Origin of the sequence: Sphingomonas alba (assembly GCF_023516555.1) — a bacterium.
Classification (GTDB): domain Bacteria; phylum Pseudomonadota; class Alphaproteobacteria; order Sphingomonadales; family Sphingomonadaceae; genus Sphingomicrobium; species Sphingomicrobium album.
Map to the genome: position 1 here is coordinate 831,027 of NZ_JAMGBD010000001.1, position 55,395 is coordinate 886,421.

Genomic DNA, 55,395 nt, shown 5'->3' on the forward strand with positions numbered 1-55,395 from the left:
GTTCATTTTCGAGAGGCAGTTCGCCGATCCACAGCCGCTGTCACGGCGACGTCCATCGTCACATTGCCAAGGGTACGGATGATGTCCGGCACCATCTCAACGGCAATCAGGAGCGCAAGCGGCGCCAGCGGGATGCCTAGGGCGATGCCGATCGGCGCGATCGAGCTCACAAAACTGATCTCGCCCGGAAGGCTCACCGCACTAAGACTCATTAGCACGGCCACGAAGACGGCGGCGATGGCGTGCGGCAGGTTTGGCTCCAACCCCATCCATTCGGCGATGTAGAAAAGCACTGCCAGGTTCATCGCCGGCCCGGTGGCGCGGAACAGCGCAACCGCCATCGGCAAGGTGACGTCCACCACCTCTTCGCGGATGTTCAGAATGCGCGCCGAGGCGAGCATCGCGGGCAGCGAAGCCAACGACGACCGGGTAGAGATTGCCACGCTTTGCGGCGCAATGACCGCTCTCGAAAAGTCACCAAACTTCAAACCGCCGGCGACAACCGCCACCGGATAGGAAGCCAAGGTAACGATGACGCCAATCCCCGAGACCAGCAGGATGTAATAGCCAAGCGCGGCAAACGCCCCGCCGCCGGCGGTGGCTCCCAGACCGAAGGCAAGGGCGAGGACACCGATCGGCGCGATCGCCAACACCCAGCCGATCACGACCAGCAATGCGTCGCTGATGCCCTCGAAGAAACCGACCAGGGTCTTGCGATGCTGATCCCGGATCCGCGTGACGGCCAGCGCAAACACCAATGTGAACAAGACCAGCGGCAGCACATCGCCGTTGGAGGCCGCGGCGATGACATTCGACGGCACCACGTTGCGGACGAAGTCCTCCGCGCTCGGTACCGCCGCAGATGCCGCCGAAGTGCCAATCGACGCCAGCCCCGCTTGCATCGCATCCGCTGCGTTGGGGGGAAGCGGGAAGATTCCGGTCAACACCGGCGTGAAGAATGCGCCAAGCACCGCGGAAGCAAGGAAGATGACGAGGAAATAGGCGATCGAAACCGTCGCGATCCGTCCACCGCGAGCCGCGTCCGCCGTCCGTGCGATGCCGGTGATCAGCAGCGCGACGATCAGCGGAATGACCGTCATCTTCAATGCGTTCAGCCATAACTCGCCGACGATCGATGTAACCTGGATCAGCGGTTCGCGGATGCCGTCGCCCGACTTCGTGGCGACAATTCCGCCGACCAGGCCGACGATCAGTGCCAGCAGGACCCACCATGCGCGCGGGCCGCGAACGGGCTCAGCGCTTGCCGTTTCGGCGTTGACGCTCACTGGCTCTCCTTAGCGCGGCTTGCGGAACTTGAAGACGAAGCGATCCGTCTTGCCGCGAATCTTCGCGTCGAACACGTTAAGGCTATGGTCGTCGGCCGGATTGCGAAGCATGTCGCTCTCCGCTTCCAGCTTGAAGCCTGCGCGCTTGAAATCGGCCTTCACGGTCGCCGGGTCGATCCGATGATATTTCTCGACGGTTGCGCGCGTGTCGCCCGGTGCTGCGACATGGTCGATGACGCCGACGACAGCGCCGGGTTTCATCGCGTCGTATACGCCCTTAAGCCACTGGTCGGGGTCCATGCGGCTGATGCCGTTCTTGGTGCTTTCCCAATAGACGTCATGGTAATCGAGGTTGATCAGCATGAAGTCGTAGGTGTTAGAAGGAAAATTCGGCGCCTCGAACGGACTCACCCGCATGTAGACGTTCGGCTGCCTGGCATTGAACGCTGTGAAGTTGTCCAACGTCTTCTGCCGGTAGAATTGCTGCGGCTGCCAAATCGATACGCGGCCCTTCGGACCGACGATCGGCGCCGTAATTTCCGCCCAATAAAGGTTGCCGCCGAACGGGTCCGACACGCGCATTCCGGACTTGAGCCCGAGGAACTTCAAGACCTGGGCCGGCTTGCGGCTCTCGTCGAGCTTGACGTTGTTGGGGCTGCGCGCGCTGGTGTTGGCCACCGCCGCAGCGATAGGCTCCGGCGCCGACCATGCCGGTGCCGCCAAAGCAATGGCCGCCGCTGTCGCGAATGAGAAGAGCTTCCGCATGTCGATGCCTCCCTACTTTGGGAGCGAGGCTTAGCGCGGGGCCATTGCGGACGCTAGCAGCGTTTCACTGGGGACCCCGCCGACGGAATTCGGCGGATCGCTTGCCTCAGGCGGCTGCCCGTTTTCCAGCCTTCTCCGACGCCATGGCCTGGAGCAGCTTCAAGGCTTCATGCGCGCTGAGCGCCGAGCCCTCCTGCCATAGGCCGACGTAGCTCAAATGCTCGCCCGCAAAGACGATCGGGCCTTCGGGCTTGAGGAGCTCGAGATAGGCGCCGGTGCGGCGTCCGTTATCGGCGCCCGGCCCGCCATCCCACAGCGCGCCCACGCCCTCGGAATAGGGGATGTTGCCCCAATTGACGACGACAGGCTTTTCCAGCAGCCGGGCCTTCCCGGGATGCAGGACCTCGATTGAGCCGGCGCTGATCCGAACCTGCTCGGAGAATGGAAGCTTCGTGAACGCTTCCGGTGTGTCCTGATGCGTCCAGCCGGCGACATAGGCGCCGACGATAACGCCGCGCGGACTGTGGAAACTGTTGCTTGGGTAGATGACGTTTTCGTTGAGCTTGTCGGTCCAGCCGAGCCCGCCGTAAACGCCGTCGTCCTCCCAGAAGCGCGGCGCCTCGAAAGCCACCTTGGCGCTCTTGAGGTAATTGATGCCCTTCAGCGCCGCCTTCTTGGCCGGTGAGAAGTCATTCGGGATGCGCTCGAGCAATTGGGCAGGCAGTGTGACGACCGCAAAGTCGGCGCGCGTGATGCCGCCTTTGTGCTCGATCCGCACTCCACCGCCTTCGCGGCGGATGGCCGTCACCGGCTCGTTGAGCTTCACGGTCGGCTGAACCGCCATGTAAAGCGCATGGGCGATGCGATCCATGCCGCCGACCGGCTGCATCATCGTTGGCTGCATGTCGATGATGGACTCGAAGAATTGCGGGAATGCAGCCGCCCGCCCCGACAATACTTCGCGAAAAGCGAGCGGATCTAGCGGCTTCCCCGGATCGTCATAGCCTCCCGGCCAGTCTGAATAGCCGAAGGACGGATTGGGCGTCGGCGCTCCCTTGCCGTCGAGCCCGCCGTAAAATTGCAGGAACTGCTTGAAGCCGTCGCGCTCTTCCTTCGGCATGTTCGCGTTGAGCGCGCCTTGGTCGATGGCCTTGGTGAGCAGTTCCGACAGATGGGCCCGAAGGCTGTAGACCATCTGACGGCCGGGGCGGACCTTGCCATTGAAGTCCCAGCCGGTCGCCATGGCGGTATTGACGAAGACTTCCATCGGCACGTTCAGCCGCTTGGCATAGCCGAGGATGGCGTGATGCCAGCTCGGGATGCGCGCCGGGCCGGCGTTGAAATACATGCCCTCGGAGAATTGCGCCTGCTGCAGCGCATGGCCGAGATGCTCGACCGCATCGCCGCCGCGAATAGACCATGCGCGGCCGCCGACGCGGTTGCGCGCCTCAAGCACCGTTACCCGGTAGCCCGCCTGCTGCAGCTCGTAGGCGGAGACCAGCCCGGCGATGCCGGCGCCAAGCACAACCACGGACTTGCCGTTGCCGGAGGCCGGCGGCAGCGCGAACTGGGCGGCCGACGCAGGCGTGGCCGGCGACAGGCCCAACATGTTCATCGCTGCGAGCATGACGCCCGCGCCGCCGGCCGCGCCGACCCTCATCAACACATCCCGACGGCTAACCCCCATTCGCCCCCTCCTGCTTATTTCTTCGCGGCAGTGACCTCGATCTCGACCAGCCAGCCCTCACGGACGAGGCCCGCCACCTGCATGGTCGATCGCGCCGGCTTGTTCGCCTGCTCCTTGGTTCCGAAGGACGCGCTGTACCCGCGCATCATGCCTGCGAAATCCATGCGCGACTGCCCCGGCGGCGCCACCAGGAACACGCGCATCATGACGACGTCGCCAAGGCCAAGGCCGCTCTGCTTCAGCACGCCTTCGATCTTGTGGATCACCGAGCGGGTCTGCGCCTCGGTATCGCCGAACTGTTCAACGCTGCCGTCCGGGGCAGCCGGATTGATGACCTCGGGTACCTGCCCGCTGACGTAGATAAGGCGGCTTCCGGCAGGCACTTCGACAGACGCGGAAATCGGTGAATCCGGCGCGCCCGAGCGCTTTGGACCTTCAGCCTGCAACGGCGATGCCGCCAGGCCCAACAGCAACAGTGCGAAAATCCTGCGCATCGCGACTCGCCCCCCTGTTCACCTTGCCTAGCACGAAGCTCGCCGCATCGCGCCCGCCACCGGTCGAATTTCGTTGGCACCTACCAGGCCCTCGGGACGTTCTTGCCGCATTCCCTTTCAAGCCAAGGAGTTAGGCAAATGATCGGCAAGTCCGAGAACATCACTATCCTCAACACCCTCACTGCGACCCTGATCGACAGCGTCGAGGGCTACCGCGACGCCGCGCAGAACACCGAGTCCGGCCGCTTCCAGGAACTGTTCCGCCAGATGGCCAACGAACGCAGCACCTGTGTCGAAGACCTGCGCGCCGAAGTCCGCCGGCTTGGCGGCGACGCGGAGGACGATCAGTCGACGATGGGCTCGTTCCACCAGCGCTGGCTGGACCTCAAGGCCGCGATCACAGGCCGCGACGATAAGGCCATCATCAACGAGGTCGAGCGCGGCGAGGATTACCTGAAGGCCAAGTTCGAAAAAGCGCTCGACGACGGCGAACTGGACGGTGACAGCCGTTCGGTGGTTGAACGCGCTTTCCAATCGGTCCGCGAAGGCCATGACAAGGTCAGTGCCCTGAAGCACGGCATGGAAGCAGCTAGCTAGGGGGGGGCGCAGGAGGCGCGGGTGCGCAGCGCTCGCGTCTCCACCTAACCGCCGGTTCTTGATATGAGGGGCTGCCCGCAAAGGAGGCCCCCATGAGTGCATTGCGTCTATTGAGCGCCGCGATTCTAGCCGGTGCGACCCTCGTCTTGCCCGCCCATGACGTAGCCGCGCAGCCGACGAAGCCGACTGTCACCATCACCCTGGCCAGTCATTACTTCCAACCCAACCCGATTTACCTAGCTGGCGGAGTGCCAGTGCACCTGGTGCTCCAGAACAAGTCCGGGAAGACCCACGATTTCACCGCGCCCGACTTTTTCCGCACCTCTCAAATCCAAGCCGGAAGTGCGCCCGACGGCAAGATCACGCTGGAGAAAGGTCGCAGCGCGACTATCGACCTCATTCCCCGACGCGGAACCTACCGCCTGCACTGCAGCCAGCCGCTGCACACAATGCTGGGAATGGCTGGGAAGATCGTCGTTAGCTGATACCTCGAATCAATATTCCAGCATCCAGGTCACGCGCCCAAAAGTGTACGTCCACCTCGGCTTACCGTCGTGGCCCATCGCGGGCTGATAATGCGCACGCTTCTTCATAACCGCGCATGTAGTGCCATCCAGGTCGCGATTACCGCTGGATTCGAGGACGTCGCAGGCACCAATTGAGCCGTCGGCCTCAATTTTCAGGCGAAAGCCCACTGACCCGCTTGCATTCGCGTCAATAGCCTTGTCCGGGTAATCATCGTTGCGGACAAGTCCCTGCAACGTGCCCTTCGGGGGAGTCGCGATCTCCGCTTGTGCCGCTTTATCGAAGCCCCAAGATGTGAGCAGATCAGACTCGCAGTCATTCAATGCTTTTAAGGCCTTGTCGAAGCTGGTCGGGGCCAAGAGAACATTGACGACTTTCGCGGCGTCGATGGCGATACTGTCGCCTTTGGCCAAGCCATCGAGAGCGGTTCGAGGCAAATTGATCGTTGTCACCCGCACTCCATTGGTTGTGACGCTCGAAAAGTAGGCGGGCGCTGGCACAAGACCGCTGCTAAGCCGAACGTCAGCGATGCCGCCAACGCCTCTTCCCTTTGGCGACGGCTGAATCACCAGGATTGTCACCACATCAGAGTTGGGCGCGGGCTTTAACCCAAACAGGGTCGTGTTTGGCTTCGCGCCGAAGGGGCGGCTGATGATGCACGACGACTTGGCATATTCGACATGCCACTGACCGGACGGCAAAAGCTCGACCGGGGAGATATCGGTCACAGCCAATAAGTGAGCTGCCAGAATCGCAAACGATGCCATTGACTACGCCTCCGCGAACGCGACCCGAGCCTGGCAACTATGCAATGACCGATAGCGAGCCGCAATTCCTGAAACTTAACCGCCGAAGATCAACTTGATGTAGTTGCGGTAGAGCCTGGTCTGCTTGCCCATCAGGCGCTCGTCTTTCAGCGCTTTTGACTGAATGATGGCGCCTTCGACAATGACGTTCATCAGGTCGGACAGGTCGCGCGCGTCGACCTCGATCTTCGGCGGGTGCGACGCCATGACTTCACCCAGCCAGCGGGCAAATCGCTCACGCATGCGCGACAGATAGTCGACGTTCATCTGGCAGACGTCGCGGTCGAACATCCTCTCCTGATAGGTTACCGTCGCGACCATGCATCCGGGGTGCAGCGCCTCCATGTCGTCCATCATCTGCGCGTAGAGGTTGAGGAAGATTAGAAAGCTCTGCAAAGGGTCGTCGCTGAGTTCGCGCGCCCGCGCTTCCAGCGTATCGAGGATATTCTCATCCTCATTCAGGAACCGCTCGAACAGCTGCCGGGCCAGGTCGTTCTTGTCCTTGAAGTGGTAGAAGAAGCCGCTCTTGGTGATGCCGGCGGCCTCGACCAGTTCCTCTATTGACGTCGCCGCAAACCCCTTCTGGACGATGCTGTCGTACGCGATGTCCATGATCCGCTCGCGGGTCTTCTCGCCCTTGGTCTGGGCGCCGCTATCCAACTGTACCGCAGGTCCAGTTTTCTCGACGATCCGGTCGACCATCCTTGCCATTCCCCATCGCGTGCGCGGCCTAAACTACCATCAAAACAGGCGAATTTCATGGGCGGGGAAAAGCGACCGCAAAGCTGCTAGAGAATGACGCCGGGTGGGCATACTTCGTGGCCCCTGTTTGCAATGCACTCGGGGAATTTGGAATGATCGGTTTGTACCATTATGTGGCCATCGGGCTTTTCGCTGGCTTTGCCGTGCTGGAGTTGATCGCTCGCGGCCGCAACTTTCCGGCCGTCACCAACTGGCGGCTGAAGGGCGCCGCGTTCCTGCTTCTCTACCTCGCCATCACCACCTATGCGCCCCTGTTCTGGGACGGCTGGCTGGGCGAGCACCGTCTGTTCCCGGCGGACCGCCTGCCTCTGTGGGCCCAGATTGTTGGCGGCTTTTTCCTGATCGAGCTGGCTATCTATGCGTGGCACCGGACGATGCACAATGTCACCTTCCTATGGCGCTGGTTCCACCAGATGCATCACAGCGCCGAGCGTGTGGACATCTGGGGGGCGCTCTATTTCCACCCGTTCGACAGCATCGGCTGGGCGTTGGTCGGCAGTCTGACGCTGGTTCTTGGCTTTGGAGTCAGCGCCGAAGCCGCGATCACGATCGGCCTCATCACCACTTTCTTCGGCCTCTTCCAGCACGTGAACATCGGGACGCCGCAGTGGCTCGGCTATTTCATCCAGAGGCCGGAGAGTCACAGCGGCCACCACGAGCGCGGTGTCCATGCCCGCAATTATTCTGACCTGCCCTTCTGGGACATCGTCTTCGGCACCTTCTACAACCCCAAGGAGTTCGCCGGCGAAGTCGGCTTCCACGAGGGAGGATCGAAGGAAATGGGGCGATTGCTCGCGGGCCGCCTTATCGCCTGACGCAGAAAGGGCGCCAATGGCGCCTTTTCGAATCTCAGTTTGGCCGCCGCCTCAGGCGATCTGTTCCTGGTGGCCGTAGACGGTGACGGTCATGAAGGCTTCGCTTTGCGTGCCGGCAGGAGCGCTCGCCGCCACCTTGAACTGCTCGGTCTTGGCCTGGTCGCAGTCATAAGCTGGAAGCAGGTCGCCCGAAGTCGCCAGCACCTTGCACGAGCCGATCTCGCCCTTGGCGTCGATCGTCAGGAACAGGACCTGCTGGCTCAGCAGTTTGTCGCCGGTAGGCAACTTGCCGGTATCGAGTTTGGTGCCCGGGCTGAAGCGGCGCTCGAAGGTGAGCTTCGAATAAACGCCATCCTGGCCCTTGGCCTGCTTCGGGCCGACACTCGCTGCCATGTCCTTGTCGCAGTCCTCGGCGCCGGTTTGAGACAGGCTGAACTGGTATTTGCAGGATTTCTGCGCACCCTTGTCGTCGAGCGTGACCGTAATCCGCTCGAACCAGGGCACGGCTGATTCAAGCACGAGATCCGAAGGAGTTGCGGGAGCCGGTGTGGACGCTGCGATAGCCGCTGCAAACAAGGCAAGCACGATGAAGTCTCCTTCGTGCCCGCTCCGGCGGCATGATTGCCGCCACCACCTCCTGCCTCAACGCATGAAATGCTCACTGTTCCCCGACACCGAGCCTAAAAATTCCTGACTGCGGAGCCCTAGCCCAACAGGAAGACGAAATAGATTCCCGTAGCCGCGGCCATGACCAGCGTGGCTAACCAACCGGCGACCCGCGCCCCGCGCGACAGGACAAGCTTGCCCATCGCACGGGGGTTACCAACGATCAGCATCATCAGGACCATCAGCGGTGCAGCGAGCACGCCATTAATCACTGCGGCCCAGTAAAGTGCCCGGACCGGGTTGATTCCCAAAGACTGGAGCGATGCCCCGGCAAGCATCGTAAAAACTATGGCGCCATAAAACGTGCGAGCACGATTGGGTTTCGCATCGAGGCTGGCCGGCCGCCCGAACAGTTCCGACACGGCGTAGGCGACCGAGCCTGCCAGCACTGGCACCGCGAGGAGTCCCGTGCCGATAACTCCGATGGCGAACAGCAACGACGCATAGGGCCCGGCTATGGGTCTGAGGGCTTCCGCCGCCTGCGCCGCAGTCTCTATCGTGGTGATCCCGCTGGCATGGAGTGTCGCGGCGGTCGAGAAGACGATGGCAACAGATATCAATGTGCTGAAAGCCATCCCCGTGAGCGTGTCTTCCTTGATCCGGCTGATTTCGCCATCGGCCTGGCGCGGCGTGATGCACAGCGGCTTGGCATGGTGGCGGCGTTCCTCCTCGATCTCTTGCCCGGCCTGCCAGAAGAACAAGTAGGGGCTGATGGTGGTGCCAAGGATCGCAACGAAGGCCGTCGCATACCCGGCGCTCCATTCAACCTGGGGAACGACGAGGCTTCCAAGTGCCTCGCCCCACGGCACGTGAACGGCGAACAGGACGGCAATGTAGGTGAACAGGCTCAGGGTGAACCATTTGAGAATAGACGCATAGTGCCGGTAGTCGACGAAGACTTCCAGCAGCAGGCAGAATGTGCCGAAGACAAGCGTGTAGAAAACAGCATTGCCGCCGATCAGCAGCTGGAGCGATGCGCCCATCGCACTGAGATCCGCACCGAGATTGATGACGTTGGCGACAAGGAGCAATCCGACAGCCAGCCACAAGAGCGGCTTTGGGTAATGGCGGCGAAGGTTGGCTGCGATCCCGCGACCTGTAACACGGCCAATCTCGGCGGCGACCGTTTGAATCACGTACAGCAACGGGAAACTGAGCACGAAGGTCCAGGAGAGGGCGTAGCCAAATTGCGCGCCGACCTGGCTGTGAGTGCCGATGCCGCTCGGGTCGTCGTCGGCGGCCCCAGTAACCAAGCCCGGGCCTAGCCTCGTCAGGAAGCCCTTCTTGCGCTTGTGCTTATGCTCTTCGCTTTCGCGGCCCATTACCGCCTCCCCGCCGAGGGAACGTAGCTAAAGAAGGCGCCAATGCTAGTGTGGCGGTCGGCGCCGCGACCTGGCGTACATAGAAATGGGGCCCGGCATTGCTGCCAGGCCCCACTGCGCCGAGCGAAGGATCTGCCGGTGTTCGTGACCTTGATCCATGAACCCGAAGGCCCAAAAACCCGTCCTCGATCCTGGCGCACCAGCTCAGGCGTCGCTTTCCATCTTGGCGGTCCGAAGACCCGGTTCGTTGTTCGGTTCAGCTCCCGAGAGAGCCTCGCCCCCCAATTCCCCTCCGCATGGCCCTAAGGCTTCCGCGACCTTGATGTTCCGCGGCCCTTCTTGGGCTGGGTCCCTTTTCCGTGGCCTGTCTCCCTGGGGGGGAAACCACCTTCCGCAAAAGCGAGCACCAGCTCTTCCGGCGCCTCTTGCCGACTGGTCCGGAAATCCGTTCGCTGCGTCATCGTCCCGGAGGACAGTTCAGCTTCGAACCTCATTCCATCGCCTGCCGGCGGAGATCGGTCCTTCTGTCGCCTGCCGCACCTTCCTGCCGTTGCCGGCCCTCCGGGGAGGCGGGGACTTCCGTCCCGATCACAATTGGAACGTGCACAATGATTCCGAGTCGCGCCAAGCGGAAAATGAGGCCCGAAGCCTGTGGATAACGGGGATATTGCGCATAACTCGCGATTCGCGGGCCGGGATTTCACCCAATCTGACGAGTCGCGGCCCAAATAGAGACTGAGGGCGCTCAATCAACCCTGATGTGAAGACTTCGCGCGGTTGCCGTTTCGTTCTCTCCCGCTTACCTCGGCCCGGTGCCCGAATCCCCCGTCCCCGCGTCTGAACCGGCCTACATCGCCGGCCTGAACCCGCCGCAGCGCGAAGCGGTGCTGACGACCGAAGGGCCGGTGCTTGTCCTTGCCGGCGCGGGCACCGGTAAGACGGCAGCGCTGACGGCGCGCCTCGCGCATCTCATCGCGACGCGGAAGGCCTGGCCGAGCCAGATCCTGGCTGTGACCTTCACCAACAAGGCAGCGCGGGAGATGAAAGAGCGCATATCTGCGATCTCCGGCGGCGCGATTGAGGGCATGCCGTGGCTCGGGACCTTCCACGCCACCTGCGCCAAGATGCTGCGCAGCCATGCTGAGCTCGTCGGCATCCAGTCGAACTTCACCATCATCGATGTCGACGACCAGATCCGCCTCATCAAGCAGCTGATCACGGCGAGCAATCTCGACGAGAAGCGCTGGCCCGCACGCCAGTTCGCCGGACTCGTCGACCGCTGGAAGAACCGCGGCTGGACTCCGGCTGACATTGATGCCGCGGAGAGCGAGGCGTTCGCCAATGGCCGCGGGCAGGAATTGTACGCCGCCTACCAAGAGCGCCTGCGGACTTTAAACGCCTGCGACTTCGGCGACCTGCTGCTCCACATGCTGGTCATCTTCCGCAACCATCCGGACGTGCTGGAGCAATACCGCCAGCGGTTCCTCTACATCCTGGTCGACGAATATCAGGACACGAACGCCGCCCAGTACGATTGGCTGAAGCTCCTCGCCGAGCCGCGCCGCAACCTTTGCTGCGTCGGCGACGACGACCAGTCGATCTATTCCTGGCGCGGCGCCGAGGTCGCCAACATCCTGCGTTTCGAAAAGGACTTTCCGGGAGCGACCGTCATCAGGCTCGAGCAGAATTACCGATCGACACCGCACATCCTTGCCGCGGCCACCGGCCTCATCGCGCATAACAGCGGCCGCCTAGGCAAGACCCTGTGGACCGAACAGGCGCAGGGCGACAAGGTGCGCGTCATCGGTGTCTGGGACGGCCCGGAGGAAGCCCGCCGTGTCGGCGAAGACATCGAGCGGTTGCAGGCACGCGGTATCTCGCTCAATGAGACAGCCATCCTGGTCCGGGCCCAGTTCCAGACCCGCGAATTCGAAGAGCGGTTCATCGCCATCGGCCTCAACTACCAAATCGTCGGCGGCTTCCGCTTCTACGAGCGCGCCGAAATTCGTGATGCGCTCGCCTATCTTCGCCTGATCCAGTCGCCGGCGGATGATTTGGCGTTCGAGCGGATCGTCAACACGCCCAAGCGCGGGCTCGGCGACAAGGCGGTTGCCACGATCCACAGGCTCGCGCGCGCGCGCGGGGAGCCTTTACTGCTCGCTGCTGCTCAGATGCTCGACAGCGACGAGCTGACCCCGCAGGCACGCCGTTCGCTCGGGCGCTTCGTCGGCGACCTTGCGCGCTGGCGGCAGATGGCGAGCGAGCTGCCGCATCCTGAGCTCGCCCGCATCATGCTCGACGAGAGTGGCTACACCGCCATGTTGCAGGCCGAGCGCAGTGCGGAAGCGGCGGGCCGCCTCGAGAACCTCGCTGAGCTCACGCGCGCGATGGAGGAATATGACAACCTCTCCGCTTTCCTCGAGCATGTGTCGCTGGTCATGGACAACGATAGCGTTAGTGCCGGCGACAAGGTCACGATCATGACCATCCACGCCGCCAAGGGGCTGGAGTTTCATCATGTCTGGCTTGCCGGCTGGGAGGAGGGTGTCTTCCCGTCGCAACGCTCGCTGGACGAGGGCGGACTTGCGTCGCTCGAAGAAGAGCGGCGCCTCGCTTATGTCGCGATCACCCGGGCGCGGCGCAACGCGACCATCCTCCATGCCGCCAACCGCCGTATCTATGGCCAGTGGACGAGCAGCATCCCTTCCCGCTTCGTTGCCGAACTGCCGCGCGAGCATATCGAGGAAGAGACGACCATGACCGGTGGCGAAAGCTTGTGGCGTGCACAATGGTCGGAGCGGACCGATCCCTTCGCTCATCTGGGCCCGGCCCAGTCGATGCGCGCCTCAACCCGGGGCCCGGGATGGCAACGCGCCTCGGCAACCGGCCGCTACAATAACCAGCCGCAGCGGATCGTGGAGGCCAAGGCCTCTGCCGTCAGCCTGGGCAACAGGGGTCGCGACGACCTGTCGCTGGGTCAGCGCGTATTCCACAGCAAGTTCGGCTACGGCACCATCGCCGCGATCGAAGGAAACAAGCTCGAGATCGACTTCGAGCACGCCGGCCGCAAGCGAGTTCTCGACAGCTTCGTGAGCGCAAGCTAGTCGTCGCTGGCATTCAGCCTGTGCGCGTGCCGCAATCCCTCCGTCGAAGGGTGTCAAAAATGCGCTTGCCACTGATATTGGCTGCGGCCCTATTCCTGAGCCAGCCGGCCGCCGCGCAGGTTCCAACTTACCCGGCGTCGTTTTCGACCCAGGAGATCACCACCAACGGCGCCACGATCCATGTGCGCGTTGGCGGCAAGGGACCGGCAGTTGTCTTGATCCACGGATATGGGGAGACCGGCGACATGTGGTCGCCGATGGCCGCGGACCTGATGCGCGACCACATGGTCGTAGTGCCAGACCTGCGCGGCCTGGGGCTGTCGTCAAAGCCCGCCGGCGGTTTCGACAAAAAGACCCAGGCTGGCGATATCGCCGGCGTCCTCGATAAGCTTGGGATCAGGTCGGCTGACCTCGTCACCCATGACATCGGCAACATGGTCGGCTTCGCCTTTGCGATGGAGCATCCCGAGCGTGTGCGGCGCTTCGTCCTGATCGATGCCCCGGTTCCCGGCGTGGGACCGTGGGAGGAGATCCTCAAGAATCCGCTCCTCTGGCATTTCCGTTTCGGCGGGCCCGACATGGAGAGGCTCGTTGCCGGCCGCGAACGCATCTACCTCGATCGTTTCTGGAACGAATTCTCCGCCGACCCCAAGCATTTCGACGAGGCGTCGCGGGCCCATTATGCAGCGCTTTATGCATTGCCTGGCGCGATGCACTCGGGGTTCGAGCAGTTTCAAGCCTTCGATCAGGACGCGATCGACAACCGCGCCATGCTCGCCGCGAAGGGGAAACTGAAAATGCCGGTGCTCGCGCTCGGCGGTGAAAAGAGCTTTGGTACCCAGATGGCCGTGGTCATGCGTGCCGGCGCGGATAATGTCAGCGAAGGCGTCGTGCCGGATTCCGGGCACTGGATCATGGAGGAAAATCCGGCCGCGACCGTCAAGCTCGTCCGGGCATTCCTCGATACGGCGAACTAGACCTTACGCTGCTGTCATAGCGTAGGCGATGCCTCCGCCGACCACCAGGACCGTCATCAGAAGCGCGATCAATTGCACCTTGCGGTTGCTTTCTGCCTCGAACTCCATGTGTCTTCCCCCTCATGCGAGCGAGAGCCTCGCCCACCTGAGGGTATACCACGAGTCCAGACCCTCGGCGGCGCCATAAGTTCAACAAAAGCGATTAGATTCTAAGGTGTTGCCTGAAAGACTCAGGCGACCTTGCGCCCGCTCTCGCGGATCCACGGGATGATCGAGCTCCAGCTGAGGTCATCCAACAGCTCGATGCCGGCCAAATTGCCCTTGGCCCAGACCACTTCGCCGGGCGGTACGTTCAGGCCCTCGACGAAGACGGAAACGAAGGTTCCGCGCGCCGGCAATTCGTCGCCCTCGATCTGCAGGCCGCGTGCGGAAATATTGCGCAGGCTGGCGCCGGCGACGCTCGACCCCCACTTCAAATGAACGCGGCAGCGCAGCTCAACACGCGGCATGGAGCGTCGTTCGGCGGGCTGGCTTATCAGGTTGCGGTTGATGAGAGCCAGCATGTCGATCGGCTGCTTAAAGACGACCCCCGCTTCGCCGCCCTTCACCCAGTCGATCGTGCCGAGCGGCCGCTGGCCATTGGCCAATTCCACCGCAACCTGCTCGCCCGGCGCGATGCTGACGTCGCCCCGAACGGTGACCCCAAGTGGCGAAATCCGGCGGAAAAAGCATTTCCAGCGCATCCCGCCGTCATGGATCATACCTGCGTCGAATGGCCCCTGCGCGTCGGCCGCAGCATTCTCGTCCGGCCAAGGCAGCCGGTTTTCCATGACGAAAGTGGTGACTGATGTGGATTCAGCCATAAAAAATTCCGAGCGGGTTCAGCCAGTCTTGCGCTTCAGACCACTAAGGACTTCCTAACGGCGCCCACACAGTTAATTGACGCTTCATGCCGTCGCCCCTACGTGCCCGCCATGTTCGCGTGGTACCACCGCCGCTGGATCGACCTGGTGACCGCGATTTATATCTACAACGAGCATCGCGGTTACACGGCGCTCGACAGGGTACTGGCGGCCGTAAGGAAGCGTTCGCCCGGTGATACGGCCTTCATCGCCGAAATCGAGCTGCACCGCGCCGACGAGCGCAAGCACTACGTCATGTTCAAACGCTGGTTCGAGAAGCGAGGCCGGATGCCGATCTTCGTCGACCGCACCTGCGGCCATATCGACCGCTTCGTCGAGCTTCTGTTTGGAACGCGGATAAACGAGCTCGATATTGAGACGTTCGTGCAGAGCCATGCGGATTTCGCCAAGCTATGCCGTGTCATCGCGCTGACCGAACGGCGTGGCTTTAAGCAGGTCGAAATCCTGCTCAAGCATCCGGCAATCCTCGCCGACCCGCAACTCACAAAGATCTTTCGCATCATCAAACAGGATGAGCCGCGCCACTGGAAACCATACGAAGCCTGGCTGAAGCACCACCAGGACCGCATACCCGCCTGGTGGGAACGAGCGATCGACCGGCTGATCCATTCGGAGCTTTTGTTCCTGAAGCTACCGGTCCTGTTCTTTAGCCCGGGCCTGAAGCGAAGGAGCGAGTTCGCCGACCATGACGAGGTTGAAACGGCGGAGAAGTTAGCGGCCGCAGCCTGACTAATTGTCCCGCCCGAGCGTCCAACTCGGCGGATCGCTGGCTGGGAAACTTTCTCGGTCCGCTTCCTCGACCAGGCCATTGCCCTTTGGTGGCCGCTGCGCGTCCTCGGGATCCGCCATTCCGCGATTTTTCACCTGCCCTTCATCGTCGACGTCATCGATCCAGTGGTCGATCGTGTTGAGCACGGCGGCAAGGAGAGCCACGGCAACCAGCAACACTGCAATACTGGTTCCGATCTGCGCAGGCGTCTGGGTCGCCGGATTGAGAAACCAATAAGCGTAGAACCCGTCCGCCGAGCCTCTCGCCAAAGCGTAAACCAGATAGAACACTGGTGGGACTAGCGCCCACAGGATATCGCGCCATTTGAGCTGCTCGTGCAGGCTCGCCACCCAGGCACCCAGGAAAAGCACGGGAACCGCATCGTGAAGCGCGTGATCGGCGAGCTTCTGAAGGCCTTGCGGATCCCATGTCTTGCGCAGCCACAGGGAGTAGACGAGTCCAACTAGCGCGATGGAGACGGCGGCGGCGTAACGCACTCTTGGTGTCGCCAGGCCGCGGCTACCCGTCGCCATTGCGCTGGCGACGATGGCCGTTCCGACATTGGCGAGGATCGTGAAGAAGGCGAGGAACCGCCACGCCCCCTCAACGACGCCAAAATTTTGCAGGATGAGCCAGAACTGCAACGCCAGCCCGGCCCAGCCGATGACGGCGGCAAGAGCCGCCAGCGTCCGTTCGATGCCCCGTCGTGTCATGACGGCGATGTTACGGGACTTGCAGCTTAGCGCAACACCATCGTGTCGCCGTGGATTTCGACACTGGCGAATTTGCTGAGAAACGTCTGGCCGAGCAGGGAAACACCCCCACCATCGAGGACGACTGCGTTCATGGCCTCGGCGGTCTTCTCGCCCAGTTTGATGCGGTCGACGGTGACATATTCGCCCCTCACGTCGCCACCGGCCCCTTGGCCGATAACGTTGGGCATGCCGATGGAAATGCCGATACCGGCCTTGCGGGCATCGTCGCGGGTCAAGGCGATGGCAGTGGCGCCGGTATCGATCAGCATGTGCACCCGGGCGCCGTTGATTTCGGGATCAGCGTAGAAGTGGCCGTCGGGTTGGCGTTGCAGAGTGACTGCATCGCCTGCAGCGGAGCCGGTATCGAGCGACGAAAGCGCTTCGCTGGAATTCGCCGCGTGGTCGACGGCAATGACCTGTCTTGAATTGGCCGAACTGCCAAGCTCCGGCTTTTGCGCGGTGTTTAGCAGTGATGCACCCAAGCCGACGAGCAGCAGAAATATCAGGACAGCGCGGACCATCGCGCCAAGATAAGATTCCGGGGTAAAGAAACCTTTTCCTGCTTGGGCTCAAAAAAAAGGGCGGCCCGTCACCGGACCGCCCTTCCCTTTCGACTGGAAGTCGAAGAAGCTTACTTGAGCTCAACGGTGCCGCCGGCTTCCTCGATCTGCTTCTTGATCTTCTCGGCTTCGTCCTTGTTGACGCCTTCCTTGACGGCCTTCGGAGCCGATTCAACGAGCGCCTTGGCTTCGCCGAGGCCCAGGCCGGTGATGGCGCGGACTTCCTTGATGACGTTGATCTTCTTGCCACCGTCGCCGGTGAGGATCACGTCGAACTCGGTCTTCTCTTCAGCGGCCGGAGCGGCAGCGCCGCCAGCAGCCGGGCCAGCAACCGCAACAGCAGCGGCAGCCGAAACGCCCCACTTCTCTTCGAGGGCCTTGGCGAGGTCAGCGGCCTCGAGGACGGTCAGTTCGGACAGCTGGTCAACCAGCTTAGCAATGTCAGCCATTTGATACTCCTTGGTGGGGTTTTACCCCAATTCGTGCGTTGAAAAATGAAACAGCGAAAAACTTAGGCAGCCTGGGCACCATATGCCCCGAAGACCCGTGCCAGCTGAGCACCCGGCTCGCTGACGGTGCGAGCGATCTTGGTCGCGGGCGCCTGGATGAGGCCCACGATCTTCGCGCGCAGTTCGTCGAGCGACGGCAGCTCGGCCAGTGCCTTGATCCCGGCGACATCCAGAAGGGTGTCGCCCATCGCGCCGCCGACGATCTCAAGGCGATCGTTGGTCTTCGCGAAGTCCACCGCGACCTTGGCGGCCGCAACGGGGTCGATCGAGGTAGCAAGCGCGGTCGGGCCGGTCAGCAGGTCGCTGATCGATCCATATTGCGTGCCCTCGAGCGCAATCTTGGCAAGCCGGTTCTTCGCGACCTTGAACTGGGCGCCGGCGTCGCGCATCTTCAATCGCAGATCGGTCGATTGTGCGACCGACAGCCCGAGATTGCGGGTGATGACCACCACGCTCGTCTCGGTGAAGACGTTCTTCAGCTCGGCAACCAGATCGGCCTTTTGCGAACGATCCATGCCAACTCCTTTATCGACTTTGGGACGAGCCCGAAGCCGAAGTTCAACCAACCTTCCCGCACCATTGCGAAAAGGCACATTGTCCGTGGGGTTGGGGACCGGATGCGTCAGTTCAACGCACGAACGGACCGCTCTCGCGGTCCGATGATCTCTTTTCCCCGTCTAGGCCGCAAATTAAGAGGTGAACCTCAGCGACTGTCTCGGACGGCGCACCGGCGGACCGATGCGGAGCCGCGCCTATAGCGAAATTCGCCCGACGATCAACCCTCTAGCTCTCGGGAGTTGACAAACCGACCTCCGAAGCGCCCCATCCACGCCGGTCTTCCGGTGGGGTTAGTGATGGTCCGTCGCCTCTGGTCCGCAATCAGCTTCGTGATTTCAGTCCTCGCCTTTTCCGCCCTCTCCGCCACGCCGGCCGAAGCACAACAGCGCATTGTCGCCGTCGGTGACCTGCATGGCGACTACAATGTCTGGCTCGATATCGCGCGCGGCGCCGGGTTGATCGATACAGGCAATCACTGGGCGGGAGGTCGCACCACGCTCGTCCAGCAGGGCGATATCGTCGACCGCGGACCGGATAGCCTGAAGATCATCCGGCACCTGCAGAAGCTTCAGAAGGAAGCGTCGAAGGCTGGCGGAAAAGTCGTCGTCTTACTGGGCAACCATGAAGCGATGAACATGACCGGCGACCTGCGTTATGTCGATGCGGGCGAGTTCGCGGCATTCGCGGATTCCCGCAGCGAGGCCCTCCGGCAGGCGACATGGGAAGCCAATTCCAAGACTTTCACGGCGTTCTACAAATCCAGGCAGCCAGCAGCCAGCGACAAGGACATCAAAGCGGCATGGTTTGCCGAAATGCCGCTCGGCCGGCTGGAGCATGACCGGGCCTGGGCGCCAGATGGCGAGGTCGGGCGTTGGGTATCGAGCCTGCCAGCCGTGGCCAGGATCGGCGACAGCATTTTCGTCCATGGCGGCCTGAGCGCGGCCTATGCGAATGTCCCCGTCGAGCAAATCAACAGCCGCGCCGACGCGGCGCTGAAAGCCCGCAACACGGCGCCGACCGCCATCATCAACGACCCTCTGGGGCCGCTCTGGTACCGCGGCAACATCACGCGCGGATCGCTCGACCAGGAAAATTGGGCGGAAGCGCTCAAGGCCAATCCTGCGATTGCCAATACGCCACGTCCCAGCATCGATGCCGAACTGGACGCGGTGCTTGCGGGTTTTGGCGTGAAGCGGCTGGTTGTCGCGCACACGCCGAACCTGCCGGGAATTGAAATCAGCCATGGCGGCAAGCTGATCCGGATCGATACCGGCAACAGCCGCTATTACAACGGCCAGCCAAGCTGGCTGGAAATCAACGGCGACAGGGTCACGCCGCACGCCGTCGCAAGGAGCACTCACTAGGGGGAAGTGGAGATGAAACGCCTTTTGATCGCATTGGGACTTTCGGCAGCCGCGACCGCCGCATTGGCTGCGCCGCCGAAGCCGCTCTTCGCCGACGACCAGCCGATCCACATTACGATCAAGGGGCCCATCAGCCGGTTCGCGAGCAGCGAAGACCGGAAGAACACATTCCCGGCGACGATTACGTCGGGCACCGACAATCTTCCGGCGCAATTGTCGCCGCGCGGCATCACTCGCCTGCGCAAGGACACTTGCGACTTTCCGCCGATGCGGGTGGACTTCACCGGGAACCCGCCCGCCACGTCAATATTCGCAGGCCAGAACCGGCTGAAACTGGTCACCCACTGCCAGTCGAACCCGGGCTTCCAGCAGTATGTCCTGCTCGAATATGCCACCTATCGTCTTTACAACCTGCTCAGCCCGATGAGCTTTCGGGTACGCCTGGCGCAGGTCGATTACGTTGAAGATAGCGGCAAGACCGGAACATCACGGCTGGGCTTTTTCATCGAAGATCTGGGCGACGTTGCGCATCGCAACGAGATGAAGGAAGCGCAGGTCGGCGCCCGCATTCCGGTCGCCAATCTGAACCCGTCGGACGCGGCCCGGTTCGCCGTTTTCCAGTACATGATCTCAAACCTCGATTGGGCAATGCAGGCCGGCCCCGAAGGGGACGCCTGCTGTCACAATTCGCGGCTGATCAGCGCGAGTGCCGCACCGCCTTGGACGACCGTGCCATACGACTTTGATTACTCGGGACTGGTCGACGCGCCTTACGCCGCCCCTCCAGAAGGGATCAGCGTGTCCAGCGTAAAAATGCGCCGCTACCGCGGATTCTGCCGTCACAATGCCGAGGCGCTGAAAGCGGCCGCCGACATCCGGGCCCAGAAGGCGGCGATGATGGCGGTGTTCACACAAATCCCGCAACTCGCAGAGAGCACGCGGAAGAAAGCAACCGCCTTCCTCGACAGGTCGTTCAACGATATCGCGACCGATGACGCGGTCACCAAAAACCTCTTGAAGACCTGCGTGAACTAGCCGGGGGGAAGGCCTTCGGTCGGAGCCTCTGCTGCCCGCTTGGCGGCCATGCTCGCCTGCCCCTTCTCGGGATTGAAGTCGCTCATGTAGCGCTTCATCCCTTCGCGCTCGCCATATTCGCTGATCCATAGCGCGAGGAAACAATAGTTGAAGGCGAGGCTCATCACGAGAGCGGCCTCGACCGCACCGATTCCTGAGGCAAGGCCAATGCCGACCGCCAACAGGATGTAGAGGGCGTCGCCGGAACTCTTGAGGCTGTTCTTGAAGCGAACCGCGCCAGCGATCCCGCCAAGCGCAAAAGCCAGCGCCAGGCTGTGCTGCACAACTACGACGATGGACGTCACGACGGACGGCAAGATCAGGATAGTGCTGATGATCGACTGATCATATTCGTCCTGCGTCCGCGTCCCCATGTAGACCCAGGTCACCGGGAAAGAGGTGATCAGCGCGCCGAGGATCGCCACCGTCAGCCACCCCAGGCTCTGCCCGATGCTCTTGACGTGCGCCGCCTGCGACACCGCTTCCAACGCGCTCGACTTGCCGCTGCCGCTGTTGATGAGTTCCTGCGCGCCACCGATCGGCAGATAGGATTGCACGCCCGGATTATTATGGACGAGCAACCAGGCTCCGCCAAAGATGACGACATAATAGATCGTGAGCTGAACGAAGAGCTTGAATGCTTTCATGGCCGGCGAACCCCCCTGCAGCCTTGCCCCGAAGCATGTCAGGCTACGGACTTGGCCGTGACAGTCAATCCACCTGCATGTTCGGGATCGGTTTCAGTACGTCGAACTGTTCCTTCAACGGCTTGGTCGCGAGCGGCGGCCAGTCGATGGCGGGATAAGGCAATTGCGTGTCCGGCAAACGGTCCAGGAGGTCGCGGAGCAAAGTCAGGCGGCCGACGTGCTGGTCATTGAAATCGACCAGGGTCCATGGTGCCCACGGCTTGTGCGTGGCTTCCAGCATGCGCTCTCGGGCCTCGGTATAGGCCTGGTAGCGAGTCCGGGAGTCGATATCGACCGGAGACAGCTTCCAGCGGCGGCGCGGATTTTCAAGCCGGGCCTTGAAGCGTTCTTCCTGCTGTTGCTGATCGCAGCAGAGCCAATACTTGTAGATGAGGAACCCATCCTCGACGAGATGCTTCTCGAATTCGGGCACCTGCTGCAGGAACGCTTCTGCCTCTTGCGGGGTGCAATAGCCCATGACCTTCTCGACGCCGGCGCGATTGTACCAGCTGCGGTCAAACAGGGTGATTTCACCCTTCGATGGAAAATGCTGGGTGTAACGCTGGAAGTACCATTGCCCCTGTTCCCGGGGTGATGGCGCCGGTAGCGCGGCGACATGGCACTGGCGGGGGTTGAGGTTGCGGGCGATCATGTCGATCGACCCGCCCTTCCCCGCCGTGTCGCGGCCTTCGAAGATGACGATCAGCCGCTGGCCGGTCTCCGCGATCCACCGCGCGGCGTCGGACAATTCCTTGGTGTGGGGCTCGAGCAACTGCTCATATTCGTGACGGGTGAGAATGCTGTCTCCGCTCATGCCCCTTGCTCCCCCTGTCAGGCGAAAGTGAAGTCCACCGGTTCGTGCATGCCCTTGCCGTCGAACGCCTGGTCCTTGTGCGGTCCGTCCGGATCGACCCAGTGCAGGAATAAGTGCGCCGACCAACGATTGGGATTGGGCGTTGTGCGGCCATGGCGGTGGTCGACGCCGCGATAGGCGACGGCGTCGCCAACCTGCATCGACAGCGACGCGCTGGGCTCCGTTCCGAAATCGCGAGCGATGAGGTCGAGCGAGCCATCCCAGCCTTCAAGCCCCAATTCCAGGGGCCAGGGTTCGTCGTCGCTGTAGCCTAAAGTCAGGGACATGCTGTGCTCGCACGCGGGGCGATCGCGGTGAACCAGGCAAAGGTCGCCATCGCGGTAAAGGCGGAAATAATTGTAGGTCGGGACGAGGCGGCGGCCGGCAACCTGCTCCATCGCCGGCGTCAGGCCCCACAGGAAGGTCTTCATGGGCGCCAGGTCATTCCCGTAGAGCTCATAAACTCGGCGCGTCAGTATGTTCCCATCGAGGTCCTGGGGCAGCGCGGGGACGACGCCATCCGGGAGCTTGCGTTGCTGGATCAGCGAGACGATTGCCTGCGCGACCTCCGCCGGGATGAGCCCGCGGATCAGGGCATAGCCCTGTTGCTGGTAACTGCCTTCGATCTTCATGGCCGCCTCACTGGCACAGCGGAGCCTACAGAAAAAGGGCCAGGCAACCGAAGCTGCCCGACCCTTCCCTTTTTAGCTTCCGAGCCAGTGGCTTAGGCGCCGGCGACCTCGGTGAGGTCGACCTTGACGCCCGGGCCCATCGAGGAGCTGAGCGACAGCTTCTGGACGAACTTGCCCTTGGCGCCCGACGGCTTCGCCTTGACGATGGCGTCGACGAAGGCGTCGAAATTGGCCTTGAGGTCCGCTTCGGTGAAGCTCGCCTTGCCGATACCGGCGTGGATGATGCCGGCCTTTTCGACGCGGAATTCGACCTGGCCCGACTTGGCGTCGGTGACGGCCTTGGTGACGTCCATGGTGACGGTGCCGAGCTTCGGGTTCGGCATCAGGCCCTTGGGACCCAGCACCTTGCCGAGGCGGCCGACGACGCCCATCATGTCCGGCGTCGCGATGACGCGGTCATAATCGAGCTTGCCCGCCTGCATTTCTTCCATCAGGTCCTCGGCGCCCACCTTGTCGGCGCCCGCCTTGGTCGCTTCCTCTGCCTTGGCGCCCTTGGCGAAGACGGCGACACGCACGTCCTTGCCGGTGCCCTTGGGCAGGTTGACGACGCCGCGCACCATCTGGTCCGCGTGGCGCGGATCGACGCCCAGGTTCAACGCGACCTCGACGGTCTCGTCGAACTTGCTGGTCGCAAGGCTTTTGACGAGGCCGATCGCCTCATCGACAGCATAGAACTTCGTGGCGTCGACCTTGCCTTCGGCCGCCTTCTGCTTCTTGGTCAGCTTGGCCATCGTTTAGCCCTCCACAACCTGGAGGCCCATGGCGCGCGCCGAGCCTTCGATAATACGGGTCGCCGCCTCAATCGAGTTGGCGTTCAAATCCTTCATCTTCGCTTCCGCAATCTCGGCGAGCTGCGAGCGGCGGATGGTGCCGGCCGAAACCTTGCCCGGCTCCTTGGAGCCCGACTTCAGCTTGGCAGCCTTCTTGAGAAGGAACGACGCCGGCGGCGTCTTGGTGGCGAAGGAGAACGAACGATCCGCATAGACGGTGATGACCGTCGGGATCGGGGCGCCCTTTTCCAGGTCCTGCGTCGCGGCGTTGAACGCCTTGCAGAATTCCATGATGTTGACGCCGCGCTGGCCAAGCGCCGGGCCGATCGGCGGCGACGGATTGGCGATGCCCGCGGGCACCTGCAGCTTGATATAGCCGGTGATTTTCTTTGCCATGTCTCACTCTGTATTTCGTCTGAAAGTCGTACTTTCAGCCGGTTTCAAGTTTAGCGGTTCAAGCGACCACCCGAAGGTAACCTCCCGCACGACCTGTTCCCCGGCGAAGGCCGGGGTCCAGTTTTCCATGCTTTCGCTTGGAGGCGGCGCCTGTAGCGGAAGACGCCGCGGAGAGCAAATTCGGGCACGAGGGTAACGCTTTCCTACGAAAACGGGGGGTTGTTACCCAAAGTGTTACCTTGTTCATCTTGGCGAGCGCTGCGTTGACCCGGCGCGAAACGGGGGGTTGTCAACTTCGTCAACTTTGCCCGGTGACTCGGCTGGCCGCTCATCCGTGAGGATATGCGCGATCTTGGGGGCTGTAGGACAGAGGTTTCTCGCCCGAGCGCAGGTGAGCGCTTTGCGAAGCAAACGGGAGCCAGCGCGTAGAGAGCGAGAAACCCGGACGGCCTGCGCCGAAGGCGACAGGACCGACGTGACGAATTTACTTCGTGACAGACCTTGTTACTTTGACCTCGCTCGGTTTGGGGGTGTGTATGGCCAAAGGCGTGTTCCTTGTCCGAGCAGACTCAATCTACGATGATCAACCGGAGGTTAGGTACCAATTCCCTCGGCAATATCTCAGTCGTGCGTCCCAATTTGTGGGAGACTGGATCGTCTATTTTGAACCCGTGAAAGCAGGGAAACAAGGATATCACGCCGTCGCGAAGGTCGAGCGCATCGTTCCCGACCCCTCAGCCGAAAGCAGATATCTCGCACTTATTGAGCCCGGATCTTATCTGCCTTTGGAGCAAGCGGTACCCTTCCGCATCAACGGTGAAGTCGTTGAGAGGGGCGTCTTAAATGAGGAATCTCGAATCTCTGGCCGCGCTCAGTCCGCGGTGCGCCCACTATCTGATTCCGATTTCAATCGAATTGTAGCACTCGGCCTTTCCGAAGATGGACTACCCACTGGGACTATAACGGGGGTGGCTGAGGATCAGACTCCGTTCGACGTCCCCAGAGACCGCACGACTCTACTCACGTCTCGTTTGGTTCGAGACAAGGTATTCCGAGCGAAGGTCTTGGAAGCATACGATTCACGATGTGCGCTAACTGGGTTCAAGTTCATCAACGGCGGCGGAAAAGCAGAGGCCCAGGCTGCGCACATCAAGCCAGTCGAGGCAAACGGCCCAGACATCGTCACGAATGGCATCGCACTGTCCGGCACGGTTCACTGGATGTTCGACCGGGGTCTTTTATCGCTAGCGGACGATCTAACGATTCTGTTGTCCAGTCGGATCAACGACGTCGACGGCGCGCGCAAACTGATTAATCCGTCGGGGCGGGCCAGTCCGCCATCAGCTTCGAACTTGCGGCCGCATCCGAAATACTTGGAGTGGCATCGTCAACATTGCTTCAAAGGATGATCAAAGTGGGGCGGTGGCAATGAGCGATCTCAAGCTTTTTCGTGTGAAAGGGAACGGCGTTGCTCAGCTGACAGGCGGAGCAGTCGCACTGGAAAAATCACTCCAATTGACGTTTGAGATGAATCTCGAAGCGCTTCTGGGCGTACGATTCCTAGCATCGGAATATGTGACAGAGGGCGGCCGGATGGACACGCTCGGCATCGATGAAAACGGCACGCCCGTGATTATCGAATACAAGCGATCATCAAACGAGAATGTCATCAACCAGGGCCTGTTTTATCTGAACTGGTTGATGGGCCATCGAAAGGATTTCGAGTGGTCGGTACTTGAGCGCTTCGGTGCCGACGAAGCCAAAAAGGTCGATTGGTCCGGCCCCCGACTGATTTGCATCGCAGGCGATTTCACCAAGTATGATGAGCACGCGGTCAAGCAGATGAACCGTAATATCGACCTAATCCGCTACCGAAAATTCGAGGGTGACCTTTTGCTTCTAGAGCAACTGACGACAACAAGCGCCAGCGCCTCTGGTGGGTCAGTCAGTACCGCATCGGGCATCAGCGCAGCGGGCGCTAAGGGGAAATACAAATCAGTTTCGCAGCAAATTCAGGAGGCACCCCCAGCCCTCAAAGATCAATATGAGTCGCTTGCAAGTTATCTGATGGCCTTGGGAGACGATGTTTCGGTAAAGCCAACGGAATGTTACGTCGCGTTTCGTCGCATCAAGAATTTTGCCTGTGTCGAAATTCGCAACCAGATCAACAAGTTGCTGATTTACGGTAAGGTCAATCCCGACACAGTTCAATTAGAGCCGGGGTTCACCCGCGACGTCCGCAAAATCGGACACTACGGAACCGGAGACCTGGAAATCACGATCGCAAGTGATTTAGATTTTGAAAAGGCGAAGCCCCTTTTGGATCGAGCATACAACGAAGCGTAGCGGACACCCCAAACAGGACTTTCAAAAGAAAAGGGCCGCCGAAGCGGCCCTTGGGGCGGCGTGCGGTCAGCAGGACAGACAGTGACCGCAACTTACTTGGCAGGCTGGCTACCCCGCCAAGCCGCTGAATGGATTCCCGCCTGCGCGGGAATGACGAGTGGAGCTATTTAACTCGCTCGACTTGTTCAAACTCGAGTTCGACAGGGGTCGCTCGACCAAAGATCGAGACGGAAACTTTGACCCTTGCCCGGTCGAAGTCCAGCTCCTCCACGACGCCGTTGAAGCTGGCGAAGGGGCCGTCGAGGACCTTGACCGCGTCGCCGATCTCGTAATCGACCTTGACGCGCTGCTTGGGCGCGGCGGCGGCGGCTTCTTCGCGGGTGGAGAGGATGCGCGCGGCTTCGGCCTCGCTGATCGCCTGCGGCTTGCCGTTGGGGCCGAGGAAGCCCGTCACCTTCGGCGTGTTCTTCACCAAATGGTAGACGTCGTCGTTGAGGTTGAGCTTGGCGAGCACATAGCCCGGGAAGAACTTGCGGTCGGACGTGACCTTCTTGCCTCGGCGGATCTCCGTCACCTTCTCGGTCGGGACCTCGACGGCCTCAACCAGGGCATCGAGGCCCATGCGGGTGGCGTCGGCGAGGATCTGGTCCTTCACCTTGTTCTCGAAGCCGGAATAAGCGTGGATGATGTACCAGCGGGACATTTGCGTATTACCTATTCAAAATCTCAAAACAGGCCCTCACCCCGACCCTCTCCCGATCGCGGGAGAGGGAGGAGCGCTAGCCGAGGAAGGTCAGCAGGAACTGGACGGTGGCGCTGAAGAATGCGTCGACGCCGAAGAAGAAGATCGCGAGCAGCGACGTCATGATCACGACCATGATGCCGGTGGTGATGGTTTCCTTGCGGGTCGGCCAGACGACCTTGGAGGCCTCTGATTTGACCTCACGGAAGAATTGACCGGGGGAGGTTTTCGCCACTGTCTTCGTCGCTTTCGGTTTCCAGATAGAAAAAGGCTCCGCAGGCGCAAGGGCCGGCGGAGCTTGCGGTCACTTAGACCCGATGAGGTGAGTCTTCAAGGGATTGGTGGCCGTCACGGAGTAAATCCGTGACGTCGATCCTGCTCCGCAGGTCGGCCGGCCGTTTGGATCGCTTTGCGACCGGCTCCTAGCTGCCGCTAGTCGCCTTCCTCCGGCCTGGCAGGGGCAGAGGGACTCGAACCCACGACCCTCGGTTTTGGAGACCGATGCTCTACCAACTGAGCTATACCCCTAGGCCGCCGCGCGAGGTAGCGGCGGGAGGTCCGAAGCGCAAGCGCCTCAGGGGCAAAGTCCCGGCGCGGAGGTCATGGTCCAGACCAGCGCCATGGCGGCGACGAATATCGCAACCCAGGCGGGCAAGTCCTTCAAGGCAGTCAGAACCCGGCCAATGGCATCGACCGTCTCGGCTGTAAGCTTCTCGCGCTGCACTTCCCCGCCGGGCTTCGCCGGGGTGAAGATCGCGTGGTAGGTTTCGACGATTGCGACAATGAGCGACAGCCAGAGAAATGCATGGGCCGCGTAGGTGAAGCTAGAGCATAATCCACTCATGACGCCCTCCCTTGGCGATGAGTCAGATTCGGCTAGGCGGCTATATCATAGGGTTGGATTTCACCCGAGAGGTAAAGGTTGCGCGCCTTGGTGCGGCTGAGCTTGCCCGAACTCGTGCGCGGCAGGGTGCGGGGCGGGACGAGCTCCACGACGGGCGTGATGCCGGTGATGGCGCGGACGCGCTCGCGGATGTCGTCGCGCAGGCGGCCGCGCTCTTCCGGATCCGACACGCGGCAGTGGACGAGGACGGCGGGAGTCTCCTCCCCGCTCGGGCCGGTGATGGCGAAAGCGGCGATGTCGCCGGACTTGAAGCCGGGCAGCTGCTCGACCGCCCATTCGATGTCCTGCGGCCAGTGGTTGCGCCCGTTGATGATGATCATGTCCTTGGCGCGGCCGACGATGAAGATGTAGCCGCCCGAGAGGTAGCCCATGTCGCCGGTGTCGAGCCAACCGTCGGCGCTGAGGCAGGCGTTGGTCGATTCCTGATCGCGGAAGTAGCTGTGCATGACGCTGGAGCCGCGGCAGTAGACCTTGCCGATCGAGCGGTCGGGGGAGACGGCGCCGGACGCATCGCGGACCTGGATCTCCATGCCCGCCACGGCCTTGCCGCAATTGACGATGGCGCGGTAGCGGCGCGGGCGCTCCTGGCTTGGCGTGCCGACGCCGGAGAGCTCGCTCTCCTCCACCAGCTCGATGCGGATACCCTGCCCCGGCGGCATGATCGAGACGGCGAGAGTCGCCTCGGCGAGGCCGTAACTGGGGCAGAAGGCGCCCGCCTTGAAGCCGGCGTCGGCGAAGCTGTCGACGAAGGCCTGCATGACGTCCGGGCGGATCATGTCGGCGCCGTTGCCGGCAATCCGCCAGCGGGACAAATCGAAACGGTCGGCGGCGCGGGTCTGCGAGCTCATGCGGCGCGAGCAGATGTCGAAGCCGAAGGTCGGCGAATAGCTGACGGAGGTGCCGGGGTTGCGGCTGATCAGGTCGAGCCAGGCAAGCGGACGGCGAGCGAAATCCTCGGTCTTCAGATAGTCGACGCTGATCTGGTTGGCGATCGGCGAGAGCATGCAGCCGACGAGGCCCATGTCATGATACCAGGGCAACCAGCTGATGACGCGATCGGCCGGGTCGACTTCGATCCCGACGCCGTGGGCGTGGAGGTTGTCGAGCAAGGCGCGATGGGTGACCGCGACGCCATGCGGGAAGCGGGTCGAGCCCGAAGAATATTGGAGATAGGCGATCTCGCCCTCGGTGGACGACGGCAAATCGGCGGAGGATTGATCGAGGCCGTCGAGGCCTTCCCAATTGCGCGACTCGACCTTGCAGATGCGCGCGGCCTCACCGGCGAAATCGGCCAGTTCCTGGGGATAGAGGAAAAGCTGCGGGTCGCTGCTGGTCAGCATGACGCGAAGCTGTTCGACATAGGCCTCGCGGCCGCCGAAGCTGGTCGGCAACGGCAGCGGTACGGGCCAGAGGCCGGCATAGACCGCGCCGAAGAAACAGGCGGCGAAATCCGGGCCGGTCTCGGCGACGAGCGCAAGGCGGTCGCCCTTCTTGAGGCCGAGCGCCATGAAGCGGCGGGCGTGTGCCAGCGCGTCTTCGCGCAGCAAAGCGTAGGGATAGGCCTGGGCCAAAGTGCCGCGGGCATCATGGAAGTTCATGCCGCGCTGGCCGCGGGCGGCGTAATCGAGCGCCTCGCCGAGCGTCGGGAAGTCGGCCACGCGGCGCGGCAAGCTGTCGAGGGTTGGGGTTGCACCCGGAGGGGTCAAATCTTCCTCAAACGACGAATCGCGGTCGATCACACCCAGGTCCTGCACGTTTTTCCCCACGCGAGCTGCTCCTCGCAGCTGTTTTACGAAACTTCGGCTGTGGTCGGCAAATAGGGCAGAAGCATGGCGATTGCAGCCTCTGGGGGTGTTCCCTAGGCATAGGACATGCGCCCGAGAGGCCCGAAAAAGCCCCGTCCGCCACTGGATGAGGGCAAGCTCAACGAGCTGATGATGCACTATGTCGGCAAATTCGCGACCAGCCGGGCAAAGCTTGGAAGCTATTTGTCGCGCAAGGTCAGGGAGCGCGGCTGGGCGGGAAATGGCGAGCCGCCGGTCGAAGCGCTGGTCGCGAAGGCGGCGCGACTGGGCTTCGTCGACGATGCCGCCTTCGCGCTGTCGAAATCGCGATCGCTGACGGCGCGCGGATATGGGGCGCGGCGGGTCGGCCAGGCCCTGCACGCGGCGGGGATCGAGGAAAGCGACGGCGAAGCGGCGCGGGACCATGCGCGTGAGGAAGCGGTCGCAGCGGCGCTGCATTTCGCGAAACGGCGGCGCATCGGGCCCTATGCCAGTGAAAACCCCGAACCGGCACAAAAGGAGAAGGCGCTGGCGGCCATGGTCCGCGCCGGTCACGACTTCAGGCTGGCGAAGAGTATCCTTAGCCTGGCGCCGGGGGCGGAAATCGACGCCGAAAGCCTTCAGGATTTTGCCTGATTAAATGTCTTCTTAATATTGTTTAATGCCGGGCTTCCACGTGGTAAGAGTTGGAAGTGCGTCAAACGAGTGCCGAAGCGACGCCTATCGCGACCGAAGCGCCGAAGGGTGAAGAGCCCGTTGGCACCGCCGTTGATTCTGCGAGCGAGCCTGTGACCGTCGAAATCCTTCCAGACGAAGACGCGTTCCCCAACGGGATCCACGTCGAGGGCCGAATCAAATGGTTCGACGCGACGCGCGGCTTCGGCTTCCTGGTCAGCGACCAGGTCGAGGGCGACGTTCTCATCCATTTCTCCGTCCTGCGCGACCATGGCCGGCGCAGCCTGCCTGAGGGCGCGCTGGTCGAATGCATCGCCGAGCAGCAGGATCGCGGGCTGCAGGCGCGCAAAATCCTGTCTATCGACCTTTCGAAGGTCTTGCCGGGCGCGGCCCGGCCCGCCATGCCTTCCGCCGACCGGGCCGATCGCAAGGCACTTGCCGATAACGCCGGGGAGTTCGAGCCGGTGGAGGTCAAGTGGTTCAATCGCGTCAAGGGCTACGGGTTCATCAATCGCGTCGCGGACCCGGACAGCGATATCTTCGTCCATATGGAGACAGTGCGCAGCGCCGGGATCAACGACTTGCAGCCGGGCGACCGGATGGAAGCCCGGATCGCGGAGGGCAAGAAGGGCCTGACCGCCGTCGAGCTTCGCCACGTCTGATCGCCGGCGCGCTCGCGCTTGCGTTCCTCATCCCCCTCGCCGCCTGCCACCCCAAGCCAGGCAGTGAACCGCTGGAGCAATCCGCAGCAGGGCTCGACCAGGTGCCTCTGACGATCACCACCGCCGCGGGCCAGGCCCACCATTTCGTCGTGGAAGTCGCGCGGACGCCCGAGGAGCATGCCAACGGCCTGATGCACCGCCAGTCGATGCCGGCCGACCATGGCATGATCTTCCCCTATCAGCCGGCGCAGACGGTCGCCTTCTGGATGAAGGACACGCTCATCCCCCTCGACATGATCTTCGTCTCGCCGGGCGGCAAAATCCTCAGGATCGAGCAGAATGTCGTGCCGCTGTCGCTGGAGCCGGTCGGCTCAGGGGACATCGTCGAGGCCGTGCTGGAGATCAACGGAGGCCGTTCCGACGAACTGGGCATCAAGGCCGGGGATATGGTGGCCTGGAAGCGATAGCGCGGCATGCTGGGCCGGGACGATATCGAGCGGATCTGGTTCGGTTGCGGCAATTTCGGCGGCATCGGGTCTTCGCCGAGCCTGCGCGACGCCGGCGACAGTGACACCCAGGCGCTGCAATTGCTCGACCATGCCCGGCGGCTTGGCATTCGCCGGTTCGACACGGCCAACACTTATGGCGGCGGCGCGAGCGAGACCGTCCTTGGCGAATGGCTGAGGGCGCAGGGCCCGGCATTCGTCCAAGGTGCACAGATCGCCACAAAGGTCGGCAATCCGCACGGCGCTTCTGCCGGCGAGAGTCCGTTATGCCGCGCGCAGATCGCACATCACCTTGACCAATCCCTGCGCCGGCTGGGGGTCGAGCGGATCGACCTTTATTACATTCACGAATTCGACCGGGTTACGCCGCTGGACGAGACGCTCGGCGCGATGGAGCGCGCAGCGGAGGCCGGCAAGATCGACCGCTTCGGCATTTCGAACGCGACGCTGGCCGACGCGCAGGCGGTCCGGAAGCTAGCCGGCAGCAACCTCGGCGGGCGCTTCGAATATTTGCAGAATGAGTTCAACCTGCTCAGCCGAAGCGACGCGGAGGATTTCATCCCCTACTGCGCCGAAACCGGCCTTCGCTACACCGCCTTCAGCCCGCTCGCCGGTGGCTTCCTGACGGGTAAGTATCGACCCGGTGATGAGGCGCCATCCGGCAGCCGGTTTGCCCACGCGCCGGAATTTGGTGCCGCCTATGCGACCGAGGAGAGTTTCGCCGCGATCGAGCGGCTACGCCAGCAGGCCGAGGCCGGAGGCCAGACCGTTGCCGAAGCCGCAATTCGCTTCGTCCTCGATACGCCGGGCGTCGACGGCCTGATCATCGCCCCGCGCCGCATCGAGCATTTCGAGGGCTTGGGATTAGAGGCGGGCTAGCGTCCGATTTGGGTGGAAAGCGGACGCTAGCGCTCTAGAGGCAGGAACAATCGAAAGCCGACACGCGCCACTGATCCCGGTACATCCTAACCAAGGACTGCGAATTGCTTGCCGGCGCTTGCGCTCGCCACCTCCCGCTCGGCCTGCGTGAAACCATAGTCCGGAACGATTTCGCCCGACCGGTCTGAAACCGCGTCCCAGCTGCGGATCAATTCCTCGCCAGCATCCTCGCCGGCACCGATGAACATGCCATCGGTCAATGTGATGTGAGATCGGGCAAAGTGCCCGGCTCCGGCGCAGACAATGGCCCTGGTCGGGGCGTCGGCTCCCGCCAACAGCAGCAGCGCAGGGCTGACGAGCTCCGGTGCAAGCGCGGCCAGCTGGTCGGTTCCAAGAATGTCCTGCGTCATGCCGGTCGCGGCGGTGGGCGCCAGGCAGTTTACGCGAATATTGTATTTCGAACCTTCGATGGCGAGCGTCTGCATCAGCCCCACGAGCGCCATCTTGGCCGCGCCGTAATTGGCTTGCCCGAAATTGCCGAACAGGCCCGACGACGACGTCGTCATGACGATGCGCCCATAGTTCTGCTCGCGCATCAGTTCCCAAACGGCCTTTGTGCAGATGGCCGATCCGATGAGATGGACATCGACCACCAGGCGGAACTCATCGATCGACATCTTGGTGAAGCTGCGGTCGCGAAGAATGCCTGCATTGTTGACGAGAATGTCGATGCGACCCCATTCGCGCACCGCGTCTTCGACCATGCGCTCGACTGCCGCCTCGTTAGTCACCGAAGCGACGCTGCCGATCGCCTCGCCGCCGGCAGCCCGGATCGCTTCGACTGTCGCCTCGATGCTCTCCGGTGAAAGGTCGTTGACCACAACCTTCGCGCCTTTACGGGCGAGATATTCCGCATGGGCGCGGCCGAGCCCGCCGCCGGCCCCTGTGACGATCGCGACATTGTCTTTGAGATTCACCGACTGCTCCTGCGAATTTCAGGGGAGGCTAGAGGCAATGACATTCACTATCAAGATAGTGAGCGAAGCTTCCGGGCAATCAGGCCTTGGGCGTGCAGATGGCGCGAATGCCGGCGGCCATGAACGTCGTCATGCGCTCCTTGACCGCCTGGAAATCGTCGGAGTGGCAAAGGCCGCCTGAAAGCTTATCGATGCGCCCCGTCCGCGCCAGCGTGAGCATCAGGGCCCCGGTCACGAAATGATATGCCCAGAAAATGTCCTTCGGCTCGGCCTCCGGGACCGCCTTTTTCAACAGGTCGATGAGCCGCAGGACGACCGGATCGAAATGGTTATCCATCATGTCCGCGCCCCATTCCGGGGTGTTCGCGACCTGGGCGGTTAGGGATGCATAATTTTTCCAGCCCTCGCCCCCACTGATGTACGTATCGAGATCTGTGTCCAGGAAGGCGTGAAGCGCGCCTTCGACCGTCAGCTTGCCGCCGCAGCTTCGTTCATATTCTTCCATCGCCTTCATGCGGCGATCGATGGTCACGACCGCACGCCGCGCGAACACCGCATCGAACAATGCGCGCTTGTCGGAGAAATAGTAGTTGAGAAGGGTGTGGTGGACGCCGACCAGCTTGGCCACGTCCTTCAGCGTCACACCATAGAGACCGTGCTTCGAAAAAAGATACTCGGCCGCGTTGAGGATCTGCTCGGTCATTTCCGCCCGCTGCCGGGCTTTGACGGAGCGACCTTGGTTTACCTTGCCTTCCTTCATGCCGATGACTCTTCCCCCCCAGTTCGGTGCGCGTCAAGCCGCCCCGCGCCTGTCGCAACAATATTCACGCACGTGATAGTGTCCATTGACTCGGCTTTGCGATTGCACTCTAAACTCGTGCCGCGTTCGAAGTCCGGGAGAGGCTCTTGATCGTCTTTGTTTTCGCGGTCGAGGCATGTTCCCGCCACCCGATCGTTCGTTCATGCAGCGCTGGTCGCAAGCCTTGACCGGGGTCGCCGCCGCAGGGGCCCACAACCCGCCGTCGCGCCGCACGCAGACCGTGATGCTCGTCACATTGACGTTCGTCTATGTTCTCAATTTCCTCGATCGCCAGCTGCTCGGCATTCTTGCCAAGCCGATCCAGGACAGCTTGCATATCACCGACGGGCAGCTGGGCCTTATCGGCGGACTCTATTTCGCCTTCTTCTATTGCTTCATCGCCATTCCGGTTGGCTGGTTCGCGGACCGCACTAACCGCGTGAATGTCCTGTCTTTGGCCTGCGCGATATGGAGCGCGGCAACCGCCGCCTGCGGCATGTCGGCGAACTACACGCAGCTGGTCATCGCCCGAATGACCGTGGGCTTTGGCGAAGCCGGCGGCGTTCCTCCATCCTATGCCTTGATCACGGATACCTTTCCGCCCGGCGAACGCGGCACCGCTCTGGGAATCTACAATCTTGGTCCCCCGATCGGCGCCGCGATCGGCATTGCGTTCGGCGCGAGCATCGCTGCGGCGTTCGACTGGCGCGATGCGTTCATCACGATCGGCGTCATCGGCATCGTTGCCGCGGTTGTCGTAAAGCTTACCATTCGTGAGCCCGAGCGCGGGGCCCTCGATCGCCTGCATTCGGGCGAAGGTCAGGGCGCGGCTCCCGCCAAGGCTCCATTCATCGCGACGATCACCGCATTCTTCCGCAACCCCGTCCTGCTGCTTGCATCCCTCGGCAGCGGAGCGACGCAGTTCGTCACTTACGGCTTAGGCAATTTCGCGGTCCTTTTCCTGATGCGGGAAAAGGGGATGACCCTGAACGACGTCGCCATCTGGTATGCTCTGGTCGTCGCCATGGGCATGAGTGGCGGCATGCTCGTGTCGGGACGCATCATCGACCGTTTCACCCGGCAATCGCGTGCGGCTTACGCAGTGGCTCCGGCGATTTCGCTCGCCGCGGCAATGCCCTTTTATCTGCTGTTCGTCTGGGCACCAGACTGGCGGCTGGCACTGGTCTTCCTGACCGTCGCCATGTTCCTCAACTATTTCTATCTCTCCTCGTCGATCGCCCTCGTTCAGGAGGAAGTTCGTCCGGAAGAGCGCGTCCTGAGCGGCGCCTTGCTGCTGCTGGTCATGAACTTCATCGGGCTAGGGCTCGGCCCGACCTATGTCGGCGCGGCGAGCGATTACTTTGCGGCGCAGGGCCACGAAAATTCGCTGCAGATCTCGCTCTACACGATGACCCCCTTCTACCTCGTCGCCATCTTCTTTTTCGTCCTCCTCGCCCGGCGGCTGAAAGCCGAGCCGCGCTTCGCAAAGGCAAAATGACATGCGCCCATGGCTCGTTTTGACTGCTGCGATTTTGTTGGCTTCCAACCCAGCCCAAGCCGCCCCATCGATCGCCAAGGCGCCCGCCGGCACCGTGCAGGGCAGCGAGAGCGCTGGCATGCGCACCTTCTTCGGCATTCCTTACGCCGAGCCGCCGGTCGGCAATTTGCGCTGGCGGCCTCCCGTGCCGCTGGCGAAATGGGACGGCGTGCGGCCGGCAACCGAACTCGGCAAGGCTTGCTTCCAGCCCACGAGCAAATTGGCAACCGTCTACAATCCGGCCAGCCCCCCGCCGATGAGCGAGGACTGCCTGACCTTGAATGTGTGGGCTCCCGCAAAAGCGAAAAAGGCGCCGGTCCTTGTCTGGATCCACGGCGGCGCTTTGCAAACCGGCTTCAGCGGCGAAGGAACCTATAACGGGGGCAAGCTCGCTGATCGCGGCCTCGTGGTTGTCTCCATCAACTATCGCCTCGGTGTGCTAGGCTGGCTCGCCCATCCGGAACTGAGCGCTGAAAGCAAGGACGGCATTTCCGGCAACTACGGCCTGCTCGACCAGATTCTCGCGCTCCGCTGGGTCCATGACAATATCGCCGCGTTCGGTGGCGACCCGTCGAACGTCACGATCATGGGAGAGTCGGCGGGCGCGCTCAGCGTCATGTTCCTCATGCAGTCGCCGCCCGCCCAAGGGCTGTTCCACAAAGCGATCGCGCAAAGCGCCTACATGATCACGATGCCCGACCTGAAGCGCGACACGTTCGGCCAGCCGTCGGGCGAGTCCGTCGGGACCTATGTCCAGCAGCATCTCGGTGCGAGCGGGATCGCGGCGATGCGCGCGATGGAACCGAAAGCGCTGCTCGAGGCTGCCGCCAAGCTTAACTATTCCCCCTGGGCATCGGTCGACGGAAAGATATTGCCGGACCAGACCGTCAATACGTTCGACCAGAAGAAGCAGTCACGCATTCCGATGCTGGCCGGCTTCAACCAGGGCGAAATTCGTTCGCTGACGATCTTGCTGCCGACGGCCCCGGCAACCGCCGCGGATTATGAAAAGGAAATTCGCGCGCGATACGGCGATCTCGCCGATGCCTTTTTGAAACTCTATCCCGCGACAGATTACCGCGAGAGCATGCTCGCAGCGACGCGCGACAGCCTCTACGGCTGGACTGCGGAACGGCTGGTGCGCGACCAGGCGGCGCTGGGACAACGCGCTTATCTCTATTTGTTCGACCACGGCTACCCGGCAATGGACAAGGCCGGCCTTCACGCCTTTCACGCCAGCGAACTGCCATACATGTTCGGTACATTCGACAAGCTCGGGCCGAACTGGCCGAAGATTCCGGCCACGGCGACCGAGCAGAGCATGTCGGAAGCAATGCTCGATTATTGGGCGAGCTTCGCTGCGACCGGCAAACCGACCGCGAAGAACCAGCCCGCTTGGCCCGCCTATGGAGCCACCCGCAGCTTCATGCACTTCGCTAGCACGCCGCAACCCGCAAGCGAGCTGATGCCCGGCATGTTCAAGCTCAATGAGGAAGTCATGTGCCGCCGCCGGGCCCAGGGCAACCAGCCGTGGAACTGGAACGTCGGCATTGCTTCGCCGTCCATGCCACCCAAGGCAGCCGGTTGCTGATCGTTACTGCGTAACTGCCTGGGCGGTGAGCTGTCCGGCGGCGAAGTCGGCGCGCAACTGGCGCTTGTCGATCTTGCCGGACGCTGAAAGCGGAATCTGCTCGACCTGCACGACGTCCGAAGGCAGCCACCAGTCGGGAACCTTGCCCCTGAGCAGGCCGACCGGATCGATTGCCGCTAAATCTTCTTCGCATTCAACGACCATTACCGGCCGCTCGCCCCATTTGGCATCGTCGCGGGCGATGACGGCGACGTGCCGCACTCGCGGATGCATGCCAACGATCGCCTCGATCTCGGTCGGATTGATCCACTCGCCGCCGGATTTGATCAGGTCCTTCGAACGGCCGCAGATGGTGACGAACCCCGCCTCGTCGATCATCGCCAGGTCGCCGGTGTCGAAATAGCCTTCCTTGTCGAGTGCGGGCTGCTCGGCGCCGTAATAGCGATCGACCACGCTGTGGCCCTTGACCTTCAGATGGCCCTGCACGCCCCTTTGCTTCGGCAAGGTCGCTCCGGTGGCGTCGGTGAGCTTGAGGTTCAGGCCCATCGCGGGCCTGCCCGACCCGCGCGGCAAACCCGCTATGCGTCCCGGCGGCGCCATCGTCCCGATCGGCGACAGCTCGGTCATTCCCCAGCTGGTCTGGATCTCGGCGCCAAGCACTTGCTCGAGCCGGCGCAGCAAGGAATCCGGGCAGCTCGACCCGCCGATCAGCACGCGCTTGAGCGATGGCAATTGGTCGCCTGTCTGCTGAACGTGATCGGCAAGTCCGAGCCAGACCGACTGGACGCCGACGGCAATAGTCACGGACTCCTCACGGATCAGCCTGGCAAGACTGGCGCCGTCCAGATCGCGCCCCGGCAGCACCAAGGTCGATCCGACTGCCGGCGCTGCGAAGGGAAGGCCCCAGCCATTGGCGTGGAACATCGGTACCGCCAGGAGCAGGACATCGTCCGCGGTCAACGCCACTACATCAGCCTGCAACGCCCTCAACGTGTGCAGATAGTTGGAGCGATGCGTGTAGAGGACGCCCTTCGGCTTGTCCGTCGTGCCCGACGTGTAGCAGAGGCCCGCCGGCGCGTTTTCGTCGAACTCTCCCCAGGCGACCTTGCGGCCGCGTTCCCGCAATAGTGTTTCGAACTGCACCGCGCCCGTTCCGGCATCGGCCTTGCCATCAAGGATGATGACATGTTCGATGCTTCGGCATTGCGGCAGCAGCTGTGCGGCCAACGGCGCCAGGTCCGCTGAAACCGCCAACGCCCGGCCCTCTGCCTCGTTCACGATGGCGACTAGGTGGTCGACCGAGAAGCGCGGGTTGAGCGTATGGCAGACGATGCCGGCGCCCATCGCGGCGAAATAGATTTCGAAATGGTGCGGCGTGTTCCAGGCCAGCGTCGCCAGCCTGTCTCCCGCTTCGAGGTCCAGGGACTCCAGCGCGCCGGACATCCGGTTGCTGCGATCGTAGACGTCGGCGTAACTGGTCCGCGCCTGTACGGCACCGCCGCTTGCCCCGACAATCGTCTTGTCACCGAACCACCGAGCCGCATGTTCGAGGAACTTGTCTACGGTCAGGCCATAAGACTGCATGAAAACCGCCCGCCGGTCCGAGGAAAAGGTCGCCGGCCTCCAGGTCGGAGGCCGGCACGAGGCTTAGAACTGCTTGTTGACCTTGATTCCGTACTGGCGCGGAGCACCGGCGAAATCGAGGTTGCTGTTGAGAGCCGCCACGTAATGCTGGTCGGTCAGGTTGGTGCCATAAGCAGTCACCGTCCAGCTGCCGTGGTTCCAAGCGATCTCCGCGTTGACGATCTTCCGGGCCTCCAAGAGGTCGCCAAGGTCCTTACGCTGGAACAACGTTGCCCACTGCGATCCGATATGCCCGTAGTTTATCGTCGGGGTCAGCGTGTCGCTCTGGCCAAGCGGGATTTCGTACGAGGCCGACGCGTTGAACGTGAAGTTCGGTGCGTAGGTTTGCCGGCGTCCGGAGAGATCGATGCAGGTCGAGCTTTCCGGACCGTTCTGGGGATCGCAACCGACTACGGTTACCGTGCGCGGATCGACCGCATAGAACTCGCCCAGTTCGCTGTGCAGGATGTTGAACCCGGCGCTGAGTGACAGGCGATCGAGATGGGCGCTTATTTCCGCTTCGGCGCCGTAGATCTTGGTGGTGTCCGGCACGTTCACTTCGACTGCCGCGATCGGGAATTGCGGGTAGCCGATGCCGACCTGGAAATCCTTGTAGTTGTTGTAGAATCCGTTGACAGTCGCACGGATTTTGCCGTCGGCGAACTGGCCCTTCCAACCTGCCTCGAACGACTGCACCTTTTCTGAATCGAACGGTGCAGCAGTTATTCCGTAGATGGACGGAAGCGGCACGTTCAGGCCGCCCGGCCGGAATCCCGTCGCGACGAAGGCGTAAAGGAAATGGTTCGGATTGATGTCCCAGCCGAGCGAGACCTTGTAGGAGAAGTTCTTGAACCTCTCGCTTTCATCGTCGACCACCGGGAGCGTATAGAACAGGACGTCGACGTCGTTCTCGGTCCGGCTCCAGGTATAGCGGCCGCCAACCTCGAGTTTCAGATTAGGCGTGATCTTGTACCCGACCTCGCCGAACAGCGCGAGCGAGCGCGTCTGGTTAATGCCCTGGAGCAGGTATTTGCACGCTCCGATATCGAACGGATAGCAAACGTTCCAGCCCAGCTTGTACGGCTTCTTGAAATCATATTTGTTCCACACGCCGAACGCGCCCGCCAGCCAGGTGAACCGCTGGTCGTCCGGCGAGATGACGTTGAATTCCTGCGAGATCTGGCGCTCGTCGACGTCGTCAAAAAACGTCCAGTTCCTTGCTAGCCCCCCCGGATCGAGCGGGTGCGGTGCATCCGAAGCGGTCCCGTCCAGGTCCGCCTTGTACATGATGTTGCCCTTCGCAAAGGCCGAGACGGAGCGGAGGCGGATACCGCTGCTCGTCTCATATTCCGCGCGCAGCACTTCGCGGAAGAACTTGTCCCGGGCAGCCTGCGGGGCGTTCAGGTGCAGGTCAAACAGGTCGGTGTGGCCGGGGTTGGGAGTGCTGCTGCCATAAGGCAGGTTCTCGAACCGGTTCGTGTAAACGTCGGCGGGATAAGCCCCCATGTTGAGGTAATCGATGTCGGTCTTCGACACGATCGTCAGCGCGTCCGTAGGCCTGAACAGCAGGCTGAGCCGGCCCGCATAGAGGTGCTGGTCACCCTTGTTGAAATTATAGTCGCTGCCGAACGGGCCGGTGATGTCGTAGAAGCTGTTGCGGTGCTCGGTGAACAGAGCGACGCGCGCCGCGAAGCTGTCGCTGATCGGCACATTGACCGCGGCCTGCATGCCGAGGTCGTGGTAGTTGCCGAGGCTGGCCTGGGCGTACCCGCCGAAATGTCCGATGACCGGGTCCTTCGTGTTCACGAAGACGGCGCCGCCGGTCGAGTTCTGGCCGACGACGGTGCCCTGGGGTCCGCGCAGGATCTGGATGTTGTCGACGTCGAAATAGGGTTCCTGCGTGAAATAGCCGGGGAAGCTCGGCGCACCGTCGCGATAGGTGATGACGCCGGTCGTGGTCTGCGTGTTGTGCTCGGCCTTGCCGATGCCGCGGATGTTGAAATCGTTGCCCTGGCCGAAATTGTTGACCGTCATGCTCGGCGCGGCGAACTGCAGCTGGTCGACGTTGGCCACACCCTTGCGAGTGAGCTCGTCGCCCGACAGCACTGAGCCCGAGACAGCCGTGCGCATCAAATTCTCACGGCGGCGCTGAGCAGTGACGATGAGGGTCTCGCCTTGGTCGTCGTTTGCGCCGGCTTCAGTATCTTGAACCGCTGCGGTCTCTGTACCCGATTGCGCCATGGCTTGGGCACTGATGCTGAGTGCCACGACCGAAACTGCTGACATCAAGCAAAGCTTTTTCATCGCTGATCCCCTCTCCCACACGCTCTCCGGCGTTATGGATGGAGACTGCCGCAAATTGGGGCGCTCGACAATATTAATTCTCACATGAGTGAATGAATGAACGGGAGCGTGACCTTGAAGCCGCAGCCATGCATTCCGCCCAGGTTTCGGCCGGCTGGAAAGAGGAATGACGTTCTGTTCAGCCTTCGGCGCTAATGTCCGCAATGGGTCGAAAACGGACGCTAGGCTACACGCCTCCGCGAAACCCAAGAGGTAAAGCAAGCGGCGGACACGCCCTGCGAAGGGCCCGATTGAGGGATTTCGCCATCTGTGCAACATATGTTGCGGGGGGCGTCTTTGGACGAAGCGGGGAACCTGTATCTTACGAACGTGAACGCGGGCAGCCCGATGGGCGGCCTGCTGCGGTCGTACTGGATTCCGCTATGTTATTCGGAAGAGTTGTCCGAACCGGACGGGACGCCGGTCCGGGTGCGGCTGCTCGGCGAGAGCCTGGTGGCGTTTCGGGACACTGAAGGCCGGGTCGGGCTGCTCGACCACAATTGCCCGCACCGTGGCGCTTCGTTTTTCTATGGCCGCAATGAGGAAGGCGGGCTGCGCTGCGTCTATCACGGCTGGAAATTCGACGTTGAGGGCAAGTGCCTCGACATGCCGAACGAGCCCGGCGAATGCCCGCTGCAACGCAAGGTCCGAGCCACTTCATATCCGTGCCGCGAAGCCAATGGGATCGTCTGGACCTACATGGGCGAAAGGAGCGGCGCAGACCTGCCGCCCTTGCCGGCGATGGGCTGGGCCGCTGCACCGATCGAGCGCAAATCGACGCTGAGGTACATCCGCAACTGCAATTGGGTGCAGGCGATGGAGGGCGATTTCGACTCCTCGCATCTGGGGTTCCTGCACAGCCGGCTGGAAGCGAATGCGCCGGCGATCGGCGATGCGCTGCGGCCGATCATCACGGCGGACCGGCGGCCGCTGCTCGAGGTCGAGGATACGGCGGTCGGTGTCATGTACGGCGCCGGGCGCGGCACCGCGGGGACCGAGCGTTACTGGCGCGTCACCCAGTTCCAATTGCCCTTCTACACGAGCGTCCCATGCTATGGCGGGCTGAACCGGCTGAAGATCTGGGTGCCGATGGACAATGAGCACGTCATGATCTGGGAGGCGAACTGGAGCCAGGAACGCGACCTGACTGCGGAGGAAAGGCTGGGCCACAAGGGCCGCGTGGGGCCGTCGGGTTTCCTGCCGGACACGGACGGCTGGTACGGTCGCGGCAATTTCGCGGCCCGGGCGGAGAATGACTATCTCCTCGATCGCCAGCGGCAGAAGACCCACAATTTCACCGGTATGGAGGACGAAACACCGATCCAGGACGCGGCCATGCAGGAGAGCATGGGCGCCATCGTCGACCGGACGAAGGAGCATCTGTCGGCATCCGACGCGGCGATCATCCGTATGCGGCGGAGGCTGATGCAGGCGGCGGAGGCACTGGAGATGAAGTCGGTAACGCCGCCCGGCATCGACGAACCCGAGCTCTACAACTGCCACGGCGACCAGATGCTGGTGCAGGAAGGGGGTTGCTGGAAAAGTAGTTACGCCGCGCTGATGGCCCAACACTATCCCCCCGAGCCGGTTTTGCGGCTACCAGTCGGTCAGTCGCCGGCCCGTTGAGGGAGTTCGCCATGCTGCCAAGCCGATTGATGATGGTCCTGGGTGCCTTGTTGCTGCTAGCCGCGGCCCCCGCGCCTGCCCAGAGCCTGCCGGGCGTCGCTGCCGCCGCAACCCGGCTGGGAGTCGATCCGCGGGTGATCGAGGACCTGGTCGTCGCCAACCGCATCCTTGCGCATGAAGGCGTGCTCGACGCCTATGGCCATGTCAGCATCCGGCACCCGACCAGGCCGAACCATTATTTGATCGCGCGCTCGGTCGCCGCCGAGTTCGTCACGCCCGATGACATCGTCGAGTTCGACCTCGACTCCAACCTGGTCACTCCAGGAGAATCGAAGGAGTTCATCGAACGCTTCATCCATGGCGAGATCTACAAGGCCCGGCCCGACTTGGACGCGGTCATCCACAGCCATTCGGCCTCCGTTATCCCGTTTTCCGTCAGCACCGTGCCGCTGCGTCCGGTCTTTCACATGGCGGCCTTCCTTGCGAGCGGCGTGCCGGTCTGGGATTCGGGATCCGCCGGCGATCCAGATGCGCAGGGCATCCTCGTCCGTAACCCTGCGCTTGGCGCCTCGCTGGCAACGACACTGGGCAAAGGCGTCGCCGTCCTGCTCCGCGGCCATGGCGCGGTGGTCGTATCGCGAGAGTTGAGGGTCGCAGTCCGCAACGCCATCTGGCTTGAAGCCAATGCCCGGGCGCAGCTGGCGGCGATCCAGCTTGGCGGGCAGATCAAATATATCTCGGCCGACGAAGCGCGGGCCATGCTGGCTTTGCGGGGCGACCCCGAACGGGCCTGGGATTATTGGAAACGGCGGGCACTCGGGCCGAAATAGGCGACGCTCCGCCCTCTCCTCGCTTGCACTTGGGCACGCGACGGGGCAGAGGCTCTTCGCATTATGGGATGGTTGGCAAACGCCTTTACCTGGTGGAACGGAGCCTCGTGGGGCACCAGCATCACGACGCGCCGTCACGGCCGTGAAGTCGGCCGCGACGAGGCCGGCAACGTCTATTTCCAGCACAAGGACAATCCGGCGCGGCGCTGGGTCATCTATGCCGGCAATAATGACGGCAGTGTCGTCCCGCCGGGCTGGCAGTCCTGGCTCCGCGGCACCATCGACGATCTGCCCGAAAAGGGCCTGCCCACGAGGCGGACCTGGGAAAAGGCGCCAATCGCCAATCTGACCGGCAGCGGCGAAGCCTGGGTTCCTTCGGGGTCGTTGCGCGGGCTTGGTGAGCGGCCGGCCACGACGGGCGATTACAGCGCCTGGACACCCGACGAGGCGTGAAGAAAGCGACGCTCTTGCTGGCGGCCGCGCTGCTGGCCGGCTGCAATCGCGGCCCGGACGAGCCGCCCGAGGGCAATGCCGTCACCATCGCCATCCCGAAATCCGCGAACCAGCCGGGCGTGACACCCATGGCCGACCGTGTCGCGGTGATCGGCCTGCTCAACAAGCGCAACGGCATCGTCAAGGACCTGACGTTGAAGCCGGGGCAGGCGATCCGGGTGAAGGACGTCGTCGTCCGCCTGCGCGCCTGCGAGACGACGGCGCCGTGGGAAGTGCAGAAGCTGACCGGCGCCTTCATCCAGCTTGACGTCCAGCGGACGGACAAGAACTGGAACCGGGTGTTCTCAGGCTGGCTTTACAAGGAAAGCCCGTCGCTCAACGTCGTCGAGCATCCGGTCTATGACGTCTGGCCCAAGAGCTGCGCGATGAGTTTTCCGGCAGGGCCTGCGGCGCCTGCCGCGCCCGCTTCTTCAAGCAAGCCATCGAGCGCGGTGAAATCCGGCGGGGGCAATGTGACCGAGCCGGCCACCGAAGCACCGCCGACGTCGACGCCTGCGGCTCCTGCGCCGGCGCCCAACGCCACGGACAGCAACTCGACATAGGCTTCGCGGGCCACCGTCACCGCGCCCAATGAGGCAAGGTGGCTGGTCATGAACTGGCAATCGAGCAGAGTGAAATGGCCGACGCGCATGCGGGCGATGAGCCACGCCAGCGCAACCTTGGAGGCATCCGTCGCCCGGCTGAACATGGATTCGCCGAAGAGTGCGCGGCCAAGGCGCACGCCGTAGAGCCCGCCGACTAGGTCATCTCCCTGCCAGCATTCGATCGAATGGGCGTGGCCGGCGGCGTGGAGGCCGAGCGTCGCGCGCTCGATATCGGCGTTGATCCAGGTCTCGTCCCGCTTGGCGCAGGCGTGGATAACCTGCGCGAAGGCCCGGTCGCGGGTGACGGTAAACGTGCCCCGGCGGATGACCTTTAGTAGTGAATGCGAGGCATGGAAGCGGTCGAGCGGGATGATCGCCCGGTTGCGGGGCTCGACCCAGAAAATGTCGTGCGCATCGCGGCTGTCAGCCATCGGGAAGATGCCGGCAGCATAGCCGCGAAGGAGAAGCCGAGGGTCGAGGCCGGACATGAGCCGAGCTTACAGGATGTCGCGAACCTTGTCCTGTGGACGGGCAAGGACGACGCCTTTGTCGGTCGCGACCAGCGGCCGGTTGATGAGGATCGGATGCTCCATCATGGCGTCGAGCACTTCGTCGTCGGTGACGTCGTCGCGGGTGAGGCCAAGCTCTTCCGCCAGCGGTTCCTTGGCACGAAGGCCGTCGCGCGGAGTGATGCCGGCGCGCTCGTAAAGCGCCTTCAGCTCCTCGCGGCTGGGCGGCGTCTTCATATATTCGATGACTTCCGGATCGGCGCCTTCTTCGCGGAGGATGTCGAGCGTCTTGCGCGACGTGCCGCACATCGGGTTATGGTAGATCACTGCCTTCATCATCTCACCTTATGCGCGAGGACAAGCGGGCTGCCGACAAAGGCCTCCTGCGGGAAATCTTCGGTCGCCCAGACCGGCTCCAGCCCGAAACGCTCCAACCCCTTGATGGAGCCGCGGAAATAGTCGCGGGTGAGCGCATTGAGGCGACGCACGCCCTTCAGGTTTGCATCGCGGAACGGCTCCAGCATCAGGACATAGCCACGCGACACACGGGCGATCTCGGCCAGCGCCTGATCGCGGATGAGTTCCAGCTGTTCGGCGGCGAGGACGGTGAAAACGAGGTCGAATTCACCGTCCCCAAAGGGCAGTTTCGCGGCATTGCCCTGCTGGAACGCGATGCGCTTGAACGCCTTGGGATCGGTAAATTCGAGAGGAATGTAGTCCGCCAGGTGCCGGGGCAGCGACTCCCCGGCCTGGACCTTCTTCGCCGCCTCGATGTCGGCACGGGTCACGTCGATTCCAGTGAACGCAATCTCGGGAAAATGACCAGCAAGCGAAAGCAGGTTGATGCCGTTGCCGCACTCGACTTCCAGCACCTTTGCAGGCCGCAGGCGGTCGATCACGGCGGCGAGCAAGGGGGCGCGCAGGCGCGCGGCGGCCGTGGCGTCGAGCGCCAGCTTACGATTGTTCCATTTCCAGGCGCCCGGCTGTTGCGGTCCGCCGGCGAGATCGAAATTGCCCGGGTCCGCGATCGCGGCGCGGCGATCGCCCCGCGACGGCAGTTTTTCATCGGGCCGGAGACCGAGGATGCGCCGGATCATCCGGGTCAGCGCGCGGCGACGACGGCGCGCGAAGTCGCTTTTCCACGCTTTGTCGCCGGCCCGACCGTCGAGCAGGAAAGGCAGATAGGCTTCCTCGATCGCATCATGATCGATCATCAGCGGAAGCTGCTCGAGCGGCGTCAGCGGGAACGGTTCCTGAGCCATCAACCCTGCCCCCCTCTTCCGCTATTCCGGATTAGCCTCGAGCCAGCTCTCGAGCCATTTGATCGTATAGTCGCCGGCGAGGAAATCCTCGGTGCGGACGATACGCTGGTGAAGCGGCACGGTCGTCTTCATCCCCTCGACCACGAACTCCTCCAGCGCGCGCTTCAGGCGCATGATGCAGCGTTCGCGGGTGGTGCCGTAGACGATCAGCTTGGCGATCATGCTGTCGTAGTAAGGCGGGACCTTATAGCCAGCATAGAGGCCGCTATCGACGCGGACGTGCATGCCGCCCGGCGCGACGAAGTTCTTCACCAGGCCCGGCGACGGGGTGAAGGTCTGCGGATCCTCGGCATTGATGCGGCATTCGATCGCGTGCCCGTGCAGGTGGATCTGGTCCTGCGTCACCGACAGGCCGTCGCCCTGGGCTACGCGGATCTGCTCGCGGACCAGGTCGAGGCCGGAAATCATCTCCGTCACCGGATGCTCCACCTGCAGGCGGGTGTTCATCTCGATGAAGTAGAATTCGTCGTTCTCGTAGAGGAATTCGATGGTACCTGCGCCACGATAGCCCATGTCGGCCATGGCCTTGGCGACGATGCCGCCCATCCGCTCGCGCTGCTCCGGCGTGATGACCGGGGACGGCGCTTCCTCGATGACCTTCTGGTGACGGCGCTGGATCGAACAATCCCGCTCGCCGATGTGGACGGCATTGCCGTTGCCGTCGCCGAACACCTGGAACTCGATGTGGCGCGGGTCGCCGAGATATTTTTCGATGTAGACAGTGTCGTCGCCGAAGGCAGACTTCGCTTCCGAACGGGCCTGGCCCATCTGGCTGTCGAGTTCGGACTCTTCGCGCACGATCTTCATGCCGCGTCCGCCGCCACCCGACGCCGCCTTGATCAGCAGCGGGTAGCCGGTCTCGGCCGCGACAGCGCGCGCCTCCTCTGGCCCTTCGACCGGGCCTTCCGATCCGGGAACGAGCGGCAGGCCGAGCTTGGCGGCGGTGCGCTTGGCCTCGACCTTGTCGCCCATGATGCGGATATGCTCTGGCTTGGGACCGACCCAGATAAGGCCGTGGCTTTCAACAATCTCGGCGAACTGGGCGTTCTCCGACAGGAAGCCGTAACCGGGATGGATGGCGTCGGCATGGGTGACCTCGGCCGCCGAGATGATGTTGGCGATGTTGAGATAGGATTCGCCGGCCGGCGGCGGGCCGATGCAGACGGTTTCGTCGGCGAGACGGACGTGCATGGCGTCGGTGTCGGCCGTCGAATGCACCGCCACCGTCTTGATGCCCATTTCGTGGCAGGCGCGGTGAATTCGAAGCGCGATCTCGCCGCGGTTGGCGATCAGGAGTTTCTGGATCGCCATGGCTTAGCCGATGACGACGAGCGGCTGGTCGAACTCGACCGGCTGGCCGTCACTGACCATGATCTGCTTGATCGTGCCGCCCGACGGCGCGGTGATCGGATTCATGACCTTCATCGCCTCGACGATCAGCAACGTGTCGCCCGCCTTCACGGCCTTGCCGACGGAAACGAACGGAGCTCCGCCCGGCTCGGCCGACATATAGGCGGTGCCGACCATCGGCGACTTGACGGCATTGCCCGAAATCTCCTCGGCCGCGGGCGCAGCAACTTCCGCGGCAGGTGCCGGGGCAGTGGCGGCTGCAGGCGCGTGGTAGGCCGGCGCGGCGACGAAGGACGCGGCTTCGCGCCGCACCTTGATCTTGCGTTCGCCGTCCTCGACCTGGATCTCGGTCAGCTCATTGGCGGTCAGCAGGTCGGCAAGCTCGCGGATGAGGTCGGTGTCGACGCGCATCGCGCCTTCGGTCGGCTTGCCCGGCTTCTGTGCGGCCATCATTCAATCCCTAATACAAACATTGGCGCGCACCCCTGTCAGAGCGTGGCGGCGGCGTCCAGTGCGAGAATATAGCCGTCCGCACCTAGGCCGGTGATCCTTCGCATGCAAACATCAGAGAGGTAATTGGTGTGGCGGAACGGCTCGCGCTTCAGCGGGTCGGAGAGATGGACTTCGATGACCGGCACGGGAATCGCGCTGATCGCGTCGCGAAGTGCAATCGAGGTGTGCGTGTAGCCGCCGGCGTTGAGGACCACGGCTTTGGCGCCGGTCGCGGCCGCCTCGTGCAGCCAGTCGATCAAATGGCCTTCGTGGTTCGATTGGCGGATGTCGACCGCGACTCTCAGCTCTTCTGCGCGGGCAGCCAGGCGGACGGCGATGTCGTCGAGTGTGTCGCGGCCATAAATCTCGGGCTCGCGGCTGCCGAGCAGGTTGAGGTTGGGGCCGTTGAGGACAAAGACGGTGGCGGTCATTGCGCGGCGCGGGTGCGATACTTAAGGGCCAAGGTCAATGAGCACCGACACCCTGCTGAACGTTACCGTCAACGGCGATTCCCGCCGCGTCGGGGCCGGCGCGACTATCGCCGGCATGCTCCGCGAGCTGGGCATCGACCCGAAGCGTGTTGCGGTTGAACGCAACCTGGCAATCGTTCCCAAATCGACGCTGGAAGACGTGCCGGTCGAGGACGGCGACCAGTTTGAAATTGTGCATTTCGTTGGAGGCGGCTGAGTTGGACGATCAGTCAAAGGACATTTGGAGCGTAGCGGGCAAGACCTTCACCTCGCGGCTGATCGTCGGCACCGGCAAGTACAAAAGCTTCGAGGAGAATGCGGCCGCGGTCGAAGCGTCGGGCGCCGAGATCGTGACGGTCGCCGTGCGGCGCGTGAACATCGCCGACCCCAACCAGCCGATGCTGACCGACTTCATCGATCCGAAGAAGATCGTTTACCTGCCGAACACCGCCGGCTGTTTCACCGCCGAGGAAGCGATCCGGACGTTGCGCCTGGCGCGCGAGGCGGGCGGCTGGAATTTGGTGAAGCTGGAAGTGCTGGCCGAGGCCAAGACGCTCTATCCCGACATGCTGGAGACGGTGCGCGCCACCGAATTGCTGGCGAAGGAAGGCTTCGAAGTCATGGTTTATTGCACCGACGACCCGATCATGGCGAAGCGTTGTGAGGATGCGGGCGCGGTTGCCGTCATGCCGCTGGGCGCACCGATCGGATCGGGCCTCGGCGTCCAGAACCGGGTGACGATCCGCCTGATCGTCGAGAACGCCAAGGTGCCGGTGCTGGTCGATGCCGGTGTCGGCACGGCGAGTGACGCGGCAATTGCGATGGAGCTTGGCTGCGACGGCGTACTGATGAACACCGCCATCGCCGAGGCCAAGGAACCTGTGACGATGGCGCGGGCGATGAAGCTGGCGGTCGAGAGCGGGCGCCTGGCCTATCTGTCGGGCCGCATGCAGAAGCGGCGCTATGCCGATCCCAGCAGTCCGCTTGCCGGACTGATCTGATCGGGATTGCCCGTTGGCGGGGCTTATCTAGCCCTTAGTCGCGATCACGAGATGCGCCGACATCGGTGCTTCGAAGCCATCGATCCCCTCGAACCGGGTGAGCGCGCGAGCCGCGGCATCCGTCGCCGCCCCGAGCATACCCGGCGCCACTTCCTCGATATCGGCACGCATTGGGGTGCCTTGGACAAGGGCCATGGCGGCATCGCGGGCGGACGATGCGCGACTTTGGAGTTCAATGGTTTCGATTTCGATCTGCTTGAAGCCCGCTGCTTCCAAATCACGCCTGATCTGACCCGTATCGTGATAGCGAAACGGAACCCGCTCGTAGAAGCGCCCGGTCTCACCCGGAATCAGATCTGATACCGCCCGTCCCGCGACCTTTGTGGCAAGGTTGAAATCGACCTCGTCCCAGATGACGACGATATAGTGGCCGCCATCGCGCAGGACGCGCCGCGCTTCAGCATTTCCGCGTACTTTGTCCGGAAAGAACATCACGCCGAACTGGCAGACGACGAGGTCGAAACTGCCGTCGTCGAACGGCAGCGATAATGCATCGGCAGCCTGGAAGCTGACGAGGGGCGATCGCACGCGGCGAGCGGCCTGATCCAGCATCGGCTGATTGAGGTCCGTGGCGATGATCTGCGCATTGGGCAGGCTGCGATGCAAGGTCTCCGTGACCACTCCCGTCCCGGCCGCCGTCTCCAGAATCCGGCGAGGTGCAAAGGCCGCGGCGCGCTCTCCAACCAGCTTCGCGTAGGGCGCAAAAACCAGTGGCACCATGAAGCGGTCGTACATGTCCGGAATCGAACCCGTGAACGTCAGATCATGCGTCGCCATGGAGTTTCCTCCCAAATGGATGACCGTTTTGGACTAGGTTCAAATCGCTGGAGTCCGCCCTTTCGCATAAGTCCGGGCCATGTTCCATCAGCGTGCCGAATCCCCGCTGCGTATCAACGGACTGGAGCAGGCGCGCCGGTTCTTTGCGGACTGCCTTGCCGAGGCTGACCCCGCGAAGGAGCATCTCTGGGTCGCGCATGTCGACGACGACGCGCGTTGCCTGCACCTCATGCGATGCGATGGCGATGCCGACGGTGCCGAACTGCCGATCCGGGAGATCATCGTCGACGCGGCGCGGCATGGCAGCAAGGGCCTGATCCTTGCCCATAATCACCCGAGCGGCGACGCCAGCCCGAGCGCGACGGACAAGCGCATCACGCGACGTTTGGCACTGGTGAGTGAAGCAATGGACGTCGCCCTACTCGACCATCTGGTCCTGACGACCTGCGACTGCCGCTCGATGCGGCAGATGGGGCTGCTTTAGGCCTTCAGCTTACAGGGCTTGATGGCGCCGGGTTCCGGCAGCGGGCCGGCGACCTTGAACAGCGCCATGTAGGCGTCGGTCGTTTCGAGCGGAGCTTCGCCGGCGCGGCTCAGGCCCACGCTGGCCAATTCGCAATCCAGCTGGGCAGGCGGTGTCCCGTGGCGCTTCACCGGCCGGTCGGCATCGACGACGACGATAAGGCCGTTGGGTTTCAACCCCTGGCGGAGGTGCCAGAGGAACTCATAGGGCTGCTCCACCTCGTGATACATATGGACGAGGAAGATGCGATCGAAGCTTGCGGCGGGCAATTTCGGGTCCGCCGGTTGGCCCAGGCTCACCGCGACATTGTCGAGATTCTCGCGATTGACCCGGAGGGCGAGCCTGTCGCGGACTTCCGGGATGATGTCCTCGGCCAGGACCCGGCCGCGCGGGCCGACCGCCCGTGACAGCCGAACCGTGTAATAGCCCTCGCCCGCGCCGATGTCGGCGACGCTCATGCCGGATTTAACCCCGGCAAAGGCGATGACGGATTCCGCCTCGCCCGTCCGGTCGCGGGCATCTTCAGTGGAAAAGCTGTCGCCGACGATGGGCGCAACGTCCCGGCCCGCCGGCGGGAACTCGGTCTTCGCTTCCTGCTGCTGCTTGCAGCCAAGCAGCGCCAGGGCCGCGAAGACCGCGAGCCTAGTCGACATCTTCAACTTCAACACGCTCACCGGTGACCCGCTGCGAAAGGGCCGCGGCCATGAAGCGATCGAGATCGCCATCGAGCACATCGGTTGGCGCGGTCGAGGTGACACCGGTCCGGAGGTCCTTCACCAGCTGGTACGGCTGGAGGACATAGGAGCGGATCTGGTGGCCCCAGCCGATGTCGGTCTTGGCGGCATTGGCGGCGCTGGCTTCCGCCTCGCGCTTCTGGAGCTCATTCTCGTAGAGGCGCGCCTTCAGCTGCTTGAAGGCCGAGGCGCGGTTCTTGTGCTGCGAGCGCTCGTTCTGGCAGGCGACGACGATGCCGGTCGGTAGGTGGGTGATGCGGACAGCGCTGTCGGTAGTGTTGACGTGCTGGCCGCCAGCGCCGGACGCGCGATAGGTATCGATCCTCAGCTCGGATTCGTTGATGTCGATTTCGATGTCGTCGTCGACTTCGGGGTAGACCCAGACGCTCGAGAAGCTGGTGTGGCGCCGCGCATTAGCATCGTAGGGGCTGATGCGGACCAGGCGGTGGACGCCGCTTTCGACCTTTAGATTGCCGTAAGCGTTCTCGCCCTTCACCAGCAGGGTCGCCGACTTGATGCCCGCCTGCTCGCCGGAGTGATGGTCGATGAGCTCGACCTTCATGCCGTGGCGCTCGGCCCAGCGCGAATACATGCGCTGCAGCATGTTCGCCCAGTCCTGGCTCTCGGTTCCGCCGGCGCCGGCATTGACTTCCACATAGGCATTGTTGGCATCGGCCTCGCCGGCGAGGAGCGCCGCGACCTTGTCGCGTTCGGCGCGGTCGGCGAGTTCGGCCAGCGACTGGACACCGTCGTCGACGAGGCCCGGGTCGCCCTCTGCCTCGGCCATTTCGATCAGTTCGACCGTATCCTTGAGCTCGGTCTCGATCTTCTGCGTGGCGCCGATCGCTTCTTCGAGCCGGCGGCGTTCGCGCATGACTTCCTGCGCCGCCTTGGGATCGTCCCAGAGCGTCGACTCCTCGACCTTCGCGTTCAGCTCATCCAGCCGCTTGAGCGCGCGGTCCCAGTCGAGGAAGCGGCGCAGCAGCGCGGTGGCGGCATTGATCTGGTCGACATGGGCTTGCGCTTCGGCGCGCATGGGAAAACTCCAGAGACTGTTCCCCGGCGAAGGCCGGGGTCCAGGATTTATTATTTGGACTGGATCCCGGCCTCCGCCGGGACACGGTCCACACTTGCGTGCGGACCTAGTAAATCCCGCCCTGCCTTTGCAAGAAATCCTCGGGCTGGGTCTTGGGTTTCACGGCGCGCGGCGCCTTGGGCTTGCCTGCAGCGGCCTGGTCCGCTTCCGCCTCGGCGCGGTCTTCACGGCGATAAGAACGTCGCGGCTCTGTTTCGGGCTGGAAGGCCTCCCAGATCACCGACGACTTGGGGTCTTCGGTCGTCGGGAAGGTGCCGAAGACGCGCTTGCCGGTGACTCGGTCGATGCGGACCATGCGGATTCCGGCCGGCGCCACGAAAGGCACCTTCTCGGCATCCTTGAAGGCGGTCTGCGCGAATTGCTTGAAGATCGGCGCGGCGACGCGGCCGCCCTGCGCGGCATGACCCATCGGGCGCGGATGGTCGTAACCGAGATAGACTCCGCCCACGACATCGGGCGTTCCGCCGACGAACCAGACGTTGGTCGGCCCGGAGGTCGTGCCAGTCTTGCCGAACATCGGCCGATTGAGGTCGCGAAGCACGGTCGCGGTGCCCCGCTCGATGACGCCTTCCATGATGTGGACCATCTGGTAGGCCGCCTGCGGATCGAGCAATTGCTTCGAGCGCAGCGGCGGGCGCGGCATTTCCTTGCCGTTCCAGTCGTCAGCGTTGCAGCCTTCCATGACCGCGCAACGATTGTCCGAGCGGAAGATGACCTTGCCGTTGCGGTCCTGGATATAGTCGATCAGGGTCGGCCGGACCTCGCGCCCCTGGTTGGCGAGGATGGCATAAGCGTTGACCAGCCGCTGGACCGTGGTCTCGCCGGCGCCGAGCGCGATGGAGAGGTAGGGCGTCTTCGAATAGTCGCCGACGCCGAGCTTGGCGGCATTGGCGATGATCTTCGGCATGCCGGTCTGCGACGCGGTGCGCACCGTCATCAGGTTGCGCGATTGTTCGACACCCCAGCGCATGGTCTTCGGCCCGGCATATTTGCCGTCGAAGTTGCGGAAGCATTTGTTGCCGAGGCCGGCGCCCTGCCAGACGCAGAAAGGCGCATCGACGACGATCGAGGCCGGGGTCATGCCGTTCTCGAGCGCGGTCGAATAGACGATCGGCTTGAAAGCCGAACCCGGCTGGCGAAGCGCCTGGGTGGCGCGGTTGTACGACGAACCGACGACGTCGAAGCCGCCCTGCATGGCAAGGACGCGGCCGGTGTGCACTTCCTCGGCGACGAAGCCGCCGCCGACCTCCGGGATGGAGCGCAGCGCGTAGTTGTTGGGACCGGTTTCCTTGACGATGATGATCATTCCGGGCCGCAGGAAACCGAACGCAGCACCGCCAACACCGCGCTTCGGCTGCTGAGCATTGGATGCGTCAAGCGTGCCGGTCGCACCGTTCTGGAAGCCGATGGTCGCTTCGTTGCCGGACTTCGACAGGACAACGGCTTTCTTCCAGTCCGGGAAACCGGTGCCGAGTGCGGCCAGCGAAAGCGGGACTTTCCAGTCGCCGTTGATGTCGATGCTGAGGCCCGTATCCTGCCAGCCGCGGCCGCCATCGAAACGGGCGAGGCCTTCGCGAAGGGCGTTGGCCGCGGCGTCCTGCATCACGGGTACCATTGAGGTGCGGACCCAGAGGCCGCCGGCATAGACGCTGTTGGGCCCGTCCTCGGCCTTCTCGCCATAGCGGCGAATGAGGTCGCGGCGGACGTCCTCCATGAAATAGCCGCCCATCTGGCGGAACTTTTCATTGCTGCCATAGCGGATCGTGCCGAGCGGCGAGGCGGCGGCCGACTTCCACTGGTCCTCCGTGATGTAGCCGTTCTTCGACATCTCCCGGAGGACGTAGTTGCGACGGGCAAGCGCGCGCTCCGTCTGGCGGATGGGATCGTAGCTCGACGGCGCCTTTGGCAGGATGGCGAGATAGGCGGCTTCCGGCAGTGTCAGATCGCCAACGTCCTTGTCGAAATAGGCACGGCTGGCGGCCTGGACGCCATAGGCGTTCCGGCCGAGGAAGATCGAATTGAGGTAAATTTCGAGGATCTGCTGCTTGCTCAGCGTCGATTCGAGACGGAAGGCGAGGATCGCCTCGCGCACCTTGCGGCCGATGCTGTAGCTGGAATCCTGGAGCAGGTATTTCGCCACCTGCTGGGTGATGGTCGAGCCGCCGCGGGCGCGGCCGCCGGTGACCTGTTTGCGGCCATAGTCGAAAACCGCGCCGATCAGGCCCGGATAGTCGATCCCGCCATGCTGGAAAAAGGTCTTGTCCTCGGCCGAAATGAAGGCGTGGACGACCAGGGGCGGATATTCGTCATAGGACAGCTCGACGCGCCGTTCGCGGGCAAAGGTCTGGACGGGATTGCCGTCATAGCCCCGAACGTTGGACGGCAGGGACGGCTGGTAGGCGAGCAGCTTTTCCGAGCTCGGCAG

General features: G+C 62.8%; 56 protein-coding genes, 1 tRNA gene and 2 pseudogenes (1 of these 59 cut by a window edge). 22 read left to right on the top strand and 37 right to left on the bottom strand.

Annotated elements, in window-relative coordinates; all coding sequences use genetic code 11:
- Positions 1–2: 2 nt before the first annotated feature.
- The 4 genes from LZ536_RS04360 to LZ536_RS04375 form a co-directional block, all read right to left on the bottom strand.
- Positions 3–1,286, bottom strand: coding sequence for a dicarboxylate/amino acid:cation symporter (locus LZ536_RS04360; RefSeq protein ID WP_249847081.1), 1,284 nt, complete (start codon positions 1,284–1,286; stop codon positions 3–5).
- 9 nt (positions 1,287–1,295) lie between these two features.
- A complete protein-coding gene (locus tag LZ536_RS04365) occupies positions 1,296–2,051 on the bottom strand; it encodes a class I SAM-dependent methyltransferase (RefSeq protein ID WP_249847082.1) in 756 nt (251 codons plus the stop codon).
- Between the two features lie 106 nt (positions 2,052–2,157).
- On the bottom strand, positions 2,158–3,711 hold the full coding sequence (locus tag LZ536_RS04370) for a flavin monoamine oxidase family protein (RefSeq protein ID WP_249847083.1): 1,554 nt from the start codon (positions 3,709–3,711) through the stop codon (positions 2,158–2,160).
- A gap of 41 nt (positions 3,712–3,752) precedes the next feature.
- Positions 3,753–4,232: a RidA family protein gene (locus tag LZ536_RS04375; RefSeq protein ID WP_249847084.1), complete on the bottom strand. Its 480-nt coding sequence runs from the start codon at positions 4,230–4,232 to the stop codon at positions 3,753–3,755.
- Positions 4,233–4,370: 138 nt separating this feature from the next.
- On the opposite strand from LZ536_RS04375, the gene LZ536_RS04380 reads away from it, so the two are divergent.
- Together LZ536_RS04380 and LZ536_RS04385 are read left to right on the top strand one after the other, a co-directional pair.
- The gene (locus tag LZ536_RS04380) at positions 4,371–4,829 is read left to right on the top strand and encodes a ferritin-like domain-containing protein (RefSeq protein WP_249847085.1); all 459 of its coding nucleotides are present in this window, start codon (positions 4,371–4,373) and stop codon (positions 4,827–4,829) included.
- Between the two features lie 92 nt (positions 4,830–4,921).
- Entirely contained in the window at positions 4,922–5,314 is a 393-nt protein-coding gene (locus tag LZ536_RS04385; protein ID WP_249847086.1) for a cupredoxin domain-containing protein, read from the top strand.
- A gap of 9 nt (positions 5,315–5,323) precedes the next feature.
- Here the strand turns inward: LZ536_RS04385 and LZ536_RS04390 are convergent, their stop codons facing one another.
- Complete coding sequence (locus LZ536_RS04390; RefSeq protein WP_249847087.1) at positions 5,324–6,121, bottom strand: energy transducer TonB; 798 nt, start codon at positions 6,119–6,121, stop codon at positions 5,324–5,326.
- Positions 6,122–6,196: 75 nt separating this feature from the next.
- Complete coding sequence (locus LZ536_RS04395; RefSeq protein ID WP_249847088.1) at positions 6,197–6,871, bottom strand: TetR/AcrR family transcriptional regulator; 675 nt, start codon at positions 6,869–6,871, stop codon at positions 6,197–6,199.
- Positions 6,872–7,014: 143 nt separating this feature from the next.
- Between LZ536_RS04395 and LZ536_RS04400 the strand changes: the two genes are divergently transcribed.
- The gene (locus LZ536_RS04400; RefSeq protein WP_249847089.1) at positions 7,015–7,737 is read left to right on the top strand and encodes a sterol desaturase family protein; all 723 of its coding nucleotides are present in this window, start codon (positions 7,015–7,017) and stop codon (positions 7,735–7,737) included.
- Positions 7,738–7,788: 51 nt separating this feature from the next.
- Here LZ536_RS04400 and LZ536_RS04405 read toward each other — a convergent pair whose 3' ends face one another.
- Both LZ536_RS04405 and LZ536_RS04410 read right to left on the bottom strand, forming a co-directional pair.
- The gene (locus LZ536_RS04405) at positions 7,789–8,322 is read right to left on the bottom strand and encodes a hypothetical protein (protein ID WP_249847090.1); all 534 of its coding nucleotides are present in this window, start codon (positions 8,320–8,322) and stop codon (positions 7,789–7,791) included.
- A gap of 119 nt (positions 8,323–8,441) precedes the next feature.
- Entirely contained in the window at positions 8,442–9,725 is a 1,284-nt protein-coding gene (locus LZ536_RS04410) for an NRAMP family divalent metal transporter (protein WP_249847091.1), read from the bottom strand.
- Positions 9,726–10,537: 812 nt separating this feature from the next.
- Between LZ536_RS04410 and LZ536_RS04415 the strand changes: the two genes are divergently transcribed.
- Together LZ536_RS04415 and LZ536_RS04420 are read left to right on the top strand one after the other, a co-directional pair.
- Complete coding sequence (locus LZ536_RS04415; protein ID WP_249847092.1) at positions 10,538–12,829, top strand: ATP-dependent helicase; 2,292 nt, start codon at positions 10,538–10,540, stop codon at positions 12,827–12,829.
- 59 nt (positions 12,830–12,888) lie between these two features.
- Entirely contained in the window at positions 12,889–13,806 is a 918-nt protein-coding gene (locus tag LZ536_RS04420; protein WP_249847093.1) for an alpha/beta fold hydrolase, read from the top strand.
- 230 nt (positions 13,807–14,036) lie between these two features.
- Here LZ536_RS04420 and LZ536_RS04425 read toward each other — a convergent pair whose 3' ends face one another.
- Positions 14,037–14,669 carry a PilZ domain-containing protein gene (locus LZ536_RS04425; RefSeq protein WP_249847094.1) on the bottom strand — a complete coding sequence of 211 codons (633 nt, stop codon included), beginning with the start codon at positions 14,667–14,669 and terminating at the stop codon, positions 14,037–14,039.
- Positions 14,670–14,780: 111 nt separating this feature from the next.
- Between LZ536_RS04425 and LZ536_RS04430 the strand changes: the two genes are divergently transcribed.
- A complete protein-coding gene (locus LZ536_RS04430; protein WP_249847095.1) occupies positions 14,781–15,458 on the top strand; it encodes a ferritin-like domain-containing protein in 678 nt (225 codons plus the stop codon).
- Here the strand turns inward: LZ536_RS04430 and LZ536_RS04435 are convergent, their stop codons facing one another.
- The 4 genes from LZ536_RS04435 to rplJ all read right to left on the bottom strand — a co-directional run bounded on the left by LZ536_RS04435 (position 15,459) and on the right by rplJ (position 17,837).
- Positions 15,459–16,211: a Pr6Pr family membrane protein gene (locus tag LZ536_RS04435; RefSeq protein WP_249847096.1), complete on the bottom strand. Its 753-nt coding sequence runs from the start codon at positions 16,209–16,211 to the stop codon at positions 15,459–15,461.
- Positions 16,212–16,237: 26 nt separating this feature from the next.
- Positions 16,238–16,774 carry a retropepsin-like aspartic protease family protein gene (locus tag LZ536_RS04440; RefSeq protein WP_249847097.1) on the bottom strand — a complete coding sequence of 179 codons (537 nt, stop codon included), beginning with the start codon at positions 16,772–16,774 and terminating at the stop codon, positions 16,238–16,240.
- 110 nt (positions 16,775–16,884) lie between these two features.
- Positions 16,885–17,262 carry a 50S ribosomal protein L7/L12 gene (gene rplL / locus LZ536_RS04445; RefSeq protein WP_249847098.1) on the bottom strand — a complete coding sequence of 126 codons (378 nt, stop codon included), beginning with the start codon at positions 17,260–17,262 and terminating at the stop codon, positions 16,885–16,887.
- A 62-nt stretch (positions 17,263–17,324) separates the two neighbouring features.
- Complete coding sequence (gene rplJ, locus LZ536_RS04450) at positions 17,325–17,837, bottom strand: 50S ribosomal protein L10 (protein ID WP_249847099.1); 513 nt, start codon at positions 17,835–17,837, stop codon at positions 17,325–17,327.
- Between the two features lie 339 nt (positions 17,838–18,176).
- Here rplJ and LZ536_RS04455 point away from each other — a divergent pair, with 339 nt between their 5' ends.
- Together LZ536_RS04455 and LZ536_RS04460 are read left to right on the top strand one after the other, a co-directional pair.
- Complete coding sequence (locus LZ536_RS04455) at positions 18,177–19,244, top strand: metallophosphoesterase (protein ID WP_249847100.1); 1,068 nt, start codon at positions 18,177–18,179, stop codon at positions 19,242–19,244.
- 12 nt (positions 19,245–19,256) lie between these two features.
- Entirely contained in the window at positions 19,257–20,279 is a 1,023-nt protein-coding gene (locus tag LZ536_RS04460; RefSeq protein WP_249847101.1) for a hypothetical protein, read from the top strand.
- On the opposite strand, the gene LZ536_RS04465 is transcribed toward LZ536_RS04460, so the two are convergent.
- From LZ536_RS04465 to rplK, 5 genes are all read right to left on the bottom strand, one after another.
- Entirely contained in the window at positions 20,276–20,965 is a 690-nt protein-coding gene (locus LZ536_RS04465; protein WP_249847102.1) for a DUF4956 domain-containing protein, read from the bottom strand. The two genes, LZ536_RS04460 and LZ536_RS04465, sit on opposite strands and share 4 nt — an antisense overlap.
- Positions 20,966–21,029: 64 nt before the next feature.
- Entirely contained in the window at positions 21,030–21,818 is a 789-nt protein-coding gene (ppk2, locus tag LZ536_RS04470) for a polyphosphate kinase 2 (RefSeq protein ID WP_249847103.1), read from the bottom strand.
- A gap of 17 nt (positions 21,819–21,835) precedes the next feature.
- Entirely contained in the window at positions 21,836–22,489 is a 654-nt protein-coding gene (locus LZ536_RS04475) for a hypothetical protein (protein WP_249847104.1), read from the bottom strand.
- 92 nt (positions 22,490–22,581) lie between these two features.
- Complete coding sequence (gene rplA / locus LZ536_RS04480) at positions 22,582–23,280, bottom strand: 50S ribosomal protein L1 (protein WP_249847105.1); 699 nt, start codon at positions 23,278–23,280, stop codon at positions 22,582–22,584.
- Between the two features lie 3 nt (positions 23,281–23,283).
- Entirely contained in the window at positions 23,284–23,715 is a 432-nt protein-coding gene (rplK, locus tag LZ536_RS04485; RefSeq protein WP_249847106.1) for a 50S ribosomal protein L11, read from the bottom strand.
- Between the two features lie 536 nt (positions 23,716–24,251).
- Between rplK and LZ536_RS04490 the strand changes: the two genes are divergently transcribed.
- Together LZ536_RS04490 and LZ536_RS04495 are read left to right on the top strand one after the other, a co-directional pair.
- Positions 24,252–25,124 (top strand): HNH endonuclease, encoded by an 873-nt coding sequence (locus tag LZ536_RS04490; RefSeq protein WP_249847107.1) that lies wholly within the window; start codon positions 24,252–24,254, stop codon positions 25,122–25,124.
- Between the two features lie 19 nt (positions 25,125–25,143).
- A complete protein-coding gene (locus LZ536_RS04495; protein ID WP_249847108.1) occupies positions 25,144–26,061 on the top strand; it encodes a DUF5655 domain-containing protein in 918 nt (305 codons plus the stop codon).
- Positions 26,062–26,224: 163 nt separating this feature from the next.
- Here the strand turns inward: LZ536_RS04495 and nusG are convergent, their stop codons facing one another.
- The 5 genes from nusG to LZ536_RS04520 form a co-directional block, all read right to left on the bottom strand.
- Positions 26,225–26,764: a transcription termination/antitermination protein NusG gene (gene nusG, locus LZ536_RS04500; RefSeq protein WP_249847109.1), complete on the bottom strand. Its 540-nt coding sequence runs from the start codon at positions 26,762–26,764 to the stop codon at positions 26,225–26,227.
- A 76-nt stretch (positions 26,765–26,840) separates the two neighbouring features.
- A complete protein-coding gene (gene secE / locus LZ536_RS04505) occupies positions 26,841–27,038 on the bottom strand; it encodes a preprotein translocase subunit SecE (protein ID WP_249847110.1) in 198 nt (65 codons plus the stop codon).
- Between the two features lie 217 nt (positions 27,039–27,255).
- Positions 27,256–27,331: transfer RNA gene (locus LZ536_RS04510), tRNA-Trp, on the bottom strand.
- 46 nt (positions 27,332–27,377) lie between these two features.
- A complete protein-coding gene (locus LZ536_RS04515) occupies positions 27,378–27,647 on the bottom strand; it encodes a hypothetical protein (RefSeq protein WP_249847111.1) in 270 nt (89 codons plus the stop codon).
- A gap of 32 nt (positions 27,648–27,679) precedes the next feature.
- Positions 27,680–29,446, bottom strand: a complete 1,767-nt coding sequence (locus LZ536_RS04520; protein ID WP_249848555.1) for a fatty acyl-AMP ligase — start codon at positions 29,444–29,446, stop codon at positions 27,680–27,682.
- A gap of 132 nt (positions 29,447–29,578) precedes the next feature.
- On the opposite strand from LZ536_RS04520, the gene LZ536_RS04525 reads away from it, so the two are divergent.
- The 4 genes from LZ536_RS04525 (at position 29,579) to LZ536_RS04540 (ending at position 32,213) form a co-directional block, all read left to right on the top strand.
- Positions 29,579–30,127: a regulatory protein RecX gene (locus LZ536_RS04525; RefSeq protein WP_249847112.1), complete on the top strand. Its 549-nt coding sequence runs from the start codon at positions 29,579–29,581 to the stop codon at positions 30,125–30,127.
- A gap of 56 nt (positions 30,128–30,183) precedes the next feature.
- Positions 30,184–30,828: a cold-shock protein gene (locus tag LZ536_RS04530; protein ID WP_348538808.1), complete on the top strand. Its 645-nt coding sequence runs from the start codon at positions 30,184–30,186 to the stop codon at positions 30,826–30,828.
- 101 nt (positions 30,829–30,929) lie between these two features.
- Positions 30,930–31,295, top strand: a complete 366-nt coding sequence (locus LZ536_RS04535; RefSeq protein ID WP_249847113.1) for a DUF192 domain-containing protein — start codon at positions 30,930–30,932, stop codon at positions 31,293–31,295.
- Positions 31,296–31,301: 6 nt separating this feature from the next.
- Entirely contained in the window at positions 31,302–32,213 is a 912-nt protein-coding gene (locus LZ536_RS04540; RefSeq protein ID WP_249847114.1) for an aldo/keto reductase, read from the top strand.
- Between the two features lie 86 nt (positions 32,214–32,299).
- Here LZ536_RS04540 and LZ536_RS04545 read toward each other — a convergent pair whose 3' ends face one another.
- Both LZ536_RS04545 and LZ536_RS04550 read right to left on the bottom strand, forming a co-directional pair.
- The gene (locus tag LZ536_RS04545) at positions 32,300–33,190 is read right to left on the bottom strand and encodes an SDR family NAD(P)-dependent oxidoreductase (protein ID WP_249847115.1); all 891 of its coding nucleotides are present in this window, start codon (positions 33,188–33,190) and stop codon (positions 32,300–32,302) included.
- A 79-nt stretch (positions 33,191–33,269) separates the two neighbouring features.
- Positions 33,270–33,950, bottom strand: coding sequence for a TetR/AcrR family transcriptional regulator (locus LZ536_RS04550; RefSeq protein WP_249847116.1), 681 nt, complete (start codon positions 33,948–33,950; stop codon positions 33,270–33,272).
- Between the two features lie 175 nt (positions 33,951–34,125).
- Here LZ536_RS04550 and LZ536_RS04555 point away from each other — a divergent pair, with 175 nt between their 5' ends.
- A complete protein-coding gene (locus LZ536_RS04555; RefSeq protein WP_249847117.1) occupies positions 34,126–35,487 on the top strand; it encodes a spinster family MFS transporter in 1,362 nt (453 codons plus the stop codon).
- 1 nt (position 35,488) lies between these two features.
- Positions 35,489–37,117, top strand: a complete 1,629-nt coding sequence (locus tag LZ536_RS04560) for a carboxylesterase/lipase family protein (protein WP_249847118.1) — start codon at positions 35,489–35,491, stop codon at positions 37,115–37,117.
- A 3-nt stretch (positions 37,118–37,120) separates the two neighbouring features.
- Here the strand turns inward: LZ536_RS04560 and LZ536_RS04565 are convergent, their stop codons facing one another.
- Together LZ536_RS04565 and LZ536_RS04570 are read right to left on the bottom strand one after the other, a co-directional pair.
- Positions 37,121–38,701, bottom strand: a complete 1,581-nt coding sequence (locus LZ536_RS04565; protein WP_249847119.1) for an AMP-binding protein — start codon at positions 38,699–38,701, stop codon at positions 37,121–37,123.
- Between the two features lie 63 nt (positions 38,702–38,764).
- The gene (locus LZ536_RS04570; RefSeq protein WP_249847120.1) at positions 38,765–41,026 is read right to left on the bottom strand and encodes a TonB-dependent receptor; all 2,262 of its coding nucleotides are present in this window, start codon (positions 41,024–41,026) and stop codon (positions 38,765–38,767) included.
- Between the two features lie 354 nt (positions 41,027–41,380).
- On the opposite strand from LZ536_RS04570, the gene LZ536_RS04575 reads away from it, so the two are divergent.
- The 4 genes and pseudogenes from LZ536_RS04575 to LZ536_RS13105 all read left to right on the top strand — a co-directional run.
- A complete protein-coding gene (locus tag LZ536_RS04575; protein WP_249847121.1) occupies positions 41,381–42,709 on the top strand; it encodes a Rieske 2Fe-2S domain-containing protein in 1,329 nt (442 codons plus the stop codon).
- An 11-nt stretch (positions 42,710–42,720) separates the two neighbouring features.
- Entirely contained in the window at positions 42,721–43,539 is an 819-nt protein-coding gene (locus LZ536_RS04580) for a class II aldolase/adducin family protein (RefSeq protein ID WP_249847122.1), read from the top strand.
- Positions 43,540–43,602: 63 nt separating this feature from the next.
- Positions 43,603–43,992 (top strand): NADH:ubiquinone oxidoreductase subunit NDUFA12, encoded by a 390-nt coding sequence (locus LZ536_RS04585; protein ID WP_249847123.1) that lies wholly within the window; start codon positions 43,603–43,605, stop codon positions 43,990–43,992.
- A 128-nt stretch (positions 43,993–44,120) separates the two neighbouring features.
- A pseudogene (locus LZ536_RS13105) lies at positions 44,121–44,354 on the top strand (DUF2155 domain-containing protein); the annotation flags it as partial.
- 35 nt (positions 44,355–44,389) lie between these two features.
- Here the strand turns inward: LZ536_RS13105 and aat are convergent.
- From aat to aroQ, 6 genes are read right to left on the bottom strand one after another with little or no spacing between them, the layout of a single operon-like run.
- Positions 44,390–45,124: a leucyl/phenylalanyl-tRNA--protein transferase gene (gene aat, locus LZ536_RS04595; protein ID WP_249847124.1), complete on the bottom strand. Its 735-nt coding sequence runs from the start codon at positions 45,122–45,124 to the stop codon at positions 44,390–44,392.
- A gap of 9 nt (positions 45,125–45,133) precedes the next feature.
- On the bottom strand, positions 45,134–45,484 hold the full coding sequence (gene arsC, locus LZ536_RS04600; RefSeq protein ID WP_348538810.1) for an arsenate reductase (glutaredoxin): 351 nt from the start codon (positions 45,482–45,484) through the stop codon (positions 45,134–45,136).
- Positions 45,481–46,407, bottom strand: coding sequence for a class I SAM-dependent methyltransferase (locus LZ536_RS04605; RefSeq protein ID WP_249847125.1), 927 nt, complete (start codon positions 46,405–46,407; stop codon positions 45,481–45,483). The genes arsC and LZ536_RS04605 overlap by 4 nt, the downstream gene beginning before the upstream one ends.
- 21 nt (positions 46,408–46,428) lie before the next feature.
- Complete coding sequence (gene accC / locus LZ536_RS04610; protein WP_249847126.1) at positions 46,429–47,778, bottom strand: acetyl-CoA carboxylase biotin carboxylase subunit; 1,350 nt, start codon at positions 47,776–47,778, stop codon at positions 46,429–46,431.
- A gap of 3 nt (positions 47,779–47,781) precedes the next feature.
- Positions 47,782–48,267 carry an acetyl-CoA carboxylase biotin carboxyl carrier protein gene (gene accB, locus LZ536_RS04615; RefSeq protein ID WP_249847127.1) on the bottom strand — a complete coding sequence of 162 codons (486 nt, stop codon included), beginning with the start codon at positions 48,265–48,267 and terminating at the stop codon, positions 47,782–47,784.
- Between the two features lie 38 nt (positions 48,268–48,305).
- Positions 48,306–48,740 (bottom strand): type II 3-dehydroquinate dehydratase, encoded by a 435-nt coding sequence (gene aroQ / locus LZ536_RS04620; protein WP_249847128.1) that lies wholly within the window; start codon positions 48,738–48,740, stop codon positions 48,306–48,308.
- Positions 48,741–48,777: 37 nt separating this feature from the next.
- Between aroQ and thiS the strand changes: the two are divergent.
- Positions 48,778–49,780: pseudogene (gene thiS, locus LZ536_RS04630) on the top strand (sulfur carrier protein ThiS).
- Between the two features lie 27 nt (positions 49,781–49,807).
- Here the strand turns inward: thiS and LZ536_RS04635 are convergent.
- The gene (locus LZ536_RS04635; RefSeq protein WP_249847131.1) at positions 49,808–50,617 is read right to left on the bottom strand and encodes a class I SAM-dependent methyltransferase; all 810 of its coding nucleotides are present in this window, start codon (positions 50,615–50,617) and stop codon (positions 49,808–49,810) included.
- 79 nt (positions 50,618–50,696) lie between these two features.
- Here LZ536_RS04635 and LZ536_RS04640 point away from each other — a divergent pair, with 79 nt between their 5' ends.
- On the top strand, positions 50,697–51,101 hold the full coding sequence (locus tag LZ536_RS04640; protein WP_249847132.1) for a JAB domain-containing protein: 405 nt from the start codon (positions 50,697–50,699) through the stop codon (positions 51,099–51,101).
- On the opposite strand, the gene LZ536_RS04645 is transcribed toward LZ536_RS04640, so the two are convergent.
- The 3 genes from LZ536_RS04645 to LZ536_RS04655 form a co-directional block, all read right to left on the bottom strand.
- Complete coding sequence (locus tag LZ536_RS04645) at positions 51,098–51,793, bottom strand: class I SAM-dependent methyltransferase (protein ID WP_249847133.1); 696 nt, start codon at positions 51,791–51,793, stop codon at positions 51,098–51,100. The genes LZ536_RS04640 and LZ536_RS04645 overlap by 4 nt on opposite strands.
- Positions 51,783–52,910: a peptide chain release factor 2 gene (gene prfB / locus LZ536_RS04650; RefSeq protein WP_249847134.1), complete on the bottom strand. Its 1,128-nt coding sequence runs from the start codon at positions 52,908–52,910 to the stop codon at positions 51,783–51,785. Before prfB ends, LZ536_RS04645 begins: the two co-directional genes overlap by 11 nt.
- A 106-nt stretch (positions 52,911–53,016) precedes the next feature.
- Positions 53,017–55,395, bottom strand: partial view of a penicillin-binding protein 1A gene (locus LZ536_RS04655; protein WP_431357936.1) — the 3' portion only. 135 nt of this gene lie beyond the right edge of the window; 2,379 of the gene's 2,514 nt are visible here — the last part of the coding sequence; its start codon lies beyond the right edge, outside the window; it ends in the stop codon at positions 53,017–53,019.

Excerpts from the sequence above, each read along its gene's own strand:
- LZ536_RS04400 (WP_249847089.1), top strand. The coding sequence starts at position 7,015 with ATGATCGGTTTGTACCATTATGTGGCCATCGGGCTTTTCGCTGGCTTT.
- aat (WP_249847124.1), bottom strand. The coding sequence starts at position 45,124 with ATGTCCGGCCTCGACCCTCGGCTTCTCCTTCGCGGCTATGCTGCCGGC.
- LZ536_RS04385 (WP_249847086.1), top strand. The coding sequence starts at position 4,922 with ATGAGTGCATTGCGTCTATTGAGCGCCGCGATTCTAGCCGGTGCGACC.
- accB (WP_249847127.1), bottom strand. The coding sequence starts at position 48,267 with ATGGCCGCACAGAAGCCGGGCAAGCCGACCGAAGGCGCGATGCGCGTC.
- rplL (WP_249847098.1), bottom strand. The coding sequence starts at position 17,262 with ATGGCTGACATTGCTAAGCTGGTTGACCAGCTGTCCGAACTGACCGTC.
- LZ536_RS04540 (WP_249847114.1), top strand. The coding sequence starts at position 31,302 with ATGCTGGGCCGGGACGATATCGAGCGGATCTGGTTCGGTTGCGGCAAT.
- LZ536_RS04390 (WP_249847087.1), bottom strand. The coding sequence starts at position 6,121 with ATGGCATCGTTTGCGATTCTGGCAGCTCACTTATTGGCTGTGACCGAT.
- prfB (WP_249847134.1), bottom strand. The coding sequence starts at position 52,910 with ATGCGCGCCGAAGCGCAAGCCCATGTCGACCAGATCAATGCCGCCACC.
- LZ536_RS04430 (WP_249847095.1), top strand. The coding sequence starts at position 14,781 with ATGTTCGCGTGGTACCACCGCCGCTGGATCGACCTGGTGACCGCGATT.
- rplJ (WP_249847099.1), bottom strand. The coding sequence starts at position 17,837 with ATGGATCGTTCGCAAAAGGCCGATCTGGTTGCCGAGCTGAAGAACGTC.
- LZ536_RS04365 (WP_249847082.1), bottom strand. The coding sequence starts at position 2,051 with ATGCGGAAGCTCTTCTCATTCGCGACAGCGGCGGCCATTGCTTTGGCG.
- LZ536_RS04580 (WP_249847122.1), top strand. The coding sequence starts at position 42,721 with ATGCTGCCAAGCCGATTGATGATGGTCCTGGGTGCCTTGTTGCTGCTA.
- LZ536_RS04635 (WP_249847131.1), bottom strand. The coding sequence starts at position 50,617 with ATGGCGACGCATGATCTGACGTTCACGGGTTCGATTCCGGACATGTAC.
- LZ536_RS04435 (WP_249847096.1), bottom strand. The coding sequence starts at position 16,211 with ATGACACGACGGGGCATCGAACGGACGCTGGCGGCTCTTGCCGCCGTC.
- arsC (WP_348538810.1), bottom strand. The coding sequence starts at position 45,484 with ATGATGAAGGCAGTGATCTACCATAACCCGATGTGCGGCACGTCGCGC.
- LZ536_RS04570 (WP_249847120.1), bottom strand. The coding sequence starts at position 41,026 with ATGTCAGCAGTTTCGGTCGTGGCACTCAGCATCAGTGCCCAAGCCATG.
- LZ536_RS04395 (WP_249847088.1), bottom strand. The coding sequence starts at position 6,871 with ATGGCAAGGATGGTCGACCGGATCGTCGAGAAAACTGGACCTGCGGTA.
- LZ536_RS04460 (WP_249847101.1), top strand. The coding sequence starts at position 19,257 with ATGAAACGCCTTTTGATCGCATTGGGACTTTCGGCAGCCGCGACCGCC.
- LZ536_RS04605 (WP_249847125.1), bottom strand. The coding sequence starts at position 46,407 with ATGGCTCAGGAACCGTTCCCGCTGACGCCGCTCGAGCAGCTTCCGCTG.
- LZ536_RS04455 (WP_249847100.1), top strand. The coding sequence starts at position 18,177 with ATGGTCCGTCGCCTCTGGTCCGCAATCAGCTTCGTGATTTCAGTCCTC.
- accC (WP_249847126.1), bottom strand. The coding sequence starts at position 47,778 with ATGGCGATCCAGAAACTCCTGATCGCCAACCGCGGCGAGATCGCGCTT.
- LZ536_RS04425 (WP_249847094.1), bottom strand. The coding sequence starts at position 14,669 with ATGGCTGAATCCACATCAGTCACCACTTTCGTCATGGAAAACCGGCTG.
- rplK (WP_249847106.1), bottom strand. The coding sequence starts at position 23,715 with ATGGCAAAGAAAATCACCGGCTATATCAAGCTGCAGGTGCCCGCGGGC.
- LZ536_RS04490 (WP_249847107.1), top strand. The coding sequence starts at position 24,252 with ATGGCCAAAGGCGTGTTCCTTGTCCGAGCAGACTCAATCTACGATGAT.
- LZ536_RS04550 (WP_249847116.1), bottom strand. The coding sequence starts at position 33,950 with ATGAAGGAAGGCAAGGTAAACCAAGGTCGCTCCGTCAAAGCCCGGCAG.
- LZ536_RS04370 (WP_249847083.1), bottom strand. The coding sequence starts at position 3,711 with ATGAGGGTCGGCGCGGCCGGCGGCGCGGGCGTCATGCTCGCAGCGATG.
- LZ536_RS04380 (WP_249847085.1), top strand. The coding sequence starts at position 4,371 with ATGATCGGCAAGTCCGAGAACATCACTATCCTCAACACCCTCACTGCG.
- LZ536_RS04495 (WP_249847108.1), top strand. The coding sequence starts at position 25,144 with ATGAGCGATCTCAAGCTTTTTCGTGTGAAAGGGAACGGCGTTGCTCAG.
- aroQ (WP_249847128.1), bottom strand. The coding sequence starts at position 48,740 with ATGACCGCCACCGTCTTTGTCCTCAACGGCCCCAACCTCAACCTGCTC.
- LZ536_RS04515 (WP_249847111.1), bottom strand. The coding sequence starts at position 27,647 with ATGAGTGGATTATGCTCTAGCTTCACCTACGCGGCCCATGCATTTCTC.
- LZ536_RS04465 (WP_249847102.1), bottom strand. The coding sequence starts at position 20,965 with ATGAAAGCATTCAAGCTCTTCGTTCAGCTCACGATCTATTATGTCGTC.
- LZ536_RS04555 (WP_249847117.1), top strand. The coding sequence starts at position 34,126 with ATGTTCCCGCCACCCGATCGTTCGTTCATGCAGCGCTGGTCGCAAGCC.
- LZ536_RS04475 (WP_249847104.1), bottom strand. The coding sequence starts at position 22,489 with ATGAAGATCGAAGGCAGTTACCAGCAACAGGGCTATGCCCTGATCCGC.
- LZ536_RS04645 (WP_249847133.1), bottom strand. The coding sequence starts at position 51,793 with ATGTCGACTAGGCTCGCGGTCTTCGCGGCCCTGGCGCTGCTTGGCTGC.
- LZ536_RS04440 (WP_249847097.1), bottom strand. The coding sequence starts at position 16,774 with ATGGTCCGCGCTGTCCTGATATTTCTGCTGCTCGTCGGCTTGGGTGCA.
- LZ536_RS04640 (WP_249847132.1), top strand. The coding sequence starts at position 50,697 with ATGTTCCATCAGCGTGCCGAATCCCCGCTGCGTATCAACGGACTGGAG.
- LZ536_RS04420 (WP_249847093.1), top strand. The coding sequence starts at position 12,889 with ATGCGCTTGCCACTGATATTGGCTGCGGCCCTATTCCTGAGCCAGCCG.
- nusG (WP_249847109.1), bottom strand. The coding sequence starts at position 26,764 with ATGTCCCGCTGGTACATCATCCACGCTTATTCCGGCTTCGAGAACAAG.
- rplA (WP_249847105.1), bottom strand. The coding sequence starts at position 23,280 with ATGGCCAAGCTGACCAAGAAGCAGAAGGCGGCCGAAGGCAAGGTCGAC.
- LZ536_RS04375 (WP_249847084.1), bottom strand. The coding sequence starts at position 4,232 with ATGCGCAGGATTTTCGCACTGTTGCTGTTGGGCCTGGCGGCATCGCCG.
- LZ536_RS04560 (WP_249847118.1), top strand. The coding sequence starts at position 35,489 with ATGCGCCCATGGCTCGTTTTGACTGCTGCGATTTTGTTGGCTTCCAAC.
- LZ536_RS04410 (WP_249847091.1), bottom strand. The coding sequence starts at position 9,725 with ATGGGCCGCGAAAGCGAAGAGCATAAGCACAAGCGCAAGAAGGGCTTC.
- LZ536_RS04525 (WP_249847112.1), top strand. The coding sequence starts at position 29,579 with ATGCGCCCGAGAGGCCCGAAAAAGCCCCGTCCGCCACTGGATGAGGGC.
- ppk2 (WP_249847103.1), bottom strand. The coding sequence starts at position 21,818 with ATGAGCGGAGACAGCATTCTCACCCGTCACGAATATGAGCAGTTGCTC.
- LZ536_RS04585 (WP_249847123.1), top strand. The coding sequence starts at position 43,603 with ATGGGATGGTTGGCAAACGCCTTTACCTGGTGGAACGGAGCCTCGTGG.
- LZ536_RS04565 (WP_249847119.1), bottom strand. The coding sequence starts at position 38,701 with ATGCAGTCTTATGGCCTGACCGTAGACAAGTTCCTCGAACATGCGGCT.